Origin of the sequence: Burkholderia sp. Bp8994 (assembly GCF_003853805.1) — a bacterium.
GTDB lineage: Bacteria > Pseudomonadota > Gammaproteobacteria > Burkholderiales > Burkholderiaceae > Burkholderia.
This window is the reverse complement of record NZ_QTQH01000008.1, coordinates 1-56,789: the sequence shown is the minus strand read 5'-3', so window position 1 is coordinate 56,789 and position 56,789 is coordinate 1. Positions and strand designations below refer to the sequence as shown.

Sequence of the window (56,789 nt, the reverse complement as noted above, 5' to 3'; positions counted from 1 at the left end):
CATCGACGCGATCCAGCGCATGTTGAAGTTGTCGCCACGCGGGCCTTCCTTGCCGGCGTTCAGTTCGTTGACGTAGCGCTGGACCGGTTCGTACCAGTGGCGTGCGTTCGATGCGTTGATCGCGTATTCGCGCGTATCGGCCGGGATCTGCATGTTGCTTTGCGTGAGCACCCACGAGCCGACTTCGCGGTCGAGCGTGAAGCAGTTCACGCCGTTGCCGGTCGTCAGTACGAACACGGTTTGCGGGCCGTACACCGCGTAGCCGGCCGCGACCTGCTCCGTGCCCGGCTGCAGGAACGATTCCTCGGTGGCCTGTTTGCCGTCCGGGCAGCGCAGTACCGAGAAGATCGTGCCGATCGACACGTTCACGTCGATGTTCGACGAGCCGTCGAGCGGATCGAACACGAGCAGGTATTCGCCGCGCGGGTAGTTCGCGGGGATCGGGAAGAACGTTTCCATTTCCTCCGATGCCATCGCGGCGAGGTTGCCGCCCCATTCGTTCGCGTCGAGCAGGATCTCGTTCGACAGGATGTCGAGCTTCTTCTGCACTTCGCCCTGGACGTTCTCGCTGCCGGCGGTGCCGAGCGCCTCGCCGAGCGCGCCCTTCGACACGTTGTAGCTGATCGCCTTGCACGCGCGGGCGACGACTTCGATCAGCAGGCGGAGGTCGGCGGGGAGGTTGTTGGTCTCACGCTGCTGCTCGATCAGGAACTTGGACAGCGTGGTGCGGCGGGCAATGGACATGACAGACTCCGAGAGGCCAAAGAATCCTTGAATTGCCGCAATTTTACCCGGCGCGCCTCCCGAGCCGCCGCCTTTTTTCGTCCGGTTACATGGTCGGTCGGCCGGTCCGGCCGGGTTCCGGCGTGCCCGGAGCGGCGGATCGGCCCGGCAGCGGCGGTAAAACCGGGGGGCCGAACGCATGGTCCGGCTCCCGTTCCGCCAACCTTCAGACGACAAAAAAGCCGGCGCCGCAACGGGGCGGCACCGGCTTCGTCGCGCTGGCGCGCGCGGCGAGTCGCGTGCGTGACGTTACGCGAGCGCCTTCTCGACGATCTCGCGCACGTCGCGCGATTTGGCACCGGCCGCGACCTGCTCGAGCGCTTCGCGCATCCGGTCGCGCAGCGCCGGCGTAAAGCGGCGCCACAGTTCGAGCGAGCGGGCGAGGCGCGCGGCGACCTGCGGGTTGATCGCGTCGAGCGCGAGCACCTGTTCGGCCCAGAACGCGTAGCCCGAGCCGTCCGCCGCGTGGAATTGCGCCGGGTTCGCCGCGCAGAAGCTGAAGATCAGCGCGCGCGCGCGGTTCGGGTTCTTCAGGTTGAACGCGGGGTGGGCCATCAGCGTGCGGACCTTCGCGAGCGTCGGCTGGGCCGGCGTGCCGCGCTGCGCGGCCTGCATCGCGAACCACTTGTCGATCACGAGCGCTTCCTTTTCGAAGCGGCGGTAGAAGTCGTCGAGCGCGCGCGCGGCCGCGTCGTTCGCACCGGCCGCCGCGGCGGACAGCAGTGCGCCGAGCGCGGCGGCGCGATCGGTCATGTTGTTCGCCGCGTCGTACTGCGCGGTCGCGATGCGCACGGCGTCGGCCGGATCCTCGAGTTCGGCGAGATACGCGAGCGCGAGGTTCTTCAGCGCGCGGCGGCCGGAGGCTTCAGGCGTCGGCTCGTACGCGCCCGGCGTCTGGTGCTGCTCGTACGCGGCGAGCCACTCGGCGCGCAGCGCGGTCGCGAGCTGGCGGCGCACGAATTGGCGGGCGCGATGCACGGCGGCCGGATCGGCTTCCGCCATCTGGTCGGCCAGATAGGTTTCCGACGGCAGCGTCAGTGCGAGCTCGCGGAACGCGGGCGACAGGTTTTCATCGGTCAGCACGCGGCGGAACGCGGCGACGAAATTCGCGCCGAGCGTGAGCGGTTCGTTCGCGGCGGCGCGCGCGGCGAGCGTCAGCAGCGCGCGTGTCGCGAGGCGCTGGCCGGCTTCCCAGCGGTTGAACGGGTCGCTGTCGTGCGCGAGCAGGAACGCGAGGTCGTCGTCGCCGTAGTCGTATTCGACGATCACCGGCGCGGAGAAATTGCGCAGCAGCGACGGCAGCGGTTCCTGCGGCACGTCGACGAACGTGAAGGTCTGCTCGGTGTCGGTGAAGTCGAGCACGCGCGTCGTGCCCGATGCGGCGGCTTCGCCGTCGAGGCGCAACGGCAGGTCGCGGCCGTCGCGGCCGATCAGGCCGATCGCGAACGGAATCAGCAGAGGCCCCTGCTGCGTCTCGCGCGCGGCCGGCGACGCGTCGCCGTAGCCCTGCGCGAGCGTGACCGTGTAGCGGCGCGCAGCCGCGTCGTACGCGGTGCGCACCGACACGCGCGGCGTGCCGGCCTGGCTGTACCAGCGTTCGAATTGCGCGAGGTCGCGCCCGTTCGCGTCGGCCATCGCGTGACGGAAGTCGTCGCACGTCACCGCTTGACCGTCGTGGCGCTGGAAGTACAGGTCCATCCCCTTGCGGAAGCCGTCGCGGCCGAACAGCGTCTGGTACATCCGCACGACTTCCGAGCCTTTCTCGTAGACGGTCATCGTGTAGAAGTTGTTGATCTCGACGTAGCTTTCCGGACGCACCGGATGCGCCATCGGGCCCGCATCCTCGGCGAACTGCAGCTGGCGCAGCACGCGCACGTCCTCGATGCGCTTGACCGCGCGGGCCGCCGACTCGACGTCGTCGCCCGCGGCCATGTCGGCCGAGAACTCCTGGTCGCGGAACACGGTCAGCCCTTCCTTCAGGCTCAGCTGGAACCAGTCGCGGCAGGTCACGCGATTGCCGGTCCAGTTGTGGAAGTACTCGTGGCCGACCACCGATTCGATGTTCGCGAAGTCGGTGTCGGTCGCGGTCTCGGGGTTCGCCAGCACGTACTTCGTGTTGAAGATGTTGAGCCCCTTGTTCTCCATCGCGCCCATGTTGAAGTCGCCGACCGCGACGATCATGAAGCGGTCGAGATCGAGCTCGAGGCCGAAGCGCTTTTCATCCCAGCGGATCGAATGGATCAGCGAATCCATCGCGTGACGGGTCTTGTCGAGATCGGTCGGTTCGACCCACACCTGCAGCAGCTTTTCCTTGCCGGAGCCGGACGTGATCTTCTCCTCGATCGCGACGAGCTTGCCCGCGACCAGCGCGAACAGGTAGCTCGGCTTGCGGAACGGGTCCTCCCATTTCGCGAAGTGGCGGCCGTCGGCCAGTTCGCCCGAGTCGACGAGATTGCCGTTCGACAGCAGCACCGGGTACGCGGTCTTGTCGGCGCGCAGCGTGACGGTGTACGACGCCATCACGTCGGGGCGGTCGAGGAAGTAGGTGATGCGGCGAAAGCCTTCGGCCTCGCACTGCGTGAAGAAGTTGCCGCTCGATACGTACAGGCCGGACAGCGTCGTGTTCTGATCGGGCGCGCACGCGCTGTCGAGCGTAAGCTCGAACGCATCGGGCACGTTTTCGACGGTCAGCCCGTGGTCGTGCGCGCGCACCGGACCATACGGCGCGCCGTCGAGCCGTGCGCCGAGGAATTCGAGCGCTTCGCCCATCAGCTCCAGATGCGGGGTGGGCGCCGCGTCCGGATTGCGGCGCACGCGCATCGTGTTCCTGACGATCGTGCGGGCCGGCGCGAGATCGAATTCGAGTGCGACGGAATCGATGAGGAAGGCCGGCGGCGTGTAGTCGGCGCGGCGGATCACGGTGGAGGAGGCGTTGTCGGACATGGTCGTCGAGATCGGTGGAGTGGGGATCGGGCCCGCAGCGCGGGCCGGCTGAACCGGGCCATTGTACAAAGGCTTGCGGCCGCGTGCCGTGCGAACTTTTTACCGGTTCCGGCAGTCCGCGTATTATCGGCATCCCGTGCGGTTCGCGCGGTGCGACGAACGGGTGACGGATCGACGAGGATCGACATGAAACACGAATGGATTCAACGCGGTGCGGGCTGGGCGGCGGCCCTGTGCGTGGCGCTGCTGACGGGCTGCACCAGCTACGTGACGACCCAGGTCACGGCCTTCTCCGACTGGAGCGGCAGCGACGCGACGCGCACTTACGCCTTCACGCGCACCGACGCGCAGAAGCACAGCATCGAGCAGTCGACCTACGAGCCGATCGTCGCGAACGAACTGTCCGCGTATGCGTTCCGCCAGGTGCCGGCCGCGCAGGCACGCTATCTGGTCGGGCTGGCCTACGGGGTCGGCAGCGATCTGGTGACGGTGCCGCAGCCGGTCTACTACGACCCGTGGTTCATGGGGCCGGGGCCGTACTGGCGGGGCGGGCCGTGGGGCCCGTGGGGGCCCTGGGGGCCGATGCCGGCCGGCTACGTCGCGCAGACCTACCAGGTGTTCGACTACACGCTCGGGATCCGGATCACCGAGCGCGCGACCGGCAAGGAGGTCTATAACGTGACCGCGCGCACCACGGGCGACAACGGCGCGCTGCTGTATGCGATGCCGTTTCTCGCGCGCAGCGCGCTCGCCGATTTCCCGTTGTCGAACGGGGCGATCCGCACGGTGCGGCTGCCGGTCGACAAGCGCGGCGGGCCGGCCGCGCCGGCCGCCAACGAGCGCGCGGTGCCGGCGGCGCCGGCATCGGGTGCGGCGGTCGCGAAGTGACGCGGTATCGACACCGGCGCGGTCGCCCGGCCGCGCCACTTGCCTGCGTGCGTCAGACGCCGACGCCCAGCAGTGCCAGCGCCCCCAGCACGACGAACAGCACGGCCGCGATGCCGTGCACCAGCTTGGTCGGCAGGCGGTGCGCGAAACGGTCGCCCAGCAGGATCGCGGGCACGTTCGCCAGCATCATCCCGAAGGTCGTGCCGGCCACCACGCCGATGTAATCCTGGAAGCGCGCGGCGAGCGCGACGGTCGCGATCTGCGTCTTGTCGCCCATTTCCGCGAGGAAGAACGCGACGAGCGTCGCGCCGAACACGCCGAGCCGCGAGCGGTTCGCATTGGCTTCGTCCGCATCGAGCTTGTCCGGCACGAGGATCCACAAGCCCATCGCGATGAACGAGAACGCGAGCGCCCAGCGCATGATCGACGGCGTGACGAGAATGCCGAGCCATTCGCCGAGCGCACCGGCGAAGCCGTGGTTCACGACCGTCGCAACCAGCACGCCGAGTATGATCGGCACGGGCTTGCGATAGCGCGCGGCCAGCACGAGGGACAGCAGTTGGGTCTTGTCGCCGATTTCAGCGAGGGCGACGGCGCCGGTGGAGATCAGGAAGGCTTGGGACACGTATGGGGTTCCACGGGCCGATGTTGTGCGTGCGAGCGACGATCCGCCGCGCGCCGGGCCCTGATGCGGCGCGCAGTGAACCATCGGTCTCGCCAGGCCTTGGTGGCTGCGTCCGCCATGGCCGAACGGCCAAGTCTGTTGACGGACGCCTCCGTCACGATGCGCGCCGGGGGCGCGGGACATCGAGCGGAGCGGCTACTCCCCAATGAGCGGCGAATTCTAGCACGGCGCGTGCCGCACGCGGTGAATTCGACGGCTCCGGCATGCGCCGCAGCGCATGCCGGAGCAGGGTGGGGCTCAGGTGCGCCGGTTACGCGGCGGCGCGGCGTGCGGCACCGCGCTCGTGCACGAGCCGGCCGGCCGCGTACGTGCGGTACACGGCGCGGTCGTCGCCGAGCAGCGCGAATGCGAACAGCAGTTCCTCGAGCGACTCCGCGCGCTTCGTGCGGCGTGCGAGCAGCGGCGTGGCCTGCGGGTCGAGCACGACGAAGTCGGCTTCGGTGCGCGGCGCGAGCGTGCCGACCGTGTCGGCGAGATCGAGTGCCTGCGCGGCGCCGGCCGTCGCGAGCCAGAACATCCGCGTCGCGCTCAGGTGGTGGCCCGACAGCCGCGCAACCTTGTGCGCCTCGTTCATCGTCTGCAGCATCGAGAACGACGTGCCGCCGCCGACGTCGGTGGCGAGCGTGACGGGCACGTCGTATTCGCCGGCCTTGTCGAAGTCGAACAGCCCGCTGCCGAGGAAGAAGTTCGACGTCGGGCAGTGCGCGACGACGGTGCGCGTCTCGGCCATCCGGCGACGGTCCTCGTCGTCGAGATGGATGCAGTGGCCGTACACCGCGCGCGGGCGCAGCAGCCCGTAACGATCGTAGATGTCGAGATAGCTGCGGTGGCCCGGGAACAGCTCGGCCGCCCATTTCACTTCGTCGACGTTTTCCGCGACGTGGCTCTGCACGAACACGTCCGGATGGCGGCGCGCGAGTTCGCTGCACGCCTCGAGCTGCGCCTCGGTGGAGGTCGGTGCGAAGCGCGGCGTGAGCGCGTACATCTGACGGCCCTTGCCGTGCCAGCGGCCGATCAGCTCGGCGCTGTCGTCATAGCCCGATTGCGCGGTGTCGCGCAGGAACTCGGGGCAGTTGCGGTCCATCAGCACCTTGCCCGCGATCATCCGCAGGTCGCGCGCGTCGCTCGCCGCGAACAGCGCGTCGGCCGACTGCTTGTGCACGGTGCAGTAGACGAGCGCGCTCGTCGTGCCGCACGCGAGCAATTCGTCGACGAAGAAGTCGGCGACTTCGCGCGCATGTTCCGGATCGCCGAACTGGCGCTCGGTCGGGAACGTGTACTTGTCGAGCCACGGCAGCAGGCCGGGGGCCGGCGACGCGATCATGTCCGTCTGCGGATAGTGGATGTGCGTATCGATGAAGCCGGGCACGATCAGCTTGTCGCGCAGGTCGTGGACGACCGCGTCGCGTGCGAGCGTCGCGGCCAGCCGTGCATGCGGGCCGGCCGCGACGACCTTGCCGTCATCGACGATCAGGAGGCCGTCGGTCTCGTGGTTCGCGGCCTGGCTCGATTGCGCCGGGTCGCCGTTGAAGGTCAGCAGCTGGGAACGGAAAGCGGTTTGCGTCATGACGAAGGGTCCTGCATCAAGGTAAGGCGAACAGAAGAAAACGGTCGGTGCCGCGCGGGCGACGACGCGGCGGGGGCGGCCCGGGCTTGCGCGATGCGGCGAGCCGCGCAGGCGGCGCCGCGCGCTGCGCTCGCGCACGCAAGCGCGGCGGCCGTGGCCGCGATGGCCGACGTACCGGCGGACAGCGCCGCAATCGCGATGGCGATCGCGATCACGGCGACCGGCTCGCCGGCGAGCGGCATCGCGAGCCGCAACAGTCGTTGTACGACGCGCAGCGACAGGCTGCGGCGCGCGACGACGCACACCGCCGTCGCCACGCGTACGACGGACGCGATGCCGGCCTGCGTGCCCGGCGCACGCAGGCGGCCGGTGCGGCACAACGCCGGGCCGGTCGTCGCGAAGCGGATGTCGTTGCGGTGTTTCATCTGTCTAGCAGACCTCGATGCCGGCCGTCACGCGGCCTGCCAGTACGAATCGAGACGCGCAATCAGCGCATCGCGCTGCGCGGCGTCGACGAACGACGCCTCGAAGCCGTTGCGAATCACCGCGTGCACTTCGGCGTCCGTCAACTGCAGTCCGTCGACCGTCGCGAAGTAGTTGTCGTTGACGTAGCCGCCGAAATAGGCCGGATCGTCGGAGTTGATCGTCACCGCGACGCCGCGATCGAGCAGCGCCTTCAGCGTGTGCTTCGCCATGTCGTCGAACACGCACAGCTTCAGGTTCGACAGCGGGCATACGGTCAGCGCCGTGCGCGTGCGCGCGAGGCGTTCGACGAGCGCCGCATCCTCGATGCTGCGCACGCCGTGGTCGATCCGGTCGACCTTCAGCACGTCGAGCGCTTCGTAGATATACGCGGGCGGGCCTTCCTCGCCCGCATGCGCGACGAGCTTCAGCCCGAGCGCGCGCGCCTTCTCGAACACGCGCGCGAACTTCGTCGGCGGATGGCCGAGTTCGGACGAGTCGAGCCCGACGCCGATCAGCCGATGGCGATAGCGTTCGAACAGCGGCAGCGCGGCGTCGAACGTCGCGAGCGCATCTTCTTCCGGCAGGTGGCGCAGGAAACACAGGATCAGCTTGCTCGACAGCCCGCGCTGCTCGGCATCGGCGAGCGCGCGGTCGATGCCGGCCACCACCGTCTCGATCGGCACGCCGCGTTCGGTGTGCGTCTGCGGGTCGAAGAACAGCTCGGTGTGGACGACGTTGTCGGCGAGCGCGCGTTCGCAATATGCGGCCGTCATGTCGTAGAAATCCTGCTCGGTCAGCAGCACGCTCGCGCCGGCGTAATAGATGTCGAGGAACGACTGCAGGTCGGTGAACGCGTATGCGGCACGCAGCGCGTCGATCGATTCGTACGCGAGCTTCACGCCGTTGCGCTGCGCGAGCGCAAAAATCAGTTCGGGCTCGAGCGAGCCTTCGATATGGATGTGCAGCTCCGCTTTCGGAGCGCGGGCGATCTTGTCCTTGAATGTCGGGGTCATGGCGTTGTTCTTGGTCGGTCAGAAGGTGGGGGAAGCCTGCACGGGTGCGTTCGCCTCGACGGCCTGCAGCAACTGCGCGGCCACCGAGATCGCGATCACTTCGGGTGCCTTGTCGATGATGCCTTCGACGCCGATCGGGCAGCGCATCCGCGCGACCTGGGCCGGGTCGATGCCGATCGCCGCCAGCCGATGATCGAACTGCGCGCGCTTGGTATGCGAGCCGGTCATCCCGAAGTATGCATAGTCGCCGCGCCGCAGGATGCGCTCCGCAAGCATGAAATCGAGTGCGTGGTCGTGCGTCATCACGACGAAGTACGCGTGCGGCGGCGCCGTGTCGACGGCATCGGCCGGGCTGGCAAGCGCGTCGATCGCGAGATTGCCGATCCCGGCGAGTGCCTCGGCCGGCGGGAACACCGCATCGGGGCCGTCGATCCAGCGCACGTGGCACGGCAGCGTTGCCAGCACCTTCACGAGCGCGGTGCCGATGTGCCCGGCGCCGAACAGTACGACGGGGAACGCATACGGCGCGATCGTTTCGGTCATCAACGCTACACCGCCGGTTTCCCACAGCAGGCAATCGGCACGCGCGGCCGGCGATTCGGGCTCGCTCAGCAGCGGCGCGCCCGGCGAGGGGCCGAATGATACGCTACGCACGGTCGCGGCGCCCGCCGCGACGCGCTTCGCGAGCGACATGATCCAGCCGAGATCGCCGACGTCGAGCCGCTCGAACGCGAGCACGACCGCGCCGCCGCAGCACTGGCCGAGGCTCGGGCCGAGCGCGAGCCGTTCGAGCCGGCGCGCGTGGGGCACGTGCGCGCCGTCCTTCAGCAGGTGCCGCGCTATCTCGATCGCCTTCCATTCCAGATGACCGCCGCCGATCGTATGGCGGGCCGTGTCGCGCGTGACGAGCATCTTGGTGCCGGCCTCGCGCGGCGCGGAGCCGTCGGTATGCGCGACCGTCACGAGCACGGCCGCTTCGCCGTGTGCGAGCAGTTGCTGCAGATCGCCGAGCCAGGCTTCCATCAGCACGCTCCGTTCCGGACGATTCGGCACGACGCGCGGCGCGGGCTGGCGGGCGCGGCGGCAACGAGGACGGACGGGAGCGAGGCGGGCCGGCCGCACGACGGGTTCAGTGCGGTGGCCGTGCGCCGAAGGCGCGCGCGAACGACGCCGCGCAACGTGCGGACGCCATGAGGGTGACGGATGCGGATGGTTTGCGTTGTCATGATGAATCCAGTCGACATTGCGGATCGGGCGCGCGTTACGCAGGAGGTGAGACCGCCTGGCCTCGCGCACGTAGATCGCCATCCAGTCGTGAAGATAGCACCGCAAGGCGGCGGGAACATTGCCGGGCGGTGATCCGGGCTATCAGACGGCGATCATGTCGATCATAGGCCCGCCGCGCGGGATCGGGGCGCCGACGCGCGGGCGTCGGGCCGAAACGCATGCGTGGCGGGGCGTGCGCGCGGATGTCGCGCGACGCGCGTTCGCCCGGGAATCGGGACGGCGGCGGGGATAGGTGTTTACGCGCGGCCGGCAGGTGCGGCCGCATCGGGGTCGCGCCGGTGTCGTGGGCCTAGCCGGACGAAGCGGCCACGCGGCCTCGACCGGTCGGCCGGATCGCGCGGCGCGGCCGGTCAGCCCGCCAGCTTGCGGCGATGGCGCCAGAGGCTCGAGGCGACGGCAATCAGGATCACGGCGAAGCCGATCAGCGCCCAGCCGGGCAGTAGGATCCCGAAGATCGGCGGGTAGACCGTCTCGCACAGGCCGGCAACCTTGAACATGCCGGGGAACCACTGGGCGGGCGGCAGGCTGTCGACGATCGGCTGCAGCGTGTCGAAGCCGCAGCTGAAACCCGGATTCATCTGGATCGACAGGTGCCGCGCGGCGGTGCCGACGCCGCCGGCCGCGGCGATCGCGATCAGCAGCTCGAGCACCCAGATGCCGCGCCAGTTGCGCATCCCCGCGGCCAGGAACGCGAAGATCCCGATCGCCGCGAAGAAGTAGCGCTGGATGATGCACAGCGGGCACGGATCTTCGTTCTTCACGTACTGCAGATACAGCGCGCCGGCCAGCAGGGCGATGCACACCCAGCCGAGCAGCATCAGCAGGCGGCGTTCACGGCGGAGTGCGAGCGTGGAGTCGTTCATGTCGGCGGGATTCCTGTCGTTGGTCGGTCCGATAAACAATCGCGCGATTTTAGCGCGAACGATCTGGCACGAAACTGACAGCGCGCGTGCGGCACCCGGCCGCCGCCGCTTCGTCCGGTCCATAGCCCGCCGTCATGCCGCGCGGGCGGTCACCGGATCGTGTTCAGCACGGCCTCGGCCGCCTGGCCGATCGCGAGCAGCGCGTCGTCGCGATGCGGCGCGGCCGCGAGCATCAGGCCGACCGGCGCCGCGTCGCGCGGATGGCACGGCAGCGACAGCGCGCATGCGTCGAGGAAGTTGAAGGCGCTCGGATTGCGCAGGATCAGCGCATTGGTGCGCGTGAACGCGGCGTCGTCCGCTTCGAGTTCGGCGATGCGCGGCGGCACGACCGGCACCGTCGGCGCGACGAGCGCGTCGAAGCGCGACCAGACGGTGTGTGCCGCTTCTTCCAGCATCGCGTGGCGGGCGGCGAGCAGGTCGAGATAGTCGGCCGCGCTCGCCGGCTCGCCCTTCAGGATGCGCGACAGCACGCGCGGGTCGTATTGGTCGCGGTGCTGCGCGAGCAGGGGGCGATGCCACGCGTACGCCTCGATCGGCGAGAAGCCGAAGCGGTTGATGTCCGGCAGCCGGTCGAGCGCGGAAAAGCGCACTTCAGAGACGATCGCGCCCGCGGCTTCGAGGTGCTTCAGCGATGCGTCGAGCGCGGCGGCGACGTCGGCGTCGACGCCGTCGGTCACATAATTGGTCAGCACGCCGAGCCGCACGCCTTCGAGCGGCCGCGCGGCCGGCACGTGCGGTTCGAGGCCCGCGAGCATCCGGTCGACGAGTGCGCAGCAGGCAACCGTCAGGCCGATCGGGCCGAACGAGTCGAGCGTGGTCGACAGCGGCACGCCGCCTTGCGTCGGGATCCGGCTCGCGGTCGGCTTGAAGCCGGTCAGCCCGCACAGGGCGGCCGGGATGCGGATCGAGCCGCCGGTGTCGGTGCCGAGCGCGACGGCGGCCATCCCGTCGGCGACGGACGCGGCCGCGCCCGACGACGAGCCGCCGGAAATCCGTGCATCGCCCGGCACGTCGCGGTGGTACGGCGAGCGAGGATTGCCGAAGTGCGGATTCAGCCCGAGCCCCGAGAACGCGAACTCGCTCATGTTGGTGCGGCCGACCAGCACCGCGCCCGCGCGCTTGAGCCGCGCGACGGCGACCGCGTCGGCCCTGGCGGGCGGCGCCCCGTCGAGCACGCGCGAACCGGCGCGCGTCACCTGGCCCGCGACGTCGAACAGATCCTTCACCGATACGGGGATGCCCGCGAGCGGCGACAGCACGGTGCCCGCGGCACGCAGGCGGTCGTGCGCGTCGGCGGCCGCGCGCGCGTTGTCGGCGTCGACTTCGGTGAAGACGGCGGCACCCTGGCCGGCCGGATCGGCGATCCGGTCGAGCGCGACGTCGACGAGCGCGCGGCTCGTGGTCCGGCCGGCGGCGAGATCGGCGGCGAGCTGGGCGAGCGGAGGGAAGGGCGTGAAGGTGGTCATGGGCGGCTCAGGGGGCGAAGGTGTTGGACAAGGGTGGCGCGAAACGAATCGATGTGGCGCTCGACGGCCGTGCGTGCGCCGGCGGCGTCGCGCGCGGACAGCCGCTCGAACAGTTCGCGGTGTTCGTGCTGGACGTCAGACAGGTGATGCGGCTCGGACAGCGTGACGAACCAGAAGCGCAGCGAGCGTTCGTGCAGCGCGCGCAGGATTTCCGCGAGCACCGTGTTGCGTGCCGCCGCGGCGATCGTCTGATGAAGCGCGCGGTCGAGCTCCATCATGCCCTCGACGTCGTGCGAGTCGACGCAGGCCTGGCCGTCGTCGAGCAGCGCGGACATGCGGGCGAGATCGTCGGGTGTTGCATGGCGGGCGGCGAGTTCGACGCAATGCGCTTCGTTGATGCGGCGCACGTCGGTCACCGCGACGATGTCGTCGAGCGACAGCGGTTGCACCATCAACCCCTTGCGCGGCATCACGGCCAGCAGCCCTTCGAGCACCAGCCGGTGGACGGCCTGATGGACGGGCGTGCGGCCGATGCCGGTGCGGGCCACGAGGTCGGCTTCGTTGAGCGCGGCGCCCGGCTTCAGGCGCATCGTGATGATGTCGCGCTGGATCAGCGCGTACGCGCGGTCGGCGAGGCTGACCGCCGATGCGGCGGGCCGGTCGTGGAGGGCGTCGGTCAGGGCGTTCATGCAGGCGGGGGCGCGGTGGTCGGACGGGGCGCGGTCATGGCGCGGGCGATCGGGCAACGTGGACGATCCGTGAATATTATTGTGATATATCACTGATGTCCAGTTTGCCCGGACGACCGTCGATACCGCCGGATGGAGGCCGGCGGCACGCCCGGCGGGGGATGCGACGACTTGCAACAATTTCGACAGGATGTTGCAGGTTTACCGCGCGATCGTGCACTGAAGCATAATGAATCCTCGTCAATCCAATACGCGCGAGCGACGTACCAGACCATCGTCATGAGCGAAAACACGCCTCCCCCGGCCGGTCTGCCCGGCACTTCTTCCGCTTCCACCGATTCCCCTCGTTCCGGTCCGGCGCCCACGCCGGAGGCGCCTGCCACGCAGGCTGCCGCTGCGCAGGTCGTCGCGGCGAATGGCGCAGCACCGGTCACGGCGGCGGCCGAGCCGGGCGCCGCAGGCACGGCGGGTGCCGCCGCCGAAGGCAGTGCAGCGCCGCCGAAACCCGGTGCAGCGCCGCCCGGTTTCGGCGCGCAGCCCGATTTCGACACGCCGCGCCCGCCGCCCGCGAATGCGCAGAACGTGCCGCCGGCTTACCTGAAGCAAAGCGACACGCCGTGGTCGGTATTCGGCCGGATCGTCGCGGCGCGCGCACGCCGGCTATTCGATCGCGCCGGCCAGCGGATCACTCAGCGCACGCTGCGCATCGGCGTGTCGGCGCGGATCTTCCATCCGGAGCCCGGAGCGAAGGGGCTGCGCGGCAAGACGCTGCAGTATCTCGAGGAATCGATCGCGCACTGGGTGATGTCGCGCGACGTGCTCGTGTTCATGATCCCGACCGTCGGTCACCAGGGCATGCTGCACCCGAGCAACATCCGCCTGCGCGACTACGCGAAGCATCTCGACGGCCTGCTGCTGCAAGGCGGCGCCGACGTGTCGCCGCAAACGTACGCGGCGTCGGACGCGCGCCCCGAATGGCCGGGCGACCGCGTGCGCGACATGTACGAGCTCGAGCTGTTTCACGAGTTCGTCGAGTCCGGCAAGCCGGTGCTCGGCGTGTGCCGCGGTTGCCAGCTGATCAACGTCGCGTTCGGCGGGTCGCTGTACCAGGACATCGCGACCGACGTACCGACCGCGAACGCGCACGTGAGCGAGCATTACGACCAGCATCGCCACGCGATCCGCTTCCCGGACTCGTCGACGCTGGCGAGCATGTTTCCCGGGCGCAGCGAAGCGATCGTGAACTCGATCCACCATCAGGCGATCCGCGATCTCGGCCGCGATCTGAACATCGAGGCCGTGTCGGCCGGCGACGGGATCATCGAAGGCATTCGCTACCGGCGCGCGCCGTTCGTCGTCGGCGTGCAATGGCACCCGGAGTTTCATCGTGCGGGCGGCGCCGAACTGCTCGACTGCACGCCGCTGCTCGATGCATTCCTGCGCGCGGCACGCGAAACGCGCCTGTAGGCGGCGTTTGCAGTGCCGGGCAGGAAGGCCGGCCGCATCCCGTTAAATTCGAGATGCGGCCGTTTCGTTTTGAACGATAATCGCGACTCCCGATTCGTTCGCCGGAGTCTGACGTTGGCCTTCCGAGATTTTTCCCCTGCACGATGCGCAACGTGGATCGTTGCGCTGGCCGCCTGCGTGCACGCGGGCGCAGCGTGGTCCGTCGACGCGACCGCGCCGGTCGCGGGCTCGCGCCCCGCGGTGACGAGCCTGCGCGGCGATGCCGCGCAGGCGGCTTCCCCTTCCGACGCGTCCGCCGCCTCCGCGACGGATGCGACCGCGCAAGGCAACGTCGCCGAGCTCACGCAGATGCTGCACGACGGGCGAATCGTCGAGATGCGCACCACGTACAACGGCAGCTACGGCGCGAGCCTGATGTTCGATCCGCGCGAGATGACGTATTACGTCGCGCTGTTCCAGGACAAGCATCTGTGGCGCGTGGTCAAGTCGCAGGAGAAGAGCCGAGCGGAAATGGTGTACGCGAACTTCGTCCAGCAGACGACGCAACTCGCGGACGTCGAAATCCGCCGCACCGAACTGCAGGCGCAGAAGACGTTCCTCGAACGCGTGATCGCGCTGCAGGCGAATCGTGCGCAGCAACTGCAGGCCGATCTGAGCGTCGCGCGCAGCCAGCAGGCCGAGGTCGCGCAGCGGCAGAAGTCGGCGCACGAACAGGCGCAGGCGCTGCAGGTCGAGAAGCGGGCGGCGCAACTGCAGTTGCGCGAACTGCAGGAGCAGGTACGGCAACTCGAGCGGCAGGCCGAAACGGGGTTGCCCGCGCACAAGTGATGAGCGGCCGGCCCGACGGACCGGTCGACGAACGAAAACCCGGCGCAGCGTGCTTCGCCGGGTTTTTTATTGCCCGCGCGTCAGCGGGTGAGCGTGGTGGGTGTGTCGGTCAGGCGGCGGTGGGACAGGTGCGTCGTCCAGTCGAAGTCTGCGGCGGGTGCGTCGGCCGCCCATGCCGGGCGATCGGCGCGCAGCGCGTTCGCCATCGCGATCAGCGTGAGTGGATCGTCGAGCGAAGCGTGCTGGTCGTGCCGGGTGTCCGGGACCGGCAGTGAACCGGCGCGACCGGGCGTTGGCATGCGCGATGCGACGTGCGTGATCGACGGGCGGCCGGCGAGTCGCGGCGCGGAAGGCGGGTGGACTTGCGCGGCTGTCGCGTGCGTGCCGTTCGGTCGATTCGGCGACGGTGCCGCCGCGGTGGCGGCGCGTCGTACGTCCGGCGCGCCGTCGGCGTCGGCGAGTCGCGGCGACGGCGCGAGCGCAGCGTCGCGTGCGGGCTGCGACGATGTGATAGGTGTACTGGCAACGGCCCGCGCCGCGTGGTGCCGTGCCGGCGTGATGGCCGTGGCGGGCTCGGCCCCGGCGCTCCGCACTCGACCCGTGAATTCCGTCGCGTGCTCCGGCACGGCGCCGGCGATTTGCATGACCGGCGAACGCGCGACATCCGGAAACGGTTCGTGGGCGACGATCAGCCCGCCGATGATCGCGAGTGCGCCGATGCTCCAGCAGGCGGCATGCCGTGCCCGCCGGTCATGTGCTCGATCAACGGCACGTGCGATGTGCCGATGCCGACCGGTGGCGCCGGCCGCAACGGCCGGTACGCCCGCTGACGACGGCTGTACGGCGGCCAGCGGTTGCCAGCGGCAGGCACGATGCGGCGCGTCGACGTCGATGCACGAAGTCGTCAACGTTGCCACGCAGCGGATGCCGGAGCGGCTGCCGGACGCGGCGCCGAACCGCCATTCGCGGCCGAACGGCGGCACGCCGTCGAGCGGCGCGACGCGAGGGCGGGCGATTGAGCCTTCGACGGAAACGAGGGGCGATGGAATCATGAGGGCGGTGTGCGGTGCGACGCGGGCCGCGTGGCCGGCCGCGGCGCGGAGTGCGTCGCGAATCGTGACATTGTGGTCAGGCGATCGCCATCGGTCGATCGGATCAATCCGATTTTGATGCGCCTTTCGCCGAGATTCGTACGAGCCGGACGCGGCGTCCGCAACGCCGGTCGGGTACAAGGCAATTGTCGGCTTCGCGTGGCATCATTCGCCAACCATGCCGGCATGCGCATCGTCGGATCCCCACGGCGCGCAGGTCGCGCCTTCCGAGCCGAGAGAACTCCATGTCCACTGCCACACACGCCGTCGCGCAGGAATCGAAATTCCGTACCGTGTTCAGGGTCGTCAGCGGCAACTTCCTGGAAATGTACGACTTCATGGTCTACGGGTATTACGCGTCGGCCATCGCGAAAACGTATTTTCCGAGCGGCAACGCGTTCGCGTCGCTGATGCTGTCGCTGTCGGTGTTCGGCGCGGGCTTTCTGATGCGCCCGGTCGGCGCGATCGTGCTCGGCGCGTACATCGACCATCACGGCCGCCGCAAGGGGCTGATCCTGACCCTCGGGCTGATGGCGCTCGGCACGCTCACGGTGGCCTCGATACCGGGTTACGCGACGATCGGCGTGCTCGCGCCGGTGCTCGTGCTGCTCGGCCGGCTGCTGCAGGGCTTTTCCGCGGGCGTCGAGCTCGGCGGCGTGTCCGTCTACCTGTCGGAGATCGCGACGAAGGGGCACAAGGGGTTCTATACGTCGTGGCAATCGGGCAGCCAGCAGGTGGCGGTCGTGTTCGCCGCGTTCGTCGGCGTGCTGCTGAACCGCGCGTTGCCGGCCGAGGACATGACCGCGTGGGGCTGGCGCATTCCGTTCCTGATCGGCTGCCTGATCGTTCCGTTCCTGTTCCTGATCCGTCGTTCGCTGAAGGAAACCGACGAATTCCTCGCGAAGCGTCACCGTCCGACGATGGGCGAGATCATGCGTTCGATGCTCGAAAACTGGGGCGTCGTGATCGCCGGCATGGGGATGGTGATCATGACGACGGTGTCGTTCTACATGATCACCGCATACACGCCGACGTTCGGCAAGGAAGTGCTGCACCTGTCGTCGCTCGACGCACTCGTCGTGACCGTCTGCGTCGGCCTGTCCAATCTCGTCTGGCTGCCGCTGTCCGGCGCGTTGTCGGATCGCATCGGCCGCCGCCCGGTGCTGATCGCGTTCACGGTGCTCACGCTGCTGTCGGCCTATCCGGCCGTGCTGTGGCTCGTGGCGGATCCGTCGTTCCTGCGGCTGCTCGCGGTCGAGCTGTGGCTGTCGTTCCTGTACGGCTCGTACAACGGCGCGATGGTCGTCGCGCTGACCGAAGTGATGCCGGCCGATGTGCGCACGGCCGGCTTCTCGCTCGCGTACAGCCTCGCGACGACGATCGGCGGGTTCACGCCGGCGATCTCGACGTTGCTGATCCACCAGACCGGCAACAAGGCGGCACCGGGGCTGTGGCTGAGCGTCGCCGCATTCTGCGGATTGATCGCGACGCTCGTGTTGTATCGCACGCGCGAAGCGCGCAACCAGTACAAGTCGGCCTGACGCCGCTGTATCGCATCACATCGACTGAAAAAAGGGAGCGCGCCGCGCTCCCTTTTTTTGTCTGCGCTCGGGTATTCAGGCGTCGCGCAGCGCGGCGGCGACCGCCGCCGCCACGTCGAGCCATTGTCCCGGTGCGGACTGGCGGGCGAGCCTCGCTCGCGGATACCACGGACAGTCGTCGCCGGTGAACCAGCGCCAGTCGGATGCGAACGGCAGCATGATCCACAGCGGCTTGCCGAGCGCGCCCGCGAGGTGCGCGACCGCCGTATCGATCGTGACGACGCCGTCGAGCCGTTCGATCAGCGCTGCCGTGTCGGCGAAGTCGTTCAGCCGCCCGTCGAGGCGATGCATGCGGGGATGCGCGTCGACGCGTGCCCGTTCGTCGTCGTCGAGTGCCGGCTGCAGCACGATCCAGTCGATGTCCGGCAGCGCGAGCAGCGGCGCGAGCGCGTCGAACGGCATCGAGCGGTTTTCCTGTGCCTGCCGGCGTCCCGTCCACGCAAGGCCGAACTTGCGCTTCGACTGGCCGCCCAGCGAGCCGCGAAAGCGCCGCTGCGTGCTGTCCGGCACGTCGAGGTAGCGTGTGCCCGCGACGATGTCGGCCGGCTGCAGGCCGAGCAGGAACGGCAGGCTCATCAGCGTGCATGCGACGTCCGCCGCCGGCGGCTTCGCGGCGCCCTGCGCGACGAGCGTCACGCGCCAGCGTGCCGCGGCCGGTGCGAGCAGCGCGACGAGTTCCGGCTGCACTTCGAGCACGACGCGCGCGCAGCGCGCGCGGGCGAGCGGCACGAAGCGGACGAACTGCAGCGTGTCGCCGAAGCCCTGTTCCGCGCGGATCAGCAGCGTGCGCGCGGCAATCGGCTCGCCTTGCCAGCGCGGCAGCGTGCCGAGCGGCGTCGCGCCCGGCGTGTCGTGGCGCGTTTCGTACGCGGGCAGGCCGCGGGCGAAGTCGCCCAGCGTCAGCAGCGTGACGGCGCGGTGCAGCTGCGCGAGTTTCAGGTCGGGGGCGACGCGCAGCGCCTGGTCGAACGCGCGCAGCGCCATCTCGTGCGCGCCGAGTGCGTGATGCGCGTTGCCGAGGTTCAACCACGCGAGACTGAACGACGGATCGAGACCGACCGCGCGTTCGTAGTAGGGCAGCGCTTCGCGCTGGCGTGCCTGCGCGCACAGCGCGTTCGCGAGCCCGAAGAGGGCGAGCGGAAACGGCGGGTGCAGCGCGAGCGCGGCTTCGAATGCGGCGGCGGCTTCGCCATGACGGCCGAGCGCCTCGAGCGTGTTGCCGAGATTGAAATGCGCGGCGACAAAGCGCGGCTGCGCGGCGATCGCAGCCTGGAAATGGGCGATCGCGTCGTCGGCCCGGCCCATCGCGTTCAGCGCCATCGCGAGATTGTTGTGCGCGCCGGCATGCCCGGGCCGCAGCTCGAGCGCGCGATGGAACGCGGCGAGCGCATCGTCGTGACGGCCGAGCGCATTCAGTGCGTTGCCGAGGTTGTTGTGGATCGATGCGTCGTCCGGTGTGAGCCGAAGTGCGCGGGCAAATGCGTCGACGGCATCTTCGTGGCGCTGCAGTGCCGCATAGGCGTTGCCGAGGTTGTAGTGCGCGAGCGGAAATTCGGGCGCGAGCGTCAGCGCGTTGCGAAAGCGGTCGATCGCTTCGTCGAGCCGGCCGAGCGCCTTCAGCGCGTTGCCGAGATTGAGCTGCAGCGCGGCGTCGTTCGGGCGCAACTCGACCGCACGCCCGACGAGATCGGCCGCCTCGGCATGCTGGCCCTGCTGATGCCGCAGCACGCCGAACAGATGCAGCGCGTCGGCGTTGGCGGGATGAGTGGCGAGTGCGGCGCGATAGCCGTGCTCGGCCTCGGCGAGGCGGCCCGCGCGGTGCGCGGCATACGCTCGGTCGAATGCGGATTCCATGACGCGAAAACTGACGGAAAGCGCGTATTTTCCCACACTGCGCGCGGGCACCCCAGATCGGCCGGTCGGCATATGGCCCCGTCACGCGGAGCGGCGTAGACTTGCACAATCGCGTGTCATCGAGGTTCTCATGGCTGACACACTGCTCGATATCCCGCCCGTGCTGATCGTCGGCGCAGGCCCCACCGGCCTTGCCGCGGCGATGAGTCTCGCGCGTGCCCGCGTGCCGGTGCGCATCATCGACCGGCTCGCCGTGCCCGCGCCGTACTCGCGCGCGATCGGCATCCAGGCACGCACGCTCGAACTGCTGGAGCAGCATCGCGCGGTCGAACCGTTTCTCGCGCTGGGTCATCGCGCCCATGCGGCCGCGCTGCACGCGGACGGCCGCGTGATCGCGCGGCTCGATTTCGATCCGCTGCAAACGCGCTATCCGTATCTGCTGTTTCTCGACCAGAGCATCACCGAGCGGCTGCTCGCCGAGCATCTGGCCGGGTTCGGCGTGACCGTCGAACGCGGCGTCACGCTCACCGCATGCGATGCGGGCGGACCGTCGCTCGACGTGACGATCCGCGATGCGGACGGTCGTGAACAGGCGTTCGCGCCCTCGTACCTGATCGCCGCCGACGGCGCGCACAGCACGGTGCGCCACCTGCTTGGCCTGGGCTTCGCCGGGCATGCGTTCGAGCAGACTTTCCTGCTCGCCGATTTCGCGGCGATACCCGACTGGCCGGACGAGGAGATCCATCTGTTCACGACGCCCGACGGCATCGCGGGGCTGTTTCCGATGGGCGGCGGCCGCTACCGGCTCGTTGCCGACCGGCCGCCCGGCAGCGACGCATCGCCCGACGGACTCACGCCCTCGACCCCGTCGCTCGACGAATGCGAGGCGATCGTGCGCGCGCGCGTCGGTGCGTCGATTGCGCCGAGCGATCTCGCGTGGTCGACGTATTTCCGCCTGCATAGCCGGATGGTCGAGCGACTGCGTCACGGGCGGGTATTCTTCGCGGGCGACGCCGCGCACGTTCACAGCCCGGCGGGCGCGCAGGGCATGAACACGGGCATCCAGGAAGCGTTCAATCTTGGCTGGAAGCTCGCGCGCGTGCTCGGCGCGGGCACGCCGGAGCGCCTGCTCGACACGTATCACGCCGAGCGCCACCCGATCGAGCGTGACGTATTGCGGCAGACCGGCCTCGTCACGCAGATCGTCGAAGCCGACCACGGCGCGATGAAGCTGCTGCGCGATCATGTCGTGCCGCTGCTGGCGTCGTTCGGGCCGGTGCGCGACGCGGTACGCCGCACCGTCAGCGAGCTCGGCGTGCAATACCGGAAAAGCCCGCTCACGCTCGAACGCGTGCTCGACGGCGGGCCGCGCGCAGGCGAGCGCGCGCCCGACGCGCTCGTGCACGTGGTCGACGGGCCGCTCGGGCGGGCGCCCGGAACCGCGCGGCTATACGACCTGCACGACCCCGCGAGCTTTACGCTGCTGCTGCTCGAGGAACCGGCAGGTGCCGACGCCGGCGAGACGGGCGACGTGCCGCCGATGCCCGCGGATGCGCAGGCGCTTGTGCAGGGGCTGGAGCGGATCATGCCGGGCGCCGTGCGAACATGGCGCGTCGCCGATGCCGAAAGCGACGGCACGGACGGGCTTGCGCAGGTATACGGCCGCTCGAGGCCGTCGTTCTACCTGCTGCGGCCCGATGGCTACATCGCGGTGCGCGGCCGTACCGCCACCGACGCGAACGCGCTGCTGCGCCACTGCGAAAGCTGGTTCGCGGGCATGTCGGTGCCCGCGTAGCGGGGTGCTCAGGCGGAGGCCGCGGCCGGCACGAGCGATGCGCGGTGCGCGGCGATCGCGTCGCGCACGATCGGCGCCGCGCGTTGTCCGGCCTCGCTCGACGGATCGTCTAGCGCGGCGAGCAATGCACGACGCATCCGCGGTTCCCAGAAGCGCCGGATATGCTCGGCGATCCCGCTCAGCGCTTCTTCGCGATCGGGCATCGATTCGAAGAACGCGCCGATCTGGTTGGCCATGTCGACCAGGTGTCCGTTGTCCATCGCTTCCTCACTTGCCCGTCGTCACGACGGCCGGCGTGGCGGCGCGGCGCTCGAGCAGGTCGAGCTGCTCCGAGTTGAAGCGCGCATACGCGCGCTGCCAGTCCGACGGCTGCGCGACCGGCATCACCTGCACGGCCGTCACCTTGTATTCCGGGCAGTTCGTCGCCCAGTCGGAGCTGTCCGTCGTGATCACGTTCGCGCCCGATTCGGGGAAGTGGAACGTCGTGTACACGACACCCGGCTGCATGCGGTCGGACACGAGCGCGCGCAACACGGTCTGGCCCGCCCGCGATTCGATGCCGACCCAGTCGCCGGTCCGGATTCCGCGGTCCTCCGCGTCGTGCGGATGGATCTCGAGACGGTCCTCTTCGTGCCACTGCACGTTCTCGGTCCGGCGCGTCTGCGCGCCGACGTTGTATTGCGACAGGATGCGGCCCGTGGTCAGGATCAGCGGATAGCGCTGCGTGACCTTTTCCGGCGTCGGAATGAACTGCGTGATCACGAACCGGCCCTTGCCGCGCACGAATGCGTCGATGTGCATCGTCGGCGTGCCGTCCGGCGCCTGTTCGTTGCACGGCCACTGGATGCTGCCGAGCGCATCGAGCTTCTCGTACGACACACCCGAGAAGGTCGGCGTGAGCCGCGCGATCTCGTCCATGATTTCCGACGGATGCGTGTAGTGCATGTCGTAGCCGAGCGCCCGCGACAGCAGCAGCGTCACTTCCCAGTCCGCGTAGCCCGCGAGCGGCGGCATCACCTTGCGCACGCGCGAGATGCGGCGCTCCGCGTTCGTGAACGTGCCGTCCTTCTCGAGGAACGTCGAGCCCGGCAGCAGCACGTGCGCGTATTTCGCGGTTTCGTTCAGGAAGATGTCCTGCACGACGATGCATTCCATCGACGACAGCGCGGCCGCGACGTGCTGCGTGTTCGGGTCCGACTGGACGATGTCCTCGCCCTGGCAATAGAGGCCCTTGAAGCTGCCGTCGAGCGCCGCGTCGAACATGTTCGGGATGCGCAGCCCCGGTTCCGGCTGCAGCGTGGCCGACCATGCCTGTTCGAACTGCGTGCGTACGACTTCGTCGCTGATGTGCCGGTAGCCGGGCAGTTCATGCGGGAACGAGCCCATGTCGCACGAACCCTGCACGTTGTTCTGGCCGCGCAGCGGATTGACGCCGACGCCTTCGCGGCCGATGTTGCCGGTCGCCATCGCGAGGTTCGCGATGCCCATCACCGTCGTCGAGCCTTGCGCGTGTTCGGTCACGCCGAGGCCGTAGTAGATCGCGGCGTTGCCGCCCGTCGCATAGAGGCGCGCGGCGTCGCGCACCAGCGCGGCCGGCACGCCCGTTACGTCGGCGGTCGCTTCGGGCGAGTTCTCGGCACGCGACACGAAGTCGCGCCATTGCTCGAACGCACGCATGTCGCAGCGTTCGGCGACGAATGCGTCGGCGACGAGCCCTTCGGTGACGATCACGTGCGCGAGTGCGTTGACGATCGCGACGTTGGTGCCCGGGCGCAGCTGCAGGTGGTGCGTGGCCTTCACGTGCGGGCCGTCGACCACGTCGATGCGGCGCGGGTCGATCACGATCAGCTTCGCGCCCTCGCGGATGCGCCGCTTCATGCGCGAGCCGAACACCGGGTGCCCGTCGGTCGGGTTCGCGCCCATCACGACGATCACGTCGGCCTGGCCGACCGACGCGAAGGTCTGCGTGCCGGCCGATTCGCCGAGCGTCGTCTTCAGGCCATAGCCGGTCGGCGAGTGGCACACGCGTGCGCAGGTGTCGACGTTGTTGTTGCCGAACGCGGCGCGCACGAGCTTCTGCACGAGGTAGGTTTCCTCGTTCGTGCAGCGCGACGACGTGATGCCGCCGATCGAATCGCGGCCGTACTTCTGCTGCAGCTTGCGGAACTGCGTCGCCGCGTAGGTGAGCGCCTCTTCCCAGCTGACTTCGCGCCACGGGTCGGTGATCTTCTCGCGGATCATCGGCTTCGTGATGCGGTCCTTGTGCGTCGCGTAGCCCCACGCGAAGCGGCCCTTCACGCACGCGTGGCCTTCGTTCGCGAGGCCGTTCTTGTGCGGCGTCATGCGCACGACCTGCGTGCCCTTCATCTCGGCCTTGAACGAGCAGCCGACGCCACAGTACGCGCAGGTCGTGACGACCGAATGCTCGGCCTGTCCGAGCTGGACGACGGATTTTTCCTGCAAGGTGGCCGTCGGGCACGCGGCGACGCACGCGCCGCACGATACGCATTCCGATGCCATGAACGATTCGCCTTCGCTGGCGGCGACGCGCGATTCGAAACCGCGCGCGGCGATCGTCAGCGCGAACGTGCCCTGCGTTTCCTCGCATGCGCGCACGCAGCGGTTGCAGACGATGCACTTCGACGGATCGTACGTGAAGTACGGATTCGATTCGTCCTTCTGGTCGCGCAGGTGATTCGCGCCGTCGAAGCCGTAACGCACTTCGCGCAAGCCCACCACGCCCGCCATGTCCTGCAGTTCGCAGTCGCCGTTGGCGGGGCAGGTGAGGCAGTCGAGCGGATGGTCGGAGATGTACAGCTCCATCACGTTGCGGCGCAGCGACTGCAGCCGGTCTGACTGCGTACGCACCTTCATCCCGGCTTCGGCGGGCGTCGTGCACGATGCCGGATAGCCGCGCCGGCCTTCGATTTCGACCAGGCACAGACGGCACGAGCCGAACGGTTCGAGCGAATCGGTCGCGCAGAGCTTGGGCACGTTGACGCCGGCTTCGATCGCGGCGCGCATCACCGACGTGCCGGCCGGCACCGTGACCGGCTGGCCGTCGATTTCGAGCGTGACGTCGGTATCGGCATGCCGTTGCGGCGTGCCGTAGTCGGTTTCGTCGAACGGATCGCGCGCGCGCGCTTCAGCGGCGCTCTTGCACGCGCATTGGCCCGAGCCGCAGCCGCCTTGGCGGACGTTGTTCGTGTCGAGGGACATGCAGGGCTCCTTCTGGGTCAGGCCGCAGCCTTGACCGGACCCGACGCGGCTTGCTTGCCGGCGGCGAGCCCGAAATCTTCGGGGAAATGGTCGAGCGCGGACAGCACCGGATACGGCGTCATCCCGCCCATCGCGCACAGCGAGCCGGCGAGCATCGTGTCGCACAGGTCGCGCAGCAGCGTGACCTGACGCTCCGACGTATCGCCTTCGCGAATCCGCGCGATCGTCTCGACGCCGCGCGTCGAGCCGATTCGGCACGGCGTGCACTTGCCGCACGATTCGATCGCGCAGAACTTCATCGCGTATTCGGCGAGCTCCGCGAGATTCGACGTGTCGTCGTGCAGCACGATGCCGCCGTGGCCGACCACCGCGCCGATCGCCGCGTACGCCTCGTAGTCGAGCGGCACGTCCCACTGGTGTTCGGGCAGGTAGGTGCCGAGCGGGCCCCCGACCTGGGCGGCGCGCGCGGGCCGGCCGCTGGCCGTGCCGCCGCCGTAGTCGAACAGCAGCTCGCGCAGCGTGACGCCGAACGCGAGCTCGACGAGGCCGCCGTGGCGGATGTTGCCCGCGAGCTGGAACGGCAGCGTGCCGCGCGAGCGGCCCATCCCGTAGTCGCGATAGAACGCGGCGCCGCGCGCGAAGATCACCGGCGCGGTCGCGAGCGTGATCACGTTGTTGATCACGGTCGGCTGGCCGAACAGGCCGGCGAGCGCCGGCAGCGGCGGCTTCGCGCGCACGACGCCGCGCTTGCCTTCGAGCGATTCGAGCAGCGCCGTTTCCTCACCGCACACGTACGAACCGGCGCCCTTCGCGACGTGCAGGTCGAACGCATGCGCGGAGCCGAGCACGCGTTCGCCGAGCCAGCCGGCTTCGCGAGCGCGCTCGATCGCCGTTTCGAGTGCCGCGATCGCATGCGGGTATTCGCTGCGCACGTAGATGTAGCCGAGCGTCGCGCCCGTCGCGATGCCCGCGATGATCATCCCTTCGATCAGGCAGTACGGATCGCATTCCATGAGCAGGCGATCGGAGAACGTGCCCGAATCGCCTTCGTCCGCGTTGCAGACGATGTACTTCTGCGCGGCGCGCGCCTGCCGGACCGTGCGCCACTTGATGCCGGCCGGGAAGGCCGCGCCGCCGCGGCCGCGCAGCCCCGATTCGATCAGCAGCTCGCACGCGGCGTCGCCGTCGAGTGCGAGCGCGTTCTTCAGGCCGGCGAGGCCGTCATGCTTCAGGTAGTCGTCGAGCGACAGCGGATCGGTCAGGCCGATGCGCGCGAACGTGAGGCGCTGCTGGCGCGCGAGATAGGGCAGCGCGTCGACGAGGCCGACGCCGCTCGGGTGCGTGCCGCCGTCGAGCCAGTTTGCATCGAACAGGGCGGGCACGTCGGCCGCCGACAGGTTCGCGTAGCCGACGCGCCCGGCGGCCGTGCCGACCTCGACGAGCGGCTCGAGCCACAGCAGCCCGCGCGAACCGTTGCGGATCAGTTCGATCGCGACGCCGCGCCGCTCGGCTTCCGCGACGATCGCGGCGGCGAGGGCGTCGGCGCCGAGCGCCAGTGCGGACGAATCGCGCGGAACGTAGATGCGGGTCGTCATGCGGCCTCCGGGGTGTGGGCGGCCGCGTCGGCGAGCAGGGCGTCGAACTTCTCCGGCGTGACCTTTGCGTGCAGTACGCCGTTGACCGTCATCGACGGCGATTGTGCGCACAGCCCGAGGCAGTAGACCGACTCGAGCGCGACGTCGCCCGGCGCGTGCGCGTCGGCGCCATCGCCGTGCGCGGCGTCGAACCGGCAACCCGTGCGCGCTTCCGCGTGTGCGGCCAGCGCTTCGCAGCCCATGCTGCGGCACGCCTCGGCGCGGCACATCTGGATCGTCACGCGCGCGGGCGGCGCGGTGCGGAAGTGGTGATAGTAGGTGAGCACGCCGTGCACTTCGGCACGCGACAGATTCAGCACCTTCGCGAGCGGCGCGACGCAGCCTGCCGGTACGTAGCCGGCCTCGTCCTGGATCGCATGCAGGATCGCGACGAGCGAGCGGCCGGCGCGCGCATGACGCTCGACGAGCGCGTCGGGCGCGGGGGAATTCGGGGACATCGTTGTGCTCCTCCAAAGTCTCATATGTGCCCTTGATTCATATAGTGCACACCGGGACTTCGTCCTGATTGATTTTGAGCAACGATAAGCGGAAGATTTCGCAGTCGCAATAGGAAATCGGAGTACATAATTGATTCGAATCGAATGCGACGCGTATCTGACCGTACGCGACACGGAGGGCCGCACGGCGAGCCTGTCGGATGTCGCCCCGTTGCTGGAGCTCGTGGCCGATACGGGCAGCATTGCACAGGCCGCGCAGGCGAAAGGGCTGTCGTATCGGCACGCGTGGGGCATGCTGCGGGCGCTGGAGGCATGCGTCGGCGGCGAGTTGATCGAGACCGCGCGCGGCAAGGGATCGACATTGTCGGAGCTGGGGCAGGCGGTCGTCGACGCGCAGCGGCTCGCGCGCAGCCGTCTCGACGGGAACCTGCGCGCGCTGGCGGCCGAGGTGGCGAGCAACCTGAACCGGCGGCTCGCACAGCGCGACGGCGCCGTGCGCATCCATGCGTCGCACGGCTATGCGGTTGCGGCGCTCGTTTCCGCACTCGTCGATGCGCAGGCCGCCGTCGACATCAAGTATCGCGAGAGCGTCGAGGCCGTGCAGGCGCTCGCGCGCGGCGAATGCGAGCTGGCCGGCTTCCATCTGCCGCGCGGCGCGTTCCGCGAACGGTGCGCGCAGATCTACCGGCCGTGGCTCGACGACACGCGTCACGTGCTGATTCATCTGACGCGTCGCCAGCAGGGGCTGTTCGTGCCGCGCGGCAACCCGAAGCAGGTCGGCGGGCTGGCCGATCTCGCCCGCCACGACATCCGCTTCGTCAATCGGCAGCCGGGGTCGGGCACGCGCATGCTGCTCGATCTCGCGTTGCGCGCGATCGGCATCGATCCCGAGCGTATCGACGGCTACGCGTCGGCCGAGCTCACGCACTCGGCGATCGCCGCGTTCGTCGCGAGCGGGATGGCCGATCTCGGCTTCGGCGTCGAGCCGGCCGCCCGTCATTTCGGGCTCGATTTCATCCCGGTCGTCGACGAGGACTACTACTTCGCGTGCGAACGCGCGCAGCTCGACTCGCGGCCGCTCGCCGGCGTGCTCGCCTTGCTGCGCGATGCACGTTTCGTCGAGCGCGTCGCGCATCTCGACGGCTACGATCCGGCGGCGTGCGGGACGCTGGCCGGTGTCGCGGAGGGCTTCGCCGGTACGGTCGCGGCCGGTACGCCGGACGGCAACGCACGGTAACGGGAATGCACGCGAGCCGCGCTGCAGCAGCGAGGGATTTGCGCTACGCTTGCCGCTTGATCAACGTTCCAACAAGCACGCCGTTCAGGCGTCATCCCGCCATGAAACTTTCCGTTCCCTTCGCCGCGGCAGCGTTGACCGCAGGGCTTCTCGTCGCTGTTTCGCCGTTTGCGCTTGCGCAGAATTCCCCGGGCGTGCCTGGCGGCATCCTGAGCGAACAGTTCCGCCTGAACGAGCATCCGCAGATGCCGTTCGCGGCGTCTGCGCCGTCGCAGAAATACCAGAGCGGCAAGAAGTCGGCATTGCGCCGCAAGGGCGATATGGGGGATCCGAACGGCTGCAACCTGAAGTGCCCGCTGGACACTCAATAAACCAAGGCAGACGCGCCGGGTCGTCGTCGACGCGTCTGTGCGGCCGTGCCGCCGTGCCGCGCCGATGCCGCGCGATTCTTTTCGAGCCCCGCAGGGCATGCTGCCTTGCGGGGCTCGTGCTTTATGGCCGGTCGTAGTCCAGTGCGATCGTGCGATGCCGGATCGGGTGCCTGTCGGGATTCTAGGGTTAACCCGTAATCCAGGAAGGATGTCTTCCTGAAACCTGCCTTATTCTTAAGCATCCGCCTACATAAACTTCGGTTTGTCAGCGATGAACGGGTGTTCACCGCGAAATCAGACAAATCTGGAGGTAGGTCATCATGAAGTCGCTCGTTCAAGCCGTTGTCGTTGCTGCCGCTCTCGTTGCTCCGGTCGTTTCGTTTGCGCAGTCCGGCTCGGCACTCACCCGCGCACAGGTTCGCGCCGAACTGGTTCAGCTCCAGCAGGCCGGTTACAACACCGCCCGCGGCGAAGATCCGCACTATCCGGAAGCGATCCAGGCCGCAACCGCGCGTGTTGCAGAACAGCAGCGCAGCGCGTTGGCCCAGGCGCAAGGCGCCGACGCCAGCGGCTACGGCGCGCAGGTGCAGGGCGCATCGGCAGCGGGCTCGCGTGCGATCGGCGTGCGTCCGGCCAGCGCGGAAGAAATGAAGTCGCTGTATCGCGGCAGCTAAGCTGCGCATTGCCTGGCGGGGCCACGCGGCCGGTGCGACGATGCATCGCGTCCGGTCGCGGTGCCGGGCAGGGCGTCGTCCGCTGCGCTCGAGCGCAGCGCGGACGGCGCCGAACCTCCGTCACCTCCTGTCGCCGGCGTATCGGTGGCATTCCGCCTGGCCCGCTCGGGGCCGGGCGCTTTTTCGGAGGGCGCGGGAGGTGGGCGCACTGGCAACAAAAAACCCCGCAGACTCGCGTCGTGCGGGGTTCGTGCGTCAAGCGCGGAATTTGGTGGAGGCGGCGGGAATCGAACCCGCGTCCAGAAGCGCTCCACGACTAGTTCTACATGTTTAGTTCAGTCATTTGATTTAACCGCAGCGACGCGGACGAACACGCTGCACTACGGCGATTCGCTAGGTTTTCGACCCTGGCGTCGCGACGCCGACAGGGCTTAACTGACGTAAATGACCTCTGGCGGTATTGCTACCGGTCTTGCGACACTAGCCCGTCAGTGAACTAGGCAGAGGACGGCGGCCGTTAGGCTGCCAGTGCGAACGTATCGTCGTTTGCAGTTACGATTTTCCCATTGATTAACGAGGTGACGGGTCCTCGACATGCCCTAGCCGCTTCACAACCCCTGTCGAAACCAGGTCGCCCCCGCGGATAAGATCAAACATTATAGCCCAACATCGCGCAACAGTTCGCGCAGTTCCTGCGTCGAGCCGACGAGATGCTGCGCCTGCCAGTCGGCCGGCGCGGCGCCGTCGCCGCAGTAGCCATAGGCAGCCGCGACGGTTGCCATCCCTGCCGCGCTGCCGGCCTGGATGTCGCGAAGATCGTCGCCGACATAGACGATGCGCTCGGGCGCGAGCGTCATCTGTCCGGCCGCGTGCAGCAGCGGGGCCGGATGCGGTTTCGAGTGCGGCGTTGTGTCGCCCCCGACGATGCAGGCCGCGCGCGGCGCAAGGCCGAGCAGGTCGGCGAGCGGCGCGGTGAGGCGCATCGCCTTGTTCGTGACGATGCCCCAGCGCACGCCGCGCGCATCGAGTTCGTCGAGCACGTCGCCGATGCCGGGGAACAGCACGGTGTGCACGCAGATGTCCGTCGCGTAATTGGTCAGGAACTCGTCGCGCATCGCTTCGTAGCCGGCCGATTGCGGGCCGATGCCGAATGCGCCGCCGAGCAGGCCGCGCGCGCCGGCCGATGCCAGCGGCCGCAGCACGTCGAGCGACGTTTCGGGCAGGCCGCGCACGCGCTGCATCTTGTTGACGGCGGCGGCGAGATCGGGCGCCGTGTCGGCGAGCGTGCCGTCGAGGTCGAACAGCACGGCATCGCAGTGCAGCAGGCGCGGCTCGTCGAGTGCGGGCCGCCCGGTCGAAAGGGAAGTCGTCATGCCGGTCGGAAGGTCACGCGCCGCGGCGGCACGCGACGAGATAGTTGATGTCGGTATCGTTCGACAGCGCGAAGCGCTTGCCGATCGGGTGATAGGTAATGCCCTTGATCTCCACGATATGCAGATCGGTCCCGCGCACGAAGCTCGCCAGTTCCGACGGGCGGATGAAGCGCGCGTAGTCGTGGGTGCCCTTCGGCAGCATCTGCGCGATGTACTCCGCACCGATCACTGCGAACAGGTAGGACTTCAGGTTGCGGTTCAGCGTGGAGAAGAACACCCAGCCGCCCGGCTTCACGAGCGTCGCGCACGCGGCGACGACGCCGGCCGGCGACGGGACGTGCTCGAGCATTTCCATGCACGTGACGACGTCATAGGTGCCCGGCTCGCGTTCGGCAATCGCTTCGGCGGCGATCGCCTCGTAATCGACCGTGATGCCGCTTTCGAGGCTGTGCAGGTCGGCCACGCCGAGCGCTTCGGTCGACAGGTCGATGCCTTTCACCTGCGCGCCGAGTCCGGCCATCGATTCGGACAGGATGCCGCCGCCGCAGCCGATATCGAGCGCGCGCTTGCCGGCGAGGTGCGCATGCGAATCGATCCAGCCGAGCCGGACCGGGTTCAGGTCGTGCAGGGGCTTGAATTCGGCGTTCGGATCCCACCACCGATGGGCGAGGTCGCTGAATTTCTGGAGTTCGTGCGGATCGGCGTTGGTCATGTCGGCAAACGGGCTACGGAAGGAGGGCGGTGCTGCGGTTCGTCAGACCCGAGTATATAAGAAGCGGACGAGCGGCGAAGCGGCGAGCGCCCGGACGGGCATCAAAGAAAAAGCCCCGCCGGAGCGGGGCTTTGAAGCAGTCGAAAACCGCGGCTTACTGTGCCGGAACGGTCGTCTTCTGGACTTCTTGCGTACCGACCACTTCGACTTCCACGCGGCGGTCCGGTGCGAGGCAGGCGATCAGTTGCTTGCGGTTCTTCTGGTTGCAGCCCGTCGTGACCGGGTTGCGCTTGCCCTTGCCTTCCGTGTAGATCTTGTTGGCCGGGACACCCTTGCTGACCAGGTACGACTTGACGGCTTGCGCGCGGCGCAGCGACAGGCGGTCGTTGTACTTGTCCGAACCGATGCGGTCCGTGTAGCCCGTAGCGACGACCACTTCCGTGTTCATGCCCTGGATCTTCGAAGCCAGTTCGTCCAGCTTTTGCTTGCCCAGCGGCTTGAGCGTTGCCTTGTCGAAGTCGAACAGTGCGTCGGCTTGATACGTGATCTTCTGGCTCGTGATTGCCGGAGCGACCGGTGCGACCGGAGCCGGAGCCGGTGCCTGGGCGACCAGTGCGCCATCGCACTTCGCGTTGGCGGTGGCCGGCGTCCAGAACGCGTCACGCCAGCAGAGCTCGTTCGTGCCGTTCATCCACACCCATTCGCCCGTGCCGTTCACCCAGTTGTCGTTGACGGCTTGACGCGACGCCGGCACCGACTGTGCCGAAGCGGATGCAGCCATAACTGCGGTAGCTGCAATGAACGCGAGCTTTGAAAGTTTATTCATATTTCTCCTCTCGAAATTGAGATTACCGCAGGTTTACTGCGAGCCTGTTGACGGTGACAAGTCATACATTGCTCGAAGTATAACATTGGTGCGGCACAAAAAACGCGGCACCGCTCTGTGTAGACTTCGAGCAGCGTCTAACTTTCAGTGCGTTGGCATTTTGCCATATCGTTCCCTTCCTACGAAAAAAAATCCTCCCCACCCTAAGATCGCTTCAACTTTGTGGTGCATGCGCAACACCGGCCTGCCGTAACTTTTAGAGATTGTCAAGAGTGGGTCCGCGAAATTGCGCGAAAGGCCGCAAATGTTTACCCGCGTGCGCGACTCGGATCCGCGCGGCCCCCGAGCCGCCTGAAGGGGCGCGATCGCGGCCGGTTCGCGGTGCCGCTGCCGTGGTCGCGATTTTTGCTGTTTACATATAGAGGGGGTGGCGAATCGGCGGCTGATGGGCGCATGTTAGAATCTCGCGTTGCGTTGCGCATGCAGCGCCCACGCGAAAGGCGTTCGCCGTCTTCGCTCCGAAACGATACGGATACATGGATCAATTCGCCAAAGAGACCCTGCCCACCTCCCTAGAGGAGGAAATGCGCCGTTCGTATCTCGATTACGCGATGAGCGTGATCGTCGGACGTGCCCTTCCGGATGTCCGCGATGGCCTGAAACCCGTGCACCGGCGCGTATTGTTCGCGATGCACGAACTGAACAACGACTGGAACCGCGCGTACAAGAAATCGGCGCGTATCGTCGGTGACGTGATCGGTAAGTATCACCCTCACGGCGATACCGCGGTGTATGACACGATCGTGCGGATGGCGCAGGACTTCTCGCTGCGCTACATGCTGATCGACGGGCAGGGCAACTTCGGCTCGATCGACGGCGACAACGCCGCGGCGATGCGTTACACCGAAATTCGCATGGCGAAGATCGGTCACGAGCTGCTCGCCGACATCGACAAGGAAACGGTCGACTTCGAGCCGAACTACGACGGCAACGAGATGCAGCCGTCGGTCCTGCCGTCGCGCATCCCGAACCTGCTGATCAACGGCTCGTCGGGCATTGCGGTCGGCATGGCGACCAACATCCCGCCGCACAACCTGAACGAAGTCGTCGACGCGTGCCAGCACCTGCTGGGCAACCCGGAAGCGACGATCGACGAGCTGATCGAGATCATCCCGGCGCCGGACTTCCCGACGGCCGGCATCATCTACGGCGTCGCCGGCGTGCGCGACGGCTACCGCACCGGGCGCGGCCGCGTCGTGATGCGCGCGGCCACGCACTTCGAGGAGATCGACCGCGGCCAGCGGATGGCGATCATCGTCGACGAGCTGCCGTACCAGGTGAACAAGCGCTCGCTGCTCGAGCGCATTGCCGAGCTCGTCAACGAGAAGAAGCTCGAGGGCATCTCCGACATCCGCGACGAGTCCGACAAGAGCGGCATGCGCGTCGTGATCGAGCTGAAGCGCGGCGAAGTGCCCGAAGTGGTGCTGAACAACCTGTACAAGGCGACGCAGCTGCAGGACACGTTCGGCATGAACATGGTCGCGCTGGTCGATGGCCAGCCGAAACTGCTGAACCTGAAGGAAATCCTGCAGTGCTTCCTGTCGCATCGACGCGAAGTGCTGACGCGCCGCACGATCTACGAACTGCGCAAGGCCCGCGAACGCGGCCACGTGCTCGAAGGTCTCGCGGTCGCGCTCGCGAACATCGACGAGTTCATCGCGATCATCAAGGCCGCGCCGACGCCGCCGATCGCGAAGCAGGAACTGATGGCGAAGCCGTGGGATTCGTCGCTCGTGCGCGAGATGCTGACGCGCGCCGAGACCGAGAACGCATCCGCGGGCGGCCGCTCCGCGTACCGTCCGGAAGGCCTGAACCCGGCGTTCGGGATGCAGACCGACGGGCTGTACCGTCTGTCCGACACGCAGGCGCAGGAAATCCTGCAGATGCGTCTGCAGCGCCTGACCGGTCTCGAGCAGGACAAGATCATCGGCGAGTACCGCGAAGTGATGGCGCAGATCGCCGACCTGCTGGACATCCTCGCGCGCCCGGAGCGGATCACGACGATGATCGGCGAAGAGCTGACGTCGGTGAAGGCCGAATTCGGCGACGCGCGCCGCTCGAAGATCGAGCTGAACGCGACCGAGCTGAATACCGAAGACCTGATCACGCCGCAGGACATGGTCGTCACGATGTCGCACGCGGGCTACGTGAAGTCGCAGCCGCTGTCCGAGTATCGCGCGCAGAAGCGCGGCGGTCGCGGCAAGCAGGCGACGCAGATGAAGGAAGACGACTGGATCGAGACGCTGTTCATCGCGAACACGCACGATTACATCCTGTGCTTCTCGAACCGCGGCCGCGTGTACTGGGTCAAGGTCTATGAAGTGCCGCAAGGCTCGCGCAACTCGCGCGGCCGTCCGATCGTCAACATGTTCCCGCTGCAGGAAGGCGAGAAGATCAACGTCGTGCTGCCGGTCAAGGAGTTCTCGGCCGACAAGTTCGTGTTCATGGCGACGTCGCTCGGCACCGTGAAGAAGACGCCGCTCGAGGCATTCAGCCGCCCGATGAAGAAGGGCATCATCGCGGTCGGCCTCGACGAGGGCGATTACCTGATCGGCGCGTCGATCACCGACGGCGCGCACGACGTGATGCTGTTCTCTGACGCAGGCAAGGCCGTGCGCTTCGACGAGAACGACGTGCGCCCGATGGGCCGGGAAGCGCGCGGCGTGCGCGGCATGCAGCTCGAGGACGGGCAGCAGGTCATCGCGCTGCTGGTTGCCGGCAGCGAGGAGCAGACCGTGCTCACCGCGACCGAAAACGGCTACGGCAAGCGCACGCCGATCACCGAGTACACGCGTCACGGCCGCGGCACGAAGGGGATGATCGCGATCCAGACGTCCGAGCGCAACGGCAAGGTCGTCGCCGCGACGCTCGTCGACGCCGAGGATCAGATCATGCTGATCACGACCGCCGGCGTGTTGATCCGGACGCGTGTGTCCGAGATTCGCGAAATGGGGCGCGCCACGCAAGGTGTTACACTCATCAGTCTCGATGAGGGTACCAAGCTCTCCGGCCTGCAGCAGATCGCGGAAGCCGAAGAGGGCGATGGCGAGGCCGACGAGGCGTCGGACGGCGAAGCCTGAAGAACGGATGAGACTCGAGCCGCCGCGGGCGAAAAGCGCCGCGGTCGGCGAGCAACCATTCATATTTCCAAAAGGGAGTGATGATGCAAAAGCAATTCAAGCAACTGGTTCTGCTGGCTGCACTGGTGCCGACGTTCGCGATGGCGCAAGCGCTGTCGAATTCCGCACCGGCTGCGACCGCGGCAGCTGCGCCGATCGACGCCGACAAGAAGGCAGCGATCAAGGATCTGCTCGACGCGATCGACGCGCCGAAGCTCGTGTCGGCTATCGGCAACAGCGCCGAGATGCAGGCAAAGCAGCTCGTGCCGGCGATCCTGTCGGACGCGCTGTCGGAAAACAAGTCGCTGAACGACAAGCAGAAGCAGGCTGCCGTGCCGACGCTGCAGAAGAACGCAGTGCCGAAGCTGGTTGACGGCGCGGGCAAGGTGTTCGGCTCGCAGCAGTTCCAGAACGATGCGATGTCGGCTCAGTACGACGCCTATGCGAAGTACTACAGCACGTCGGAGATCAAGGATCTGACGACGTTCTACAAGAGCCCGACGGGCCGCAAGTTCATCCAGGTTCAGGATCAGGTCGGCCGCGACGTGGTCAACGGCCTGATGCAGAAGTACATGCCGCAAGCGATCCAGGCGACGCGCGCGCAGGCTGACAAGGAAGTCGCGGCAGTCAAGCCGGGCAAGTAAGCTGTCCGGGCACGCCGCCCGGCCGTCCGGCCGGGTTTGGCGGGAGCCTGATGACAGTGCGATAATGGCCGTTTGCGCGCGAGCGCAAGCGGCCATTTCTTTTCAGGCGCGGTTCTTTCTGCCGGCGGCAAGCCGGTCGCAAGCCGGTCGCGTCCCTCCCGAGGTTTTCACGATGCGCGTCTTTAATTTCTCCGCCGGTCCTGCGGCGCTCCCCGAGGAAGTGCTGCGGCAGGCCGCCGACGAAATGCTCGACTGGCACGGCAGCGGCATGAGCGTGATGGAGATGAGCCATCGCGGCAAGGAATTCATGTCGATCCACGAGGCGGCGCTGACCGACCTGCGCGAACTGCTCGATGTGCCGGCCAGCCACCGGATCCTGTTCCTGCAGGGCGGCGGCATCGGCGCGAACGCGACCGTGCCGATGAACCTGCTCGGCTCGCGCAAGACCGCCGACTTCGTCGTGACGGGCTCGTGGTCGCAGAAGTCGTTCAACGAAGCGAAGAAATACGGCACGCCGCATCTGGCCGCCTCCGGCAAGACGGCCGACGGTTTCACGCGCGCGCCTGCCCGTGCCGAGTGGCAGCTGTCGGACGATCCGGCCTACGTGCATCTGTGCACGAACGAGACGATCGACGGCGTCGAGACGTTCGAGATTCCCGACCTCGGCGACGTGCCGCTCGTCGCCGATGTCTCGTCGCACATCCTGTCGCGCCCGATGGACGTCGCGAAGTACGGCGTGCTGTTCGGCGGCGCGCAGAAGAACATCGGGATAGCCGGCGTGACGGTCGTGATCGTGCGCGAGGATCTGCTCGATCGCGCGCTGTCGATCTGCCCGTCCGCATTCGAATGGAAAACCGTCGCCGAGAACAACTCGCTGTACAACACGCCGCCCACCTATGCGATCTACGTCGCGGGCCTCGTGTTCCAGTGGCTGAAGCGGCAGGGCGGCCTCGAGGCGATCGAGGCCCGCAATATCGAGAAGGCGAAGCTGCTCTACGACACGATCGATGCGAGCAGCTTCTATCTGAACAAGGTCGAGCCGGCGGCGCGTTCGCGGATGAACGTGCCCTTTTTCCTGGCCGACGAAACGCGCAATGAAGACTTCCTTGCCGGCGCAAAGGCGCGCGGGTTGCTGCAGCTGAAGGGCCACAAGTCCGTCGGCGGCATGCGGGCGTCGATCTACAACGCGGTGCCGCTCGAGGGCGTGCAAGCGCTCGTCGAGTACATGAAGGACTTCGAACGGCGCGGCGCCTGAGCGCAGCGCTGTTCAAACAGCACGGCAACTACGCATGGACGACGAACTGAATTCCCGCCTGAAACCGCTGCGCGACCGCATCGACGCGATCGACGCGCAGCTGATCGCGCTCCTCAACCAGCGCGCCGCGGTGGCGCTCGAGGTGGGCGAGGTCAAGAAGCACTTCAATGCGCCGGTGTTCCGGCCGGAACGCGAACTGCAGGTGATCGCGCGCCTGCAGGACATGAGCGCGGGGCCGCTCGCGAGCGAGCACATCAGCGCCATCTGGCGCGAGATCATGGCCGCGAGCCGCGCGCTCGAGCAGACGATCCACGTCGCGTTCCTCGGGCCGGTCGGCACGTACAGCGAACAGGCGATGTTCGAGTATTTCGGCCAGTCGATCGAAGGGCTGCCGTGTCCGTCGATCGACGAGGTGTTCCGCTCGGTCGAGGCGGGCGCGTCCGCATTCGGCATCGCGCCGGTCGAGAATTCGACCGAAGGCGCGGTGTCGCGCACGCTCGACCTGCTGCTGCAGACGCAGTTGCTGATCAGCGGCGAACTCGCGCTGCCGATCCATCACAACCTGCTCACGCAGAGCGGCACGCTCGACGGCGTGAAGCGCGTCTGCGCGCATGCGCAGGCACTCGCGCAATGCCAGCAGTGGCTCGCCGCGAACGCACCGCAGCTCGAGCGGCAAGCAGTGTCGAGCAACGCGGAGGCCGCGCGTCTCGCGGCGGCCGACCCGAGCGTCGCGGCGATCGCGGGCGACCGCGCGGCCGCGCACTACGGGCTGCAGATCGCGTTCTCGCTGATCCAGGACGATCCGCACAACCGCACGCGCTTCGTGATCATCGGCAAGCAGCCGGCCGGACCGAGCGGTCACGACCAGACCTCGCTGATCGTGTCGGTGAAGAACGAGCCGGGCGCGGTGTTCAAGCTGCTCGAACCGCTCGCGCGGCACGGGGTGTCGATGACCCGCTTCGAATCGCGCCCGGCGCGCGTCGGCACGTGGGAGTATTACTTCTACATCGACATCGAAGGGCACCGGGACGAGCCAGCCGTGGCCGCCGCGCTCGCGGAGCTCGGCCAGAAGGCCGCGTTCCTGAAGGTACTCGGTTCGTATCCGCGCGCGCGCTGACGCGCAGCGGCCCGTCGCCTGCACCGCGCAGGCGGCGCGGCGAAGCGGGCAGGGCAGGCCGGGCGGCGCTGCCCAAGGCGGGCTCGGGAGGTATCCGGTGCAGGTCGTGCCGGGTGCGGGCCCGTTGCCCGGAATCTGGACTTCCGCGCGCGGGCATCGTTCCGCGCGCGTCACTTGGCTCTTGTCGTGTCAGGCTTTGCATTCAACAAACTGGTCATCTTCGGCGTCGGCCTGATCGGCGGATCGCTGGCGCGCGCGCTGCGCGAGCGCGCACCGGGCGGCGCGGGCGAAGTCGTCGGCGTCGGCCGTTCCCGTGCGTCAGTCGAGCGCGCGCTCGCGCTCGGCGTGATCGATCGCGCGGCGGCGCTCGACGACGATGCGCAACTGCGCGACGCGCTTGCCGGCGCCGATCTCGTGCTGCTGGCCGCGCCCGTCGCGCAAACGGGCCCGTTGCTCGCGCGCATCGCGCCGTGGCTCGAGGCCGCGACGCTCGTCACCGACGCGGGCAGCACCAAGTCCGATGTCGTCGCGGCGGCGCGCGAGGTGCTCGGTGCGCGGATCGCGCAATTCGTGCCGGGCCACCCGATCGCCGGGCGCGAGTCGAGCGGTGTCGAGGCCGCGCTGCCGGATCTGTACGTCGGCCGCAACGTCGTGCTGTGCCCGCTGCCGGAGAACGCACCCGACGCGGTCGCGCGGATCGACGCGATGTGGCGGGCGACCGGCGCCGACGTGCGCACGATGAGCACGGCGCAGCACGATCGCGTGTTCGCGTCGATCAGCCATCTGCCGCACGTGCTGTCGTTCGCGCTCGTCGAGCAGATCCTCGGCGAGACGGATGCCGAACTGAAATTCTCGTATGCGGCGGGCGGCTTCCGCGACTTCACGCGGATCGCGGCGTCGAGCCCGGAAATGTGGCGCGACGTGTGTGTCGCGAATCGCGCGGCGCTGCTCGACGAGCTCGACGGCTACACGCGCGTGCTCGCCCGGCTGCGTGCGGCGATCGACGCCGGCGACGGCGCGGCGCTCGAAGCCGTGTTCACGCGCTCGCGCGCGGCCCGCAAGGCATGGCAGGAACGCGGCGCTCAGCCCGCTGCCGAACCGGTCAAGAAATAACAGGAAACAGGACGATTCCCATGGACTATCTCGATCTCGGCCCGTATTCCAGTGCGTCGGGCACCGTGCGCCTGCCCGGCTCGAAGAGCATCTCGAACCGTGTGCTGCTGCTTGCGGCGCTTGCCGAAGGCGATACGACGATCACCAACCTGCTGGATTCCGACGACACCCGCGTGATGCTCGATGCACTCGGCAAGCTCGGCGTGAAGCTCGCGCGCGAGGGCGACACCTGTGTCGTCACCGGCACGCGCGGCGCGTTCACCGCGAAGACCGCCGACCTGTTCCTCGGCAACGCGGGCACCGCGGTGCGACCGTTGACGGCGGCGCTCGCGGTCAATGGCGGCGACTATCGCGTGCATGGCGTGCCGCGCATGCACGAGCGGCCGATCGGCGATCTCGTCGACGGCCTGCGGCAGATCGGCGCGCAGATCGACTACGAGCAGAACGACGGTTTTCCGCCGCTTCGGATCAAGCCTGCGGCGATCGCGGTCGACGCGCCGATCCGCGTGCGCGGCGACGTGTCGAGCCAGTTTCTCACCGCGCTGCTGATGACGCTGCCGCTCGTGAAGGCGAAGGACGGCAGGATCGTCGTCGAAGTCGACGGCGAACTGATCTCGAAGCCGTACATCGACATCACGATCCGGCTGATGGAGCGCTTCGGCGTGACCATCGAGCGCGACGGCTGGCAGCGCTTCGTCGTGCCGGCCGGCGTCCGCTACCGTTCGCCGGGGCGCATCATGGTCGAGGGCGATGCGTCGTCGGCCTCGTATTTCCTCGCGGCCGGCGCGCTCGGCGGCGGCCCGCTGCGCGTCGAGGGCGTAGGGCGCGCGAGCATCCAGGGCGACGTCGGCTTTGCGAATGCGCTGATGCAGATGGGCGCGAACGTATCGATGGGCGACGACTGGATCGAGGTGCGCGGCATCGGCCACGACCATGGCAAGCTCGAGCCGATCGACATGGACTTCAACCTGATTCCCGACGCGGCGATGACCATCGCGGTCGCGGCGCTGTTCGCGAGCGGCACGAGCACGCTGCGCAACATCGCGAGCTGGCGCGTGAAGGAAACCGACCGCATCGCCGCGATGGCGACCGAGTTGCGCAAGGTCGGCGCAATCGTCGAGGAAGGCCCCGACTATCTGGTCGTCACGCCGCCGCAACAACTCACGCCGAACGCCGCGATCGACACGTACGACGATCACCGGATGGCGATGTGCTTCTCGCTCGTCAGTCTGGGCGGCGTGCCCGTGCGAATCAACGATCCGAAGTGCGTCGGCAAGACGTTCCCCGACTATTTCGACCGCTTCGCCGCGCTCGCCAAGGCCTGACCCACCGTACCGATGAAATCCACCCGACCCTTTCACCCGACCCCCGTCATCACGATCGACGGTCCGACCGCTTCCGGCAAGGGGACCGTCGCCGCGCTCGTCGCCGCGCATCTCGGCTTCCACCTGCTCGACAGCGGCGCGCTGTATCGTCTCGCCGCGCTCGCGAGCGTACGCTACGGCATCGCGGCGGAGGACATCGACGCGCTCGTGAAGCTGATCGACGATCTTCACATCACGTTTCGCGAAGGCTGCGCGCAGCTCGACGGCGTCGACGTGTCGAACGACATCCGCGCCGAAGCGGTCGGCAACCGCGCGTCGGCGATTGCCGTGCACGGGCCGGTGCGTACCGCGCTGGTCGCGCGCCAGCGCGCATTCCGCAAGACGCCGGGCCTCGTCGCCGACGGGCGCGACATGGGCACCGTGATCTTCCCGGACGCCGTGCTGAAGGTGTTTCTGACGGCCAGCGCCGAGGCGCGCGCGGCCAGACGGCATAAGCAATTGATGCAAAAAGGTTTTTCTGCTAATATAGATGACTTGCTCCGGGATCTTCGTGAACGTGACGCGCGCGACAGCAATCGCGCCGCCGCGCCGCTGAGGCCCGCGGCAGATGCCAAGCTGCTCGATACGTCGGCGCTTTCGGTCGATGAAGCGGTCGACCAGGTGCTGCAGTGGTACCGGGCGCTCGGCCAGCCCGCCTGAGAAGGCGGGCGGCAGTAGGTGCGTCGCGCGGGCAGCGCGGAGCGTGTTTCGAACCCTTAACCCCGTATGGACCTCGATCTGGCCCTTTCAGCCTGCCATTCCGGCCGGCGTGGCACAGCGAGCCATGCACAATCAGATTTTTATGTCCGACCTGCAAACCTCCACCCCGAATACCGAATCCTTTGCGGCTCTGTTCGAAGAGTCGCTGACCCGTCAAGACATGCGCGCCGGCGAAGTGATTTCCGCCGAAGTCGTGCGCGTCGACCACAACTTCGTGGTCGTCAATGCAGGCCTGAAGTCCGAGGCTTACATTCCGATCGAGGAATTCCTGAACGATCAGGGCGAGGTTGAGGTGCAGTCGGGCGATTTCGTGTCCGTCGCGATCGACGCACTCGAAAACGGCTACGGCGACACGATCCTGTCGCGCGACAAGGCGAAGCGCCTTGCATCGTGGCTGTCGCTGGAAAAGGCCCTCGACAACAACGAACTCGTCACCGGCACGATCACCGGCAAGGTGAAGGGCGGCATGACCGTGATGGTCAACGGCATCCGCGCGTTCCTGCCGGGTTCGCTGGTCGACACGCGTCCGGTCAAGGACACGACCCCGTACGAAGGCAAGACGCTCGAGTTCCGCGTGATCAAGCTCGATCGCAAGCGTAACAACGTCGTGCTGTCGCGTCGTGCAGTGATCGAAGCAACGCAAGGCGAAGAGCGCGCGAAGCTGCTCGAGACGCTGAAGGAAGGCGCGATCGTCAACGGCGTGGTCAAGAACATCACCGACTACGGCGCGTTCGTCGACCTCGGCGGCATCGACGGCCTGCTGCACATCACCGACATCGCATGGCGTCGCGTGCGTCACCCGAGCGAAGTCCTGTCGGTTGGCCAGGAAGTCACCGCGAAGATCCTCAAGTTCGACCAAGAGAAGAACCGCGTCTCGCTGGGCATCAAGCAACTGGGCGACGATCCGTGGGAAGGCATCTCGCGCCGTTACCCGTCGGGCACGCGCCTGTTCGGCAAGGTCACGAACATCACCGACTACGGCGCATTCGTCGAAGTGGAATCGGGCATCGAAGGCCTCGTCCACGTGTCGGAAATGGACTGGACCAACAAGAACGTTGCACCGTCGAAGGTTGTCCAGCTGGGCGACGAAGTCGAAGTCATGGTCCTCGAGATCGACGAAGACCGTCGTCGTATCAGCCTCGGCATGAAGCAGTGCAAGCCGAATCCGTGGGATGACTTCAGCCGCAACTTCAAGAAGGGCGACAAGATCACGGGCGCAATCAAGTCGATCACCGACTTCGGCGTGTTCATCGGTCTGCCGGGCGGCATCGACGGCCTGGTCCACCTGTCGGACCTGTCGTGGAGCGAAGCCGGCGAAGAAGCCGTTCGCAAGTACAAGAAGGGCGACGAAGTCGAAGCGATCGTGCTCGGTATCGACGTCGAGAAGGAGCGTATTTCGCTCGGCATCAAGCAGCTCGAAGGCGACCCGTTCAGCAACTACGTTGCAATGAACGACAAGGGTTCGATCGTCGACGGCGTGGTGAAGTCGGTCGATGCGAAGGGCGCTGTCATCACGCTGACGGGCGACATCGAAGGCTACCTGCGTGCATCGGAAATCTCGCAGGATCGCGTCGAAGACGCACGCAACGTGCTGAAGGAAGGCGACAAGGTCAACGCGATGGTGATCAACATCGATCGCAAGTCGCGTGGCATCAACCTGTCGATCAAGGCGAAGGATTCGGCTGAACAACAGGAAGCGATCCGCGGCCTGCAGTCGGACACCAGCGCTGCTGCGACCGGTACGACCAACCTCGGCGCGCTGCTGAAGGCGAAGCTCGACGGCCAGAACCAGTAAGCCTCACGAGGTCTGCTGAAGTATGACCAAATCCGAGTTGGTCGCGCAGCTGGCACTGCGATTTCCGCAACTTGTCCTCAAGGATGCGGATTTCGCGGTGAAAACGATGCTCGATGCGATGTCCGACGCCTTGGCGAAAGGGCATCGCATCGAAATTCGGGGTTTCGGCAGCTTCGGCCTCAACCGTCGCCCGGCGCGCGTCGGACGCAACCCGAAGTCGGGGGAGAAGGTGCAGGTGCCCGAGAAGTTCGTGCCTCACTTCAAGCCCGGCAAGGAATTGCGTGAACGCGTCGACGGCCGCGCCGGCGAGCCGCTGAAAGCTGATGATCCGGACGACGAACGTTGAACGTCGTTCGGCTTGCCCGGAATCCGTCCGGCGAAGGCTGAAGAAAAAAGCGCCCCTTGCGGGCGCTTTTTTCATTTCCGGCTGCCGTGCGGCAATGCGCATCCGCAGGATGTGCGGTGACGCGGAAACGCTTCCTTTACAATACGGGTCGATTCGGCGCCGCGAAGGGGAGTCGCGCGCCGCGGCAAACCTCAACAAAGAGAGGGCTACATGAAGTTTATCGTCTGGCTGATCCGGGTATTGGTGTTCGTGCTGCTGCTGGTGCTCGCACTGGCCAATACGCAAACCGCGACGCTGAATTTCGTTGCCGGCTACGCATGGCAAGCGCCGCTGATCCTGATCGGCCTCGCGTTCTTCGTCGTCGGGCTGCTGGCCGGCCTGCTGTCGGCACTGCCGGCGATGTTCCGCCTGCGCCTCGAGAACGGGCGCCTGAAGCGCGATCTGCGTGCGGCGCGCGAAACCCCGGCCATCGTCGACCAGCCGCCGATGCCGCCCGTCATTTAACACGGACGCCGCGCGACTCCCGCGCGGTTTTCGTCTCTGCTTCGATATTTCGCATGGATCTGGATTTCTGGTGGTTGCTCGCGATTCCGGTGGCGTTCGCGCTCGGCTGGGCGGCGTCACGCTATGACCTGAAGAACCTCCTGTCGGAGAGCGCCAACCTGCCGCGATCGTATTTCCGCGGCCTGAACTTTCTGTTGAACGAACAACCGGACAAGGCGATCGACGCGTTCATCGAGGTCGCGAAACTCGACCCCGAGACGGTCGAGCTGCACTTCGCGCTCGGTAACCTGTTCCGCCGTCGCGGCGAAACGGACCGTGCGATCCGCGTGCACCAGAATCTGCTGAGCCGCACGGACCTGCCGGTCAACGAGCGCGACCATGCGCTGTACGAACTCGGCCAGGATTTCCTGAAGGCCGGCCTGCTCGATCGTGCCGAGGAGGCCTTCCACCGGCTCGCCGACGGCGACTACGCGCTGGGCGCGCAGCGGGCGCTGCTGACGATCTACGAGATCGAGAAGGACTGGAACAAGTCGATCGACACCGCGAAGCGCATCGAATCGATGAGCGACAAGCCGCTCGGCACCGAAATAGCGCAGTTCCACTGCGAACTCGCGCAGGACGCGCTGCAACGCAAGAACGCCACTGCCGCGGCCGACCAGTTGAAGCTCGCGCTTGCCGCGAACCCGCAGAACGTCCGCGCGACGATCCTGTCCGGTGATGCCGCGCAGGCGGCGGGCGATCACGCGGCCGCGATCGAGCACTGGAAGCGCGTCGAGGCGCAAAATCCCGCTTATCTGCCGCTCGTCGCCGACAAGCTGATGAAGGCCTATGTCGCGCTCGACAAGCCGGTCGAGGGCGCCGAGCTGCTGATGGGCTACGTCGATCGCTATCCGTCGAACGACCTGCTCGATACTGCGTATCAGCACATCGCCGGGTTGCGCGGCCAGGACGCGGCGCATACGCTCGCGCGCACGCAGATGGAGAAGTCGCCGAACCTGTCGGGCATGCTGCACCTGCTCGATGCGCAGATCGCGGCCGCCGACGAGCCGCGCCGTAAGGAACTTGAAATGATGCGCGCGCTGATCAAGCAGCGCACCAAAAATCTGCCACGCTATACGTGCCAGAATTGCGGTTTCCGGGCACGGCTCTTCTACTGGCAGTGCCCCGGATGCAGCGGCTGGGAAACCTATGCGCCGCGCCGCGTCGAACCTGCGATGCCGGGTTGATCCCGGGGCGCGGCGCCGACGCACTGCGGTTCCCGCCGGGTCCGGCCCGGCGGGCAAGTTAGTCAATTACCGGGACGTACCGGAACATCTATGAAAATCACCATCATCGGCACCGGCTATGTCGGTCTTGTCACAGGCTCCTGCCTCGCCGAGATCGGCCACGACGTCTTCTGTCTGGATGTCGATCCGCGCAAGATCGAGATCCTGAACAACGGCGGGATGCCGATTCACGAACCGGGCCTGCTGGACATCATCGCGCGCAATCGCGCGGCAGGGCGTCTGCGCTTCTCGACGGACATCGAGGCGAGCGTCGCGCACGGCGAGATCCAGTTCATCGCCGTCGGCACGCCGCCCGACGAGGACGGTTCGGCCGACCTGCAATACGTGCTCGAGGCCGCGCGCAACATCGGTCGTTACATGACCGGTTTCAAGGTGATCGTCGACAAGTCGACGGTGCCGGTCGGCACCGCGCAGCGCGTGCGCGCGGTGGTCGACGAGGCGCTCGGCGCCCGCGGGCTTGCGGGCAGCGTCGCGCACCGTTTCTCGGTCGTATCGAATCCGGAATTCCTGAAGGAAGGCGCGGCAGTCGAGGACTTCATGCGCCCGGACCGGATCGTCATCGGCGTCGACGACGACGAGACGGGCACGGTGGCGCGCGAGAGGATGAAGAAGCTGTACGCGCCGTTCAACCGCAATCACGAGCGCACGATCTACATGGACGTGCGTTCGGCGGAATTCGCGAAATATGCGGCGAATGCGATGCTCGCGACCCGCATCTCGTTCATGAACGAGATGTCGAATCTCGCCGACAAGGTCGGTGCTGACATCGAAGCCGTGCGCCGCGGGATCGGTTCCGATCCGCGCATCGGCTATCACTTCCTGTACGCGGGCGTCGGCTACGGCGGCTCGTGCTTCCCGAAGGACGTGCAGGCGCTGATCCGCACCGCCGGCGAGAACGGCCAGCCGCTGCGCATCCTGGAGGCCGTCGAAGCGGCCAACTCCGCACAGAAGGACGTGCTGATCGGCAAGATCGAGCAGCGCTTCGGCGCGGACCTGACCGGTCGCGAATTCGCGGTCTGGGGCCTCGCGTTCAAGCCGAATACGGACGACATGCGCGAGGCGCCGAGCCGTCGGCTGATCGCCGCGCTGCTCGGGCGTGGCGCGATCGTGCGCGCGTACGATCCCGTCGCGATCGACGAGGCGCGCCGCGTGTTCGCGCTCGATCTCGGCGAGGCTTCCGACGCGCTTGCGCGTCTGCATTTCGTCGATACCCAGGACGCGGCCGTGAGCGCCGCGGATGCGCTCGTGATCGTCACCGAGTGGAAGGAATTCCGGAGCCCGGATTTCACGCGCCTGAAGGCCGAACTGAAGGCGCCGGTGATCTTCGACGGGCGCAACCTGTACGAACCGGACGCGATGGCCGAACTCGGCTTCGACTACCATGCGATCGGGCGTCCGCACGTCGATCCGCAGTCCCCCTCCCGTGGATGAGCGCACGATGACGACCCTTCGCGAAGTGGTGCCGGTCCCGCGCGCGCAGCTCGCGCGTTCGCGTGTGCTCGTGGTCGGCGACGTGATGCTCGACCGCTACTGGTTCGGCAACGTCGACCGTATTTCGCCGGAAGCGCCGGTGCCCGTCGTGCACGTGCAGCGCCAGGAAGAGCGGCTCGGCGGCGCGGCCAACGTCGCGCGCAACGCCGTGACGCTCGGCGCCCAGGCCGGGCTGCTGTGCGTGGTCGGCTGCGACGAACCCGGTGAGCGGATCGTCGAGCTGCTCGGCAGCAGTGGCGTCACGCCCCATCTCGAGCGCGACGCGGCGCTGCCGACGACCATCAAGCTGCGCGTGCTTGCGCGCCAGCAGCAGCTGCTGCGCGTCGATTTCGAAGCGATGCCGACGCACGAGGTGCTGCTCGCCGGGCTCGCGCGGTTCGACGCGCTGCTGCCGCAGCACGACATCGTGCTGATGTCGGATTACGCGAAAGGCGGGCTGACGCACGTGACGACGATGATCGAGAAGGCGCGCGCGGCCGGCAAGCCGGTGCTCGTCGATCCGAAGGGCGGCGACTGGGCGCGCTATCGCGGCGCCTCGCTGATCACGCCGAACCGCGCGGAGTTGCGCGAAGTCGTCGGTCAGTGGCATTCGGAAGACGACCTTCGCGCGCGCGTCGCGAAGCTGCGCGCGGAACTCGATCTCGATGCGTTGCTGCTCACGCGTTCGGAAGAGGGGATGACGCTCTTTTCCGCCGCGGGCGAACTGCACGCGCCGGCGCTCGCGCGCGAGGTGTACGACGTGTCGGGGGCGGGCGATACCGTGATCGCGACCGTCGCGACGATGCTCGGCGCAGGCGTGCCGCTCGTCGACGCCGTCGTGCTGGCGAACCGTGCCGCGGGTATCGTGGTCGGCAAGCTCGGCACGGCGACCGTCGGCTACGACGAACTGTTTCACTGAGCGCATCGGGCGGCGCACGCGCCGGCCGGACGGCTCCCATTTTTCAGGCAGGACGACCATGACCATCATCGTCACCGGCGCAGCCGGTTTTATCGGCGCGAACATCGTCAAGGCGCTCAACGAGCGTGGCGAGTCGCGCATCATCGCGGTCGACAATCTGACGCGCGCGGAAAAGTTCCGCAATCTCGTCGATTGCGAGATCGACGACTATCTCGACAAGACGGAATTCGTCGAACGCTTCGCACGCGGCGATTTCGGCAAGGTACGCGCGGTGTTCCACGAAGGCGCCTGTTCGGACACGATGGAAACCGACGGCCGCTACATGATGGACAACAACTTCCGCTACAGCCGCGCGGTGCTCGATGCGTGCCTCGCGCAGGGCGCGCAGTTCCTGTACGCGTCGTCTGCGGCGACCTACGGCGGCTCGACGCGCTTCGTCGAGGAGCGCGAGGTCGAGGCGCCGCTGAACGTCTACGGCTATTCGAAGTTCCTGTTCGACCAGGTGATCCGGCGCGTGCTGCCGAGCGCGAAGAGCCAGATCGCCGGGTTCCGCTACTTCAACGTGTACGGCCCGCGCGAGACGCACAAGGGCCGCATGGCGTCGGTCGCGTTCCACAACTTCAACCAGTTCCGCGCGGAAGGCAAGGTCAAGCTGTTCGGCGAGTACAACGGTTATGCGCCGGGCGAGCAGACGCGCGACTTCGTGTCGATCGAGGATGTCGCGAAGGTGAACCTGTTCTTCTTCGATCATCCGGAGAAGTCGGGCATCTTCAACCTCGGCACCGGCCGCGCACAACCGTTCAACGACATCGCGTCGACGGTCGTGAACACGCTGCGCGCGCTCGACGGCCTGCCGCCGCTGACGCTCGCGCAGCAGGTCGAGCAGGGGCTGATCGAATACGTACCGTTCCCGGATGCGCTGCGCGGCAAGTACCAGTGCTTCACGCAGGCCGACCAGACGAAGCTGCGTGCTGCCGGCTACGACGCGCCGTTCCTGACGGTGCAGGAAGGTGTCGACCGTTACGTGCGTTGGCTGTCCGGCCAGGTTTAAGTCCGCGCGTCGCATCGCTAGACTGGGTCTCACGGTCGGCAGCCGCCGACCGTTTTTCATCGGAGATCCAGCACATGATCAGGAAATGGTTTGCCGCCGCAGCGATGTTCGGCGCGATCGCGTCGGCCTGGGCGGCCGTCGACGTCAACACCGCGAACGAGGATGCACTCGTCGGTATCAAGGGCATCGGTCCCGCGCGGGCAAAGGCGATTCTCGACGAGCGCGGCGCACGCGGCCCGTTCAGGAATGCAGACGATCTTGCATCGCGCGTGAAAGGCATGGGCGGCCATACGGTCGAGCGCCTTCAGCAGGAGGGGTTGACGATCGGCGCAGCAGGCTCGGGTGCGCAGGCACCCGCCGCGGGCAAGCCCACGGCAGTGAAACCTGCCGCGGCGCCCGCCCGCACTGCGCAGAAGTAACGCTCGCGAGGCGAAGGGCTCCTTCAGTCGCCGTCGTTGCGACGGCTTCCCGCGGCATGCCGCGGGTTTTTTGCGTGCATGCTGCACGCGCACGATCGTGAATCGCGGGCACGCCTATTCCACCGTCGCAATGGGGGTTGCCGGCGCGAGCCCCGGCGCTGGTTTACAATCAATCGATTGATCAGCCTCGCACTCACGGTATCTCCATGGCTTACAAAACTATCGAAGACACGATCGGCAACACGCCGCTCGTGCAACTGGTCCGCCTGCCGGACGACGAGATTCGCGCACGCAACAACGTGTTGCTCGCCAAGCTGGAAGGCAACAATCCGGCCGGTTCCGTGAAGGATCGCCCTGCGCTGTCGATGATCAACAAGGCCGAGGCGCGCGGCCGCATCAAGCCGGGCGATACGCTGATCGAGGCGACGAGCGGCAATACGGGCATCGCGCTCGCGATGGCCGCGGCGATCCGCGGTTACAAGATGGTGCTGATCATGCCGGAGGACCTGTCGGTCGAGCGTCGCCAGAGCATGGCCGCTTACGGTGCCGAAATCATCCTGACGCCGGTAAAGGGCGGGATGGAACTGGCGCGCGACCTCGCGGAGCAGATGCAGCGCGAAGGCAAGGGCGTGATCCTCGATCAGTTCGGGAACCCCGACAACCCGCTCGCGCACTACGAAGGAACGGGCCCGGAGATCTGGCGCGACACCGAGGGGCGCGTCACGCACTTCGTGTCGGCGATGGGCACGACGGGCACGATCATGGGCACGTCGCGTTTTCTGAAGGAACAGAATCCGGCGATCGAGATCGTTGGCGCGCAGCCGGAAGAAGGGTCGCGCATCCCGGGCATTCGCAAGTGGCCGGAGGCCTATATGCCGACGATCTTCGATCGCAGTCGCGTCGATCGCGTCGAGAGCGTGAGCCAGGCCGCGTCCGAAACGATGGCGCGCCGGCTCGCGGCCGTCGAAGGCATCTTTGCCGGCATCTCGTCGGGTGGCGCATGCGAAGTCGCGATGCGCATCGCGCGCCAGGTGGAGAACGCGACGATCGTGTTCATCGTCTGCGATCGCGGCGACCGATACCTGTCGACCGGCGTGTTTCCTGCCTGAGCCGGAACGGCATCGGCAGGATCACGCGATAAAAAAGCGCCGCACGAGCGGCGCTTTTTCTTTGCGCGGGCCGAGCTTACTGCGCTGGTGCTTCCGTGTCCGCCGCGGGCAGCGGCAGCGCGCCGCTCGCTTCCATCTGCGCCTTCACGGCTTCGCCGAGCTGGTACACGGTGAGCGCGTAGAAGAAGCTGCGGTTGTAGCGCGTCAGCACGTAGAAGTTCTTGAGGCCGAGCATGTACTCGGTTGCGCGCCCCGGCGACGGCAGATCGACCACGGTCACCGGCGTGCCGGCTTCGGTGGTGATATTGACCGTCGGCTCGTTGAGCGTCATGCCGGCGCGCAGCAGCTGCGACAGTGCCCAGTGCGGTTCGGGCTGGCCGTCCGCGGCCGCCTGGGCGATGCCGAGGCTGCCCGTGTCGGGCGTGATCCGCCAGACCACCGGGCGGTCGGTTTCCCAGCCGTGCTGCTTCAGGTAGTTTGCGACGCTGCCGATCGCATCGGCAGGACTGCTGCGCAGATCGACGTGGCCGCCGCCGTCGTAGTCGACCGCATACTCGCGGATGCTGCTCGGCAGGAACTGCGGGATGCCGATCGCACCCGTGTACGAGCCGAGCACGGTGGTCGGGTCGAGCTGGTTGTCGCGGGTCCAGACGAGGAAGTCCTCGAGGTTCTTGCGGAACGTGGCCTGGCGGCTGTCGCGATTCGGCGTGTCCGGGTAGTCGAACGTGAGCGTCGTCAGCGCATCGAGCACGCGGAAGTTGCCCATGTAGCGGCCGTAGATCGTTTCGACGCCGATGATGCCGACGATCACCTCGGGCGGCACGCCAAATTCCTCGGACGCGCGCTGCAGCGTTGCCCGGTTCGCCTTCCAGAATTTCACGCCCGCGTTGATGCGGATCGGTTCGATGAAGCGCGAACGATAGACGCTCCAGTTCTTCACCGAAGGCGTCGGCGCCGGCTTCACGAGTTTCACGGCCGTGGCCGAGTAGCTGACGCGCGAGAACAGCGCGTGCAGGCTTGCGGAATCGAAGCCGTTGCGGCTCACCATCTCGTCGATGAACGCATCGACCTTCGCGTTGCTCGCGTAACGCTGCGGAACGATCTCCTCTTCGAAGGTCTGGCCCGGCGGCGTCGGCTGCTGCGGTTGCGCCTGCGCGACGAGCGTGCCGGGAGACTTCGCAGGCTGTGTTTGCGCGGCGGCGGGTGCGGCGGCCAGGGTAGCGGCGACGGCAGCGGCAACGAGCGGAACGCGAACGCGGAACAGTGCGGAGAGAAGGGCGGCAGGCTTGCTGGAATTCATGTCGAAGCGGGCGGACAGGGCGATGGGGTTCGGCGCAGTATACCCGACGCACCTTGCGTGCCGGGGCGTAGCAGCGCACCGTTGTGGTAAGTTAGCGGCGAATTCGCGGCAGACGATGGACATCATTGATGGAGACCAGCGGCGCAACCCGCGTCGCGGATGACAGCTTATGGCAACCGCCTTCTATACGCACCCCGACTGCATGCTGCACGAGATGGGGGAATGGCATCCGGAATGCCCGGCCCGACTGTCGGCGATCCAGGATCAGCTGATCGCGAGCCGCATCGACGACCTGATCGTGCACGAAACCGCGCCGTTCGCGAGCGAGGTGGCGCTGGGCCGCGTGCATACGCAGGCCCATATCGACTACATCCGCAGCATGATGCCCGTCGACGGCTACGTCGAGATCGATCCCGACACGCTGATGAACCGCGACACGTGGCGCGCCGCGCTGCGTGCGGCTGGCGCCGCGATCGCGGCGACCGACGCGGTGATCGAAGGCCGCTACGCGAATGCGTTCTGCAGCGTTCGGCCGCCCGGCCATCACGCGGAACCCGCGCGCGCGATGGGCTTCTGCTTCTTCAACAACGTCGCGATCGCCGCGCGGCACGCGCTCGACGTGCACGGCCTCGAGCGGGTCGCGATCATCGATTTCGACGTGCACCACGGCAACGGCACCGAAGCCGCGTTCGCGAACGACGAGCGCGTGCTGATGTGCAGCTTCTTCCAGCATCCGCTGTACCCGTTCTCGGGCGCCGATCACCAGGCGCCGAACATGGTCAACCTGCCGATGCCTGCGCGCAGCAACGGGATGGCGATCCGCGAAGCGGTCGACATGTTCTGGCTGCCGCGTCTCGACGCGTTCAAGCCGCAAATGCTGTTCGTGTCGGCCGGTTTCGACGCGCATCGCGAGGACGACATCGGCAACCTCGGTCTCGTCGAATCCGATTTCGAATGGCTGACCGCCCAGGTCGTCGACGTCGCGCGCCGGCATGCGCAGGGTCGCATCGTGAGCTGTCTCGAGGGCGGCTACAACCTGTCGGCACTCGGGCGCAGCGTGGTCGCGCACCTGCGCGTGCTGGCCGGCATCTGACCGGCAGCGGATCGGCGCGCGCTCAGCGCGCCGGCACGTGCGCGTGAATCCACGCGATCAGCGCATCGATCACGCGGTCGCGCTCGAGATCGTTCATCGTTTCGTGGAACCCGCCTTCGTATAGCGTCAGCGTGCGATCGGGCGAGCCGACACGGGCGCCGAACGCGCGGCTTCCATCGGGTTCGGTCAGCTTGTCCTCGGTGCCGTGATAGACGAGCACCGGCACGCGCAGCGCACCGCGACCGTGCTCGATGCGCGCCATCGCATCGAGGATTTCGGCGCCGGTGCGCGCCGGCACCGCGCCGTGGTGCACGAGCGGATCGGCGCGATTGGCGGCGACGACGGCCGGATCGCGCGACAGCAGCGCCGCATCGATCCTGATTGCAGGGAAGCTCGGCCACACGCGGCTGATGAAGCGGCTCATCGCGAGCATCCAGCGCGGCACGTCGCGTCCCGGCGCGAGCGCCGGGCTCGACAGCACGAGGCCTGCCAGCGCGTGGCCGCGAGCCGGCACGCGTTCGATCGCATACAGCGCCGCGACGGCGCCGCCCATGCTGTGCCCCATCAGGAAGAGCGGCGTGGCGCCGCGGGCGGCTTCGGCAACCAGCGCATCCGCATCGTTCAGGTAATCGTCGAAACACTCGACCCATGCGCGTTTGCCGGGCGACTGGCCGTGCCCGCGCAGATCGATCGCCAGCACGTCGATGCCCGCCGCGTTCAATCTGGCCGCGAGCGCCGCGTAACGGCCCGCATGCTCGGCGAGGCCGTGGACGAGCGCGATCGTCGCAAGCGGCGGCAGCGTGCCGTCGCCGGCCGGCCAGCGATACGACGCCAGTTCGAGCCCGTCCGCGGTACGCAGCCGGCCCATCCGCGGGGCGGGCGGCGATACCGGGCCCGATGCCGAGGTGGCGGCGGGTGCGGCGGCCTGCGTGGTGGTGGCGGTCATCTGGCGGGTCCCCTGTCTCGTTGGCATCGGTGTTCCGGATCATAGTCGCGGTAGCCGCGCGGCGGCCCAGCAGCGCCCCTCTAATTTCGTCTGGTTATGAAAAGATCGAAATCGATTATTAAGTGGAATGAGGCGTTTGCGGTAAAATCGCCGGCTATTCCAGATGCTTCGGCGGCCGACTGGCGGGCCTCGCCAGCCGGCCGCCGTTTTGTTTACATGATCGAATTACGCAATCTGTCGCAGCGTTTTCCCGGGCCGACCGGCTGGGTCGACGCATTGCACAACGTCAATCTGAGGATCCCGCAGGGAGAGGTGTTCGGCATCATCGGCCGAAGCGGCGCCGGCAAGAGCACGCTCGTGCGCACCATCAACCTGCTCACGCGGCCGACCGAAGGCAATGTCGTCGTCGGGGGACGCGATCTCACGCTGCTGTCGTCCGGCGCGCTGCGCGAAGCGCGCCGCGAAATCGGCATGATCTTCCAGCACTTCAATCTGCTGTCGTCGCGCACGGTGTTCGACAACGTCGCGCTGCCGCTCGAGCTGGCCGGCGCGAGCCGTGCCGAGATCGAGGCGGCGGTGCTGCCGCTGCTCGACCTCGTCGGGCTGTCCGCGCAGAAGGATCGCTATCCGGCGCAGATCAGCGGCGGCCAGAAGCAGCGCGTCGGCATCGCCCGCGCGCTCGCGAGCAAGCCGAAGGTACTGCTGTCGGACGAAGCGACGTCGGCGCTCGACCCCGAGACCACGCGCGCGATCCTCGACCTGCTGAAGCGCATCAACCGCGAGCTCGGCCTGACGATCGTGCTGATCACGCACCAGATGGAAGTCATCAAGCAGGTGTGCGATCGCGTGGCGGTGCTCGACGCGGGCCGCGTGGTCGAAGAGGGCCGCGTGATCGACGTGTTCCTGCAGCCGCATCACGAAGTGACGCGCGCGCTGATCGGCGACGTGATCGCGCAGGAACTGCCGCCGGCGCTGAAGGCGCGCGTGGCCGAGCGGCTGAAGACGGGCAGCGGGCATCTGCTGCGGCTCGCGTTCACCGGCTCGGGTGTCGATCAGCCGATCCTGTCGGAGACGATCCGCCGGTACGAACTCGATTTCAACATCCTGCATGGCCAGATCGACGAGATCCAGGGGCAGGCGTTCGGGTCGCTCGCGGTGCTCGCGGGCGGCGAACCGGGCAAGGTCGGGCAGGCGCTCGCGTTCCTGCGCGAGCAAGGTGTGGTGGTAGAGGAGCTTTCGTATGTTGAGTGAGATGTTCGATATGTTCGTGCAGTCGTTCTGGGAGACGCTGATCATGGTCGGCATCTCGGGGGCGGTCGGCGCGCTCGTCGGGCTGCCGCTCGGCGTGCTGCTCTACCTGACCGACCGCCAGGGCGTGCTGCAGAACCTCGGCGTGAATCGCGTGCTCGGCGGCATCGTGAACGCGGTGCGCTCGACGCCGTTCATCATCCTGCTGGTCGCGGTCATACCGTTCACGCGGCTCGTCACGGGGTCGTCGATCGGCACGGCCGCAGCGGTCGTGCCGCTGACGCTCGCGGCCGCACCGTTCGTCGCGCGGCTGGTCGAGACCGCGCTGCGCGAAGTCGACCGCGGGCTGATCGAGGCCGCCCAGTCGATGGGTGCGACGACCTCGCAGATCGTGTTCAAGGTGCTGCTGCCCGAATCGCTGCCGGGCATCGTCGCGGGCCTGACGATCACGTTCGTGTCGCTCGTCGGCTATTCGGCGATGGCCGGTGCGATCGGCGGCGGCGGGCTCGGCGATCTCGGGATCCGCTACGGCTACCAGCGCTATCTGCCGGAAGTGATGTGGACAGTCGTCGCGATCCTGATCGTGTTCGTGCAGATCGTGCAGTCGTTCGGCGACTGGCTCGTGCGCCGGCTGAGCCACAAGTAAAACGACATTCATTCGTTGGGGGATAGGATGCAACGACGCTTCATGCTGAAGTTCGCGGCCGCATTCGGCGCGGCCGCACTGTTCGCGAGCGCGCACGCGCAGACCGAAACCATCAAGGTGGGCGTGACGGGCGGCCCGCACGCGCAGATCATGGAGGTGGTGAAGAAGGTCGCGGCCAAGGGCGGCCTCGACATCCGCGTCGTCGAATTCTCGGATTACGTGCAACCGAACGCGGCGCTCGCGTCGGGCGATCTCGACGCGAACAGCTACCAGCACGATCCGTATCTGCAGGCGCAGGTGAAGGATCGCGGCTACAAGCTGATCAAGGTCGCGGAGACCGTCACGTTCCCGATGGGCATCTATTCGAAGCGGGTGAAGTCGCTGGCCGAGTTGAAGCCGGGCGCGCGCATCGCGGTGCCGAACGATCCGACCAACGGCGGCCGTGCGCTGCTGTTGCTGCAGAAACAGGGGCTCCTGAAGCTGCGCGCGGACGCCGGGCTGAAGGCGACGCCGCTCGACATCGTCGACAACCCGCGCAAGCTGAAGATCGTCGAGCTCGATGCGGCGCAGATTCCGCGCTCGCTCGGCGACGTCGACGCGGCCGCGATCAATACCAACTACGCGATGGAAGCGGGGTTGAAACCGAAACAGGATGCGATCGCGATCGAGGGCCCGACTGGCCCGTACGCGAACATTCTCGCGATTCGCGAGGCCGACCGGGGTAAGCCGTGGGTCGCGAAGCTGGTCGCGGCTTATCATTCCGCGGAAGTGAAGCAGTTCATCGAACAGAAGTTCGGCGGCGCGGTGATCGCCGCCTGGTAACACGTGATGCGGGGCGCGCCCGGTGACGATTAGAGTCGATGATCGAAAACCCGGGCTTTGCGTCCGGGTTTTTTCTCTTTTAAAATAGAACGACCGTTCGCTATTGCCGGCGCGCCGGAGAGGCGCGCTATCCTCGATAGCCGCGATGGATTGGTCCGCTTGGCCGCGCAGTCATGAGGCCTCGCTATAGAATGGCCTCTGGTCGTATTCGTAACTTTGGAGCGTGTGCATGAAAATCCTGGTGCCAGTGAAAAGAGTGGTCGATTACAACGTGAAGGTCCGCGTGAAGTCGGACAACACGGGCGTCGACATCGCGAACGTGAAGATGTCGATGAACCCGTTCGACGAAATCGCGGTGGAAGAAGCGGTGCGCCTGAAGGAAGCCGGTGTCGCGACCGAAGTGATCGCGGTGTCGGTCGGCGTGACGCAAGCGCAGGAAACGCTGCGCACGGCGCTGGCAATCGGTGCGGATCGCGCGATCCTCGTCGAGTCGAACGACAGCGTCGAGCCGCTGGCCGTCGCGAAGATCCTGAAGGCGCTGGTCGACAAGGAACAGCCGCAACTGGTGATCCTCGGCAAGCAGGCGATCGACGA

49 protein-coding genes, 1 other RNA gene, 1 pseudogene and 1 riboswitch (1 of these 52 running past the window's edge) are annotated in these 56,789 nt (G+C 67.3%); of the genes and pseudogenes, 29 read left to right on the top strand and 22 right to left on the bottom strand.

What is annotated here, in order from left to right; genetic code table 11:
• Both DIE04_RS10170 and pepN read right to left on the bottom strand, forming a co-directional pair.
• Positions 1-744, bottom strand: the 5' portion of a protein-coding gene (locus DIE04_RS10170) for a class 1 fructose-bisphosphatase (RefSeq protein WP_124487806.1). It extends 270 nt beyond the left edge of the window; the window shows 744 of its 1,014 coding nt (coding positions 1-744); the start codon lies at positions 742-744; its stop codon lies beyond the left edge, outside the window.
• Positions 745-1,032: 288 nt separating this feature from the next.
• Positions 1,033-3,726: an aminopeptidase N gene (pepN, locus tag DIE04_RS10165; protein ID WP_124487807.1), complete on the bottom strand. Its 2,694-nt coding sequence runs from the start codon at positions 3,724-3,726 to the stop codon at positions 1,033-1,035.
• A 186-nt stretch (positions 3,727-3,912) separates the two neighbouring features.
• Between pepN and DIE04_RS10160 the strand changes: the two genes are divergently transcribed.
• Positions 3,913-4,614: a DUF4136 domain-containing protein gene (locus DIE04_RS10160; RefSeq protein WP_124487808.1), complete on the top strand. Its 702-nt coding sequence runs from the start codon at positions 3,913-3,915 to the stop codon at positions 4,612-4,614.
• Between the two features lie 52 nt (positions 4,615-4,666).
• Here DIE04_RS10160 and DIE04_RS10155 read toward each other — a convergent pair whose 3' ends face one another.
• The 8 genes from DIE04_RS10155 to DIE04_RS10115 all read right to left on the bottom strand — a co-directional run bounded on the left by DIE04_RS10155 (position 4,667) and on the right by DIE04_RS10115 (position 12,709).
• The gene (locus tag DIE04_RS10155; protein ID WP_044848551.1) at positions 4,667-5,239 is read right to left on the bottom strand and encodes a TMEM165/GDT1 family protein; all 573 of its coding nucleotides are present in this window, start codon (positions 5,237-5,239) and stop codon (positions 4,667-4,669) included.
• 78 nt (positions 5,240-5,317) lie between these two features.
• A riboswitch (yybP-ykoY riboswitch) is annotated at positions 5,318-5,455 on the bottom strand.
• A gap of 94 nt (positions 5,456-5,549) precedes the next feature.
• A complete protein-coding gene (guaD, locus tag DIE04_RS10145) occupies positions 5,550-6,866 on the bottom strand; it encodes a guanine deaminase (RefSeq protein ID WP_044848552.1) in 1,317 nt (438 codons plus the stop codon).
• Positions 6,863-7,291, bottom strand: a complete 429-nt coding sequence (locus tag DIE04_RS10140) for a hypothetical protein (RefSeq protein WP_124487809.1) — start codon at positions 7,289-7,291, stop codon at positions 6,863-6,865. Before DIE04_RS10140 ends, guaD begins: the two co-directional genes overlap by 4 nt.
• A 27-nt stretch (positions 7,292-7,318) precedes the next feature.
• Positions 7,319-8,344, bottom strand: a complete 1,026-nt coding sequence (locus DIE04_RS10135) for an adenosine deaminase (protein ID WP_044849230.1) — start codon at positions 8,342-8,344, stop codon at positions 7,319-7,321.
• Positions 8,345-8,362: 18 nt separating this feature from the next.
• The gene (xdhC, locus tag DIE04_RS10130) at positions 8,363-9,367 is read right to left on the bottom strand and encodes a xanthine dehydrogenase accessory protein XdhC (protein WP_124487810.1); all 1,005 of its coding nucleotides are present in this window, start codon (positions 9,365-9,367) and stop codon (positions 8,363-8,365) included.
• A gap of 614 nt (positions 9,368-9,981) precedes the next feature.
• Positions 9,982-10,494 (bottom strand): disulfide bond formation protein B, encoded by a 513-nt coding sequence (locus DIE04_RS10125; RefSeq protein ID WP_124487811.1) that lies wholly within the window; start codon positions 10,492-10,494, stop codon positions 9,982-9,984.
• A 149-nt stretch (positions 10,495-10,643) separates the two neighbouring features.
• Positions 10,644-12,020, bottom strand: coding sequence for an amidase (locus DIE04_RS10120; protein ID WP_124487812.1), 1,377 nt, complete (start codon positions 12,018-12,020; stop codon positions 10,644-10,646).
• Entirely contained in the window at positions 12,017-12,709 is a 693-nt protein-coding gene (locus DIE04_RS10115; RefSeq protein WP_124487813.1) for a GntR family transcriptional regulator, read from the bottom strand. Before DIE04_RS10115 ends, DIE04_RS10120 begins: the two co-directional genes overlap by 4 nt.
• Before the next feature lie 279 nt (positions 12,710-12,988).
• Here DIE04_RS10115 and DIE04_RS10110 point away from each other — a divergent pair, with 279 nt between their 5' ends.
• The gene (locus DIE04_RS10110) at positions 12,989-14,176 is read left to right on the top strand and encodes a gamma-glutamyl-gamma-aminobutyrate hydrolase family protein (RefSeq protein ID WP_124487814.1); all 1,188 of its coding nucleotides are present in this window, start codon (positions 12,989-12,991) and stop codon (positions 14,174-14,176) included.
• Between the two features lie 114 nt (positions 14,177-14,290).
• The gene (locus DIE04_RS10105; RefSeq protein ID WP_124487815.1) at positions 14,291-15,004 is read left to right on the top strand and encodes a DUF2968 domain-containing protein; all 714 of its coding nucleotides are present in this window, start codon (positions 14,291-14,293) and stop codon (positions 15,002-15,004) included.
• An 80-nt stretch (positions 15,005-15,084) separates the two neighbouring features.
• Here DIE04_RS10105 and DIE04_RS10100 read toward each other — a convergent pair whose 3' ends face one another.
• Positions 15,085-16,236, bottom strand: a complete 1,152-nt coding sequence (locus DIE04_RS10100) for a hypothetical protein (RefSeq protein ID WP_311766324.1) — start codon at positions 16,234-16,236, stop codon at positions 15,085-15,087.
• Positions 16,237-16,340: 104 nt separating this feature from the next.
• Between DIE04_RS10100 and DIE04_RS10095 the strand changes: the two genes are divergently transcribed.
• Entirely contained in the window at positions 16,341-17,636 is a 1,296-nt protein-coding gene (locus DIE04_RS10095; RefSeq protein ID WP_124487816.1) for an MFS transporter, read from the top strand.
• Positions 17,637-17,711: 75 nt separating this feature from the next.
• Here DIE04_RS10095 and DIE04_RS10090 read toward each other — a convergent pair whose 3' ends face one another.
• Entirely contained in the window at positions 17,712-19,550 is a 1,839-nt protein-coding gene (locus tag DIE04_RS10090; protein ID WP_409333443.1) for a tetratricopeptide repeat protein, read from the bottom strand.
• Between the two features lie 130 nt (positions 19,551-19,680).
• On the opposite strand from DIE04_RS10090, the gene DIE04_RS10085 reads away from it, so the two are divergent.
• Positions 19,681-21,345, top strand: a complete 1,665-nt coding sequence (locus DIE04_RS10085; protein WP_044844852.1) for an FAD-dependent monooxygenase — start codon at positions 19,681-19,683, stop codon at positions 21,343-21,345.
• A gap of 8 nt (positions 21,346-21,353) precedes the next feature.
• Here DIE04_RS10085 and DIE04_RS10080 read toward each other — a convergent pair whose 3' ends face one another.
• Genes DIE04_RS10080 through DIE04_RS10065 form a run of 4 tightly spaced genes read right to left on the bottom strand, consistent with a single transcriptional unit; the run spans position 21,354 to position 26,656 of the window.
• Positions 21,354-21,605, bottom strand: a complete 252-nt coding sequence (locus DIE04_RS10080) for a formate dehydrogenase subunit delta (protein WP_124487818.1) — start codon at positions 21,603-21,605, stop codon at positions 21,354-21,356.
• Positions 21,606-21,612: 7 nt separating this feature from the next.
• Positions 21,613-24,564: a formate dehydrogenase subunit alpha gene (gene fdhF, locus DIE04_RS10075; protein ID WP_124487819.1), complete on the bottom strand. Its 2,952-nt coding sequence runs from the start codon at positions 24,562-24,564 to the stop codon at positions 21,613-21,615.
• A gap of 17 nt (positions 24,565-24,581) precedes the next feature.
• A complete protein-coding gene (locus DIE04_RS10070; RefSeq protein WP_124487820.1) occupies positions 24,582-26,159 on the bottom strand; it encodes an NADH-quinone oxidoreductase subunit NuoF in 1,578 nt (525 codons plus the stop codon).
• Positions 26,156-26,656 carry an NAD(P)H-dependent oxidoreductase subunit E gene (locus DIE04_RS10065; RefSeq protein WP_124487836.1) on the bottom strand — a complete coding sequence of 167 codons (501 nt, stop codon included), beginning with the start codon at positions 26,654-26,656 and terminating at the stop codon, positions 26,156-26,158. Before DIE04_RS10065 ends, DIE04_RS10070 begins: the two co-directional genes overlap by 4 nt.
• A gap of 130 nt (positions 26,657-26,786) precedes the next feature.
• Between DIE04_RS10065 and DIE04_RS10060 the strand changes: the two genes are divergently transcribed.
• The 3 genes from DIE04_RS10060 (at position 26,787) to DIE04_RS10050 (ending at position 28,938) form a co-directional block, all read left to right on the top strand.
• Positions 26,787-27,893 (top strand): substrate-binding domain-containing protein, encoded by a 1,107-nt coding sequence (locus tag DIE04_RS10060; RefSeq protein WP_124487821.1) that lies wholly within the window; start codon positions 26,787-26,789, stop codon positions 27,891-27,893.
• 101 nt (positions 27,894-27,994) lie between these two features.
• The gene (locus DIE04_RS10055) at positions 27,995-28,264 is read left to right on the top strand and encodes a hypothetical protein (protein ID WP_044844846.1); all 270 of its coding nucleotides are present in this window, start codon (positions 27,995-27,997) and stop codon (positions 28,262-28,264) included.
• A gap of 320 nt (positions 28,265-28,584) precedes the next feature.
• Complete coding sequence (locus tag DIE04_RS10050; protein WP_059599002.1) at positions 28,585-28,938, top strand: DUF4148 domain-containing protein; 354 nt, start codon at positions 28,585-28,587, stop codon at positions 28,936-28,938.
• A gap of 269 nt (positions 28,939-29,207) precedes the next feature.
• On the opposite strand, the gene ssrA is transcribed toward DIE04_RS10050, so the two are convergent.
• The 4 genes from ssrA to ompA all read right to left on the bottom strand — a co-directional run bounded on the left by ssrA (position 29,208) and on the right by ompA (position 31,849).
• Positions 29,208-29,577, bottom strand: a transfer-messenger RNA (tmRNA) gene (gene ssrA / locus DIE04_RS10045).
• Between the two features lie 17 nt (positions 29,578-29,594).
• Positions 29,595-30,311 (bottom strand): phosphoglycolate phosphatase, encoded by a 717-nt coding sequence (gph, locus tag DIE04_RS10040; RefSeq protein ID WP_124487822.1) that lies wholly within the window; start codon positions 30,309-30,311, stop codon positions 29,595-29,597.
• Between the two features lie 13 nt (positions 30,312-30,324).
• The gene (ubiG, locus tag DIE04_RS10035; protein WP_044844843.1) at positions 30,325-31,023 is read right to left on the bottom strand and encodes a bifunctional 2-polyprenyl-6-hydroxyphenol methylase/3-demethylubiquinol 3-O-methyltransferase UbiG; all 699 of its coding nucleotides are present in this window, start codon (positions 31,021-31,023) and stop codon (positions 30,325-30,327) included.
• Positions 31,024-31,177: 154 nt separating this feature from the next.
• Entirely contained in the window at positions 31,178-31,849 is a 672-nt protein-coding gene (gene ompA, locus DIE04_RS10030; RefSeq protein ID WP_044844842.1) for an outer membrane protein OmpA, read from the bottom strand.
• A 536-nt stretch (positions 31,850-32,385) separates the two neighbouring features.
• Between ompA and gyrA the strand changes: the two genes are divergently transcribed.
• The 16 genes from gyrA (at position 32,386) to cysM (ending at position 50,140) form a co-directional block, all read left to right on the top strand.
• Positions 32,386-34,989, top strand: a complete 2,604-nt coding sequence (gene gyrA / locus DIE04_RS10025) for a DNA gyrase subunit A (RefSeq protein WP_044844841.1) — start codon at positions 32,386-32,388, stop codon at positions 34,987-34,989.
• A gap of 83 nt (positions 34,990-35,072) precedes the next feature.
• Positions 35,073-35,672, top strand: coding sequence for a DUF2059 domain-containing protein (locus tag DIE04_RS10020; protein ID WP_044844860.1), 600 nt, complete (start codon positions 35,073-35,075; stop codon positions 35,670-35,672).
• A 172-nt stretch (positions 35,673-35,844) separates the two neighbouring features.
• Positions 35,845-36,927 carry a 3-phosphoserine/phosphohydroxythreonine transaminase gene (serC, locus tag DIE04_RS10015; RefSeq protein ID WP_124487823.1) on the top strand — a complete coding sequence of 361 codons (1,083 nt, stop codon included), beginning with the start codon at positions 35,845-35,847 and terminating at the stop codon, positions 36,925-36,927.
• Between the two features lie 34 nt (positions 36,928-36,961).
• The gene (gene pheA / locus DIE04_RS10010; protein WP_044844839.1) at positions 36,962-38,044 is read left to right on the top strand and encodes a prephenate dehydratase; all 1,083 of its coding nucleotides are present in this window, start codon (positions 36,962-36,964) and stop codon (positions 38,042-38,044) included.
• A 186-nt stretch (positions 38,045-38,230) separates the two neighbouring features.
• The gene (locus DIE04_RS10005) at positions 38,231-39,157 is read left to right on the top strand and encodes a prephenate dehydrogenase/arogenate dehydrogenase family protein (protein WP_124487824.1); all 927 of its coding nucleotides are present in this window, start codon (positions 38,231-38,233) and stop codon (positions 39,155-39,157) included.
• A 20-nt stretch (positions 39,158-39,177) separates the two neighbouring features.
• Positions 39,178-40,482: a 3-phosphoshikimate 1-carboxyvinyltransferase gene (gene aroA, locus DIE04_RS10000; protein ID WP_124487825.1), complete on the top strand. Its 1,305-nt coding sequence runs from the start codon at positions 39,178-39,180 to the stop codon at positions 40,480-40,482.
• Between the two features lie 12 nt (positions 40,483-40,494).
• Entirely contained in the window at positions 40,495-41,181 is a 687-nt protein-coding gene (gene cmk / locus DIE04_RS09995) for a (d)CMP kinase (RefSeq protein ID WP_124487826.1), read from the top strand.
• Positions 41,182-41,323: 142 nt separating this feature from the next.
• Positions 41,324-43,036 (top strand): 30S ribosomal protein S1, encoded by a 1,713-nt coding sequence (gene rpsA / locus DIE04_RS09990; protein WP_044844859.1) that lies wholly within the window; start codon positions 41,324-41,326, stop codon positions 43,034-43,036.
• 22 nt (positions 43,037-43,058) lie between these two features.
• Positions 43,059-43,382 carry an integration host factor subunit beta gene (locus DIE04_RS09985; RefSeq protein ID WP_034187427.1) on the top strand — a complete coding sequence of 108 codons (324 nt, stop codon included), beginning with the start codon at positions 43,059-43,061 and terminating at the stop codon, positions 43,380-43,382.
• A gap of 210 nt (positions 43,383-43,592) precedes the next feature.
• Positions 43,593-43,886, top strand: coding sequence for a lipopolysaccharide assembly protein LapA domain-containing protein (locus DIE04_RS09980; RefSeq protein WP_044844835.1), 294 nt, complete (start codon positions 43,593-43,595; stop codon positions 43,884-43,886).
• Positions 43,887-43,939: 53 nt separating this feature from the next.
• Entirely contained in the window at positions 43,940-45,112 is a 1,173-nt protein-coding gene (gene lapB, locus DIE04_RS09975) for a lipopolysaccharide assembly protein LapB (RefSeq protein WP_124487827.1), read from the top strand.
• Between the two features lie 90 nt (positions 45,113-45,202).
• The gene (locus tag DIE04_RS09970; protein WP_124487828.1) at positions 45,203-46,603 is read left to right on the top strand and encodes a UDP-glucose/GDP-mannose dehydrogenase family protein; all 1,401 of its coding nucleotides are present in this window, start codon (positions 45,203-45,205) and stop codon (positions 46,601-46,603) included.
• A 7-nt stretch (positions 46,604-46,610) separates the two neighbouring features.
• Complete coding sequence (gene rfaE1 / locus DIE04_RS09965; protein WP_124487829.1) at positions 46,611-47,561, top strand: D-glycero-beta-D-manno-heptose-7-phosphate kinase; 951 nt, start codon at positions 46,611-46,613, stop codon at positions 47,559-47,561.
• A 58-nt stretch (positions 47,562-47,619) separates the two neighbouring features.
• Positions 47,620-48,612, top strand: a complete 993-nt coding sequence (gene rfaD, locus DIE04_RS09960) for an ADP-glyceromanno-heptose 6-epimerase (RefSeq protein ID WP_044844832.1) — start codon at positions 47,620-47,622, stop codon at positions 48,610-48,612.
• Positions 48,613-48,686: 74 nt separating this feature from the next.
• A complete protein-coding gene (locus DIE04_RS09955) occupies positions 48,687-49,031 on the top strand; it encodes a helix-hairpin-helix domain-containing protein (RefSeq protein WP_124487830.1) in 345 nt (114 codons plus the stop codon).
• Positions 49,032-49,237: 206 nt separating this feature from the next.
• Complete coding sequence (gene cysM / locus DIE04_RS09950) at positions 49,238-50,140, top strand: cysteine synthase CysM (protein WP_124487831.1); 903 nt, start codon at positions 49,238-49,240, stop codon at positions 50,138-50,140.
• 76 nt (positions 50,141-50,216) lie between these two features.
• Here cysM and mltB read toward each other — a convergent pair whose 3' ends face one another.
• Positions 50,217-51,566, bottom strand: coding sequence for a lytic murein transglycosylase B (gene mltB / locus DIE04_RS09945; RefSeq protein ID WP_082088495.1), 1,350 nt, complete (start codon positions 51,564-51,566; stop codon positions 50,217-50,219).
• A 43-nt stretch (positions 51,567-51,609) separates the two neighbouring features.
• Between mltB and DIE04_RS09940 the strand changes: the two genes are divergently transcribed.
• Positions 51,610-52,533 (top strand): histone deacetylase family protein, encoded by a 924-nt coding sequence (locus DIE04_RS09940; protein WP_044844828.1) that lies wholly within the window; start codon positions 51,610-51,612, stop codon positions 52,531-52,533.
• Positions 52,534-52,555: 22 nt separating this feature from the next.
• Here DIE04_RS09940 and DIE04_RS09935 read toward each other — a convergent pair whose 3' ends face one another.
• Positions 52,556-53,479 (bottom strand): alpha/beta hydrolase, encoded by a 924-nt coding sequence (locus tag DIE04_RS09935; protein ID WP_124487832.1) that lies wholly within the window; start codon positions 53,477-53,479, stop codon positions 52,556-52,558.
• 216 nt (positions 53,480-53,695) lie between these two features.
• Here DIE04_RS09935 and DIE04_RS09930 point away from each other — a divergent pair, with 216 nt between their 5' ends.
• The 4 genes and pseudogenes from DIE04_RS09930 to DIE04_RS09915 form a co-directional block, all read left to right on the top strand.
• On the top strand, positions 53,696-54,730 hold the full coding sequence (locus DIE04_RS09930) for a methionine ABC transporter ATP-binding protein (protein WP_124487833.1): 1,035 nt from the start codon (positions 53,696-53,698) through the stop codon (positions 54,728-54,730).
• Positions 54,720-55,373, top strand: a complete 654-nt coding sequence (locus tag DIE04_RS09925; RefSeq protein WP_044844825.1) for a methionine ABC transporter permease — start codon at positions 54,720-54,722, stop codon at positions 55,371-55,373. The genes DIE04_RS09930 and DIE04_RS09925 overlap by 11 nt, the downstream gene beginning before the upstream one ends.
• 27 nt (positions 55,374-55,400) lie before the next feature.
• Positions 55,401-56,195: a MetQ/NlpA family ABC transporter substrate-binding protein gene (locus tag DIE04_RS09920; protein WP_124487834.1), complete on the top strand. Its 795-nt coding sequence runs from the start codon at positions 55,401-55,403 to the stop codon at positions 56,193-56,195.
• A gap of 229 nt (positions 56,196-56,424) precedes the next feature.
• Positions 56,425-56,789 (top strand): annotated as a pseudogene (locus tag DIE04_RS09915) (electron transfer flavoprotein subunit beta/FixA family protein); the annotation flags it as partial.

Coding starts and splice junctions, on each gene's coding strand:
- pepN (WP_124487807.1), bottom strand. CDS start 3,726: ATGTCCGACAACGCCTCCTCCACCGTGATCCGCCGCGCCGACTACACG.
- DIE04_RS10160 (WP_124487808.1), top strand. CDS start 3,913: ATGAAACACGAATGGATTCAACGCGGTGCGGGCTGGGCGGCGGCCCTG.
- guaD (WP_044848552.1), bottom strand. CDS start 6,866: ATGACGCAAACCGCTTTCCGTTCCCAGCTGCTGACCTTCAACGGCGAC.
- DIE04_RS10140 (WP_124487809.1), bottom strand. CDS start 7,291: ATGAAACACCGCAACGACATCCGCTTCGCGACGACCGGCCCGGCGTTG.
- DIE04_RS10135 (WP_044849230.1), bottom strand. CDS start 8,344: ATGACCCCGACATTCAAGGACAAGATCGCCCGCGCTCCGAAAGCGGAG.
- xdhC (WP_124487810.1), bottom strand. CDS start 9,367: ATGGAAGCCTGGCTCGGCGATCTGCAGCAACTGCTCGCACACGGCGAA.
- DIE04_RS10125 (WP_124487811.1), bottom strand. CDS start 10,494: ATGAACGACTCCACGCTCGCACTCCGCCGTGAACGCCGCCTGCTGATG.
- DIE04_RS10120 (WP_124487812.1), bottom strand. CDS start 12,020: ATGACCACCTTCACGCCCTTCCCTCCGCTCGCCCAGCTCGCCGCCGAT.
- DIE04_RS10115 (WP_124487813.1), bottom strand. CDS start 12,709: ATGAACGCCCTGACCGACGCCCTCCACGACCGGCCCGCCGCATCGGCG.
- DIE04_RS10110 (WP_124487814.1), top strand. CDS start 12,989: ATGAGCGAAAACACGCCTCCCCCGGCCGGTCTGCCCGGCACTTCTTCC.
- DIE04_RS10095 (WP_124487816.1), top strand. CDS start 16,341: ATGTCCACTGCCACACACGCCGTCGCGCAGGAATCGAAATTCCGTACC.
- DIE04_RS10090 (WP_409333443.1), bottom strand. CDS start 19,550: ATGGAATCCGCATTCGACCGAGCGTATGCCGCGCACCGCGCGGGCCGC.
- DIE04_RS10085 (WP_044844852.1), top strand. CDS start 19,681: ATGGCTGACACACTGCTCGATATCCCGCCCGTGCTGATCGTCGGCGCA.
- DIE04_RS10080 (WP_124487818.1), bottom strand. CDS start 21,605: ATGGACAACGGACACCTGGTCGACATGGCCAACCAGATCGGCGCGTTC.
- fdhF (WP_124487819.1), bottom strand. CDS start 24,564: ATGTCCCTCGACACGAACAACGTCCGCCAAGGCGGCTGCGGCTCGGGC.
- DIE04_RS10070 (WP_124487820.1), bottom strand. CDS start 26,159: ATGACGACCCGCATCTACGTTCCGCGCGATTCGTCCGCACTGGCGCTC.
- DIE04_RS10065 (WP_124487836.1), bottom strand. CDS start 26,656: ATGTCCCCGAATTCCCCCGCGCCCGACGCGCTCGTCGAGCGTCATGCG.
- DIE04_RS10055 (WP_044844846.1), top strand. CDS start 27,995: ATGAAACTTTCCGTTCCCTTCGCCGCGGCAGCGTTGACCGCAGGGCTT.
- DIE04_RS10050 (WP_059599002.1), top strand. CDS start 28,585: ATGAAGTCGCTCGTTCAAGCCGTTGTCGTTGCTGCCGCTCTCGTTGCT.
- gph (WP_124487822.1), bottom strand. CDS start 30,311: ATGACGACTTCCCTTTCGACCGGGCGGCCCGCACTCGACGAGCCGCGC.
- ubiG (WP_044844843.1), bottom strand. CDS start 31,023: ATGACCAACGCCGATCCGCACGAACTCCAGAAATTCAGCGACCTCGCC.
- ompA (WP_044844842.1), bottom strand. CDS start 31,849: ATGAATAAACTTTCAAAGCTCGCGTTCATTGCAGCTACCGCAGTTATG.
- gyrA (WP_044844841.1), top strand. CDS start 32,386: ATGGATCAATTCGCCAAAGAGACCCTGCCCACCTCCCTAGAGGAGGAA.
- DIE04_RS10020 (WP_044844860.1), top strand. CDS start 35,073: ATGCAAAAGCAATTCAAGCAACTGGTTCTGCTGGCTGCACTGGTGCCG.
- serC (WP_124487823.1), top strand. CDS start 35,845: ATGCGCGTCTTTAATTTCTCCGCCGGTCCTGCGGCGCTCCCCGAGGAA.
- pheA (WP_044844839.1), top strand. CDS start 36,962: ATGGACGACGAACTGAATTCCCGCCTGAAACCGCTGCGCGACCGCATC.
- aroA (WP_124487825.1), top strand. CDS start 39,178: ATGGACTATCTCGATCTCGGCCCGTATTCCAGTGCGTCGGGCACCGTG.
- cmk (WP_124487826.1), top strand. CDS start 40,495: ATGAAATCCACCCGACCCTTTCACCCGACCCCCGTCATCACGATCGAC.
- rpsA (WP_044844859.1), top strand. CDS start 41,324: ATGTCCGACCTGCAAACCTCCACCCCGAATACCGAATCCTTTGCGGCT.
- DIE04_RS09985 (WP_034187427.1), top strand. CDS start 43,059: ATGACCAAATCCGAGTTGGTCGCGCAGCTGGCACTGCGATTTCCGCAA.
- DIE04_RS09980 (WP_044844835.1), top strand. CDS start 43,593: ATGAAGTTTATCGTCTGGCTGATCCGGGTATTGGTGTTCGTGCTGCTG.
- lapB (WP_124487827.1), top strand. CDS start 43,940: ATGGATCTGGATTTCTGGTGGTTGCTCGCGATTCCGGTGGCGTTCGCG.
- DIE04_RS09970 (WP_124487828.1), top strand. CDS start 45,203: ATGAAAATCACCATCATCGGCACCGGCTATGTCGGTCTTGTCACAGGC.
- rfaE1 (WP_124487829.1), top strand. CDS start 46,611: ATGACGACCCTTCGCGAAGTGGTGCCGGTCCCGCGCGCGCAGCTCGCG.
- rfaD (WP_044844832.1), top strand. CDS start 47,620: ATGACCATCATCGTCACCGGCGCAGCCGGTTTTATCGGCGCGAACATC.
- DIE04_RS09955 (WP_124487830.1), top strand. CDS start 48,687: ATGATCAGGAAATGGTTTGCCGCCGCAGCGATGTTCGGCGCGATCGCG.
- cysM (WP_124487831.1), top strand. CDS start 49,238: ATGGCTTACAAAACTATCGAAGACACGATCGGCAACACGCCGCTCGTG.
- mltB (WP_082088495.1), bottom strand. CDS start 51,566: ATGATGTCCATCGTCTGCCGCGAATTCGCCGCTAACTTACCACAACGG.
- DIE04_RS09940 (WP_044844828.1), top strand. CDS start 51,610: ATGGCAACCGCCTTCTATACGCACCCCGACTGCATGCTGCACGAGATG.
- DIE04_RS09935 (WP_124487832.1), bottom strand. CDS start 53,479: ATGACCGCCACCACCACGCAGGCCGCCGCACCCGCCGCCACCTCGGCA.
- DIE04_RS09930 (WP_124487833.1), top strand. CDS start 53,696: ATGATCGAATTACGCAATCTGTCGCAGCGTTTTCCCGGGCCGACCGGC.
- DIE04_RS09925 (WP_044844825.1), top strand. CDS start 54,720: ATGTTGAGTGAGATGTTCGATATGTTCGTGCAGTCGTTCTGGGAGACG.
- DIE04_RS09920 (WP_124487834.1), top strand. CDS start 55,401: ATGCAACGACGCTTCATGCTGAAGTTCGCGGCCGCATTCGGCGCGGCC.